Source organism: Brachybacterium sp. AOP29-B2-41, from assembly GCF_052378395.1.
In the GTDB taxonomy this organism is placed as follows: domain Bacteria; phylum Actinomycetota; class Actinomycetes; order Actinomycetales; family Dermabacteraceae; genus Brachybacterium.
Map to the genome: position 1 here is coordinate 57,672 of NZ_JBQSXR010000012.1, position 56,410 is coordinate 114,081.

Sequence of the window (56,410 nt, forward strand, 5' to 3'; positions counted from 1 at the left end):
CCAGCCCAGGATCGACTCCTCGAGCAGCACCTCGGAGGTCGGCGAGTAGTGCAGGCCGTCCCCGCCGATGCGGCGGAGGTCCTTCTCGTCATAGGCCATGCCGGAGCCGAGCCCGCCCATGGTGAAGCTGGGGCGCACCACCATCGGGTAGCCGAGCTCCTCGGCGCCGGCCAGCAGATCCTCCACGGAGTGGCAGATCTTCGAGCGGGCGGATTCGCCACCGACTCGCTCGACGACCTCCTTGAACAGCTGGCGGTCCTCCGCCTTGTTGATCGCGTCGAGGCTCGCGCCGATCATCTCGACCCCGAACTCCTCCAGGGTCCCGTTCTCCGCGAGTGCGATGGCGGCGTTGAGCGCGGTCTGGCCACCGAGGGTGGGCAGCAGCGCGTCGGGCCGCTCCTTCTCGATGATCGTCCGGATGATCTCCGGGTCGATCGGCTCGATGTAGGTGGCGTCGGCGATCTCCGGGTCGGTCATGATCGTGGCCGGGTTGGAGTTGACGAGGATGACCCGCAGGCCCTCCTCGCGCAGCACCCGGCAGGCCTGGGTGCCGGAGTAGTCGAACTCCGCGGCCTGGCCGATCACGATCGGGCCGGAGCCGATGACCAGGACGGACGAGATATCGGTGCGACGGGGCATCAGGACTCCTTGGATGCAGAGCCGGCGCGGTGCGCGACGGCGAGCTCTGCCAGACGATCGAAGAGGGGCGAGGCGTCGTGCGGGCCGCCGGCCGCCTCGGGGTGGTACTGGACCGAGAACGCGGGCCGGTCGAGGCAGCGAAGGCCCTCGACCACCTGGTCGTTGAGGCCGACATGGGAGACCACCACGCGTCCGTAGCGGCCGCCGTCGTGGGGGGCGATGTGCTCACCCTCGATCGGGAGGTCGACGGCGAAGCCGTGGTTGTGGGCGGTGATCGCCACCTCGCCGGTCTCGCGGTCCTGCACGGGCTGGTTGATGCCGCGGTGGCCGAACTTCAGCTTGTAGGTGTCGAAGCCGAGGGCCCTGCCGAGCAGCTGGTTGCCGAAGCAGATGCCGAAGAAGGGCAGGCCGGCGTCGAGGACGCCGCGCAGCAGCTCGATCGGTGCGGTCGCCGCCGCGGGGTCCCCCGGGCCGTTGGAGAAGAACACGGCATCCGGGGCCAGCGCCACCAGGTCCTCAAGCGAGGTCGAGGCGGGCAGGAGGTGCACCCGCAGCCCGCGCAGGAGCATGCTGCGCGGGGCGGCGCTCTTGATGCCGAGGTCGAGGGCGGCGACGGTCGCGACCACCTCGCCCTCGGGCTCGAGGGTCACGGGCTGGGCGATGGTCACCTCCTCGATGAAGCTCGCGCCGGTCATCGCGGGCTGGTCACGGACCTGGGAGAGCAGCTCCTGCTCGGAGCTCGCCAGGGCGTCCCCGGAGAAGATCCCGCCGCGCAGGGAGCCATGCTCGCGCAGCCGGCGGGTGAGCATACGGGTGTCGATGTCGCTGATGCCCACGATGTCGCTGCTGATCAGCAGCTCATCCAGGGTCTGCTCGGCGCGATAGGAGGAGGCGATGCGGCTGGCGTCGCGCACGGCGTAGCCGCGCACCCACACCTTCCGTGACTCCATGTCCTGGGCGTTGGCCCCGGTGTTCCCGATATGAGGGGCGGTCTGCACGACGATCTGTCCGGCGTAGGAGGGGTCCGAGAGGGTCTCCTGGTAGCCGGTCATACCGGTGGTGAAGACGACCTCGCCGAGGCGGGAGCCTCGCGCTCCGTAGGGGGAGCCTCGCAGGATGGTGCCGTCCTCGAGGATCAGCAGCGCCTTCTCCGTGCGCAGGCGGTGGCTGGGGGCCCTGGTGGGGGCGAGGGATTCTGGGGACGCGGGGGAGGTCATGCGTTCTCCTTCCGGGAGAGCAGGAGGTCGTGGTCGGAACGTCGCGCGAGGCGGAGTCCGGTGTCGAGGAGCTGGTCGCCGAGGCGCCAGCGGATGATCAGGAGGCCGTCGCCACCGATGAACTTCCCGGCCATGCCGGGGCCCGAGGTGAGCTCGGTGACGACCGTGCCGGGGATGGTGAAGCTGCTGGTGCCCTCACGCTCCAGTCGCCAGGAGCCCTGGTCGCCGAGGGTGACCATGGCGTTGGCCCGCTGCCCGAGACCATGGGCGACGATCCGCTCGAGCGGCTGCTCGGCGAGCACGGTGTCGACGTAGACGGCAGCGACCGGACCGTGGGCCACGGCCTCCCCGAGCTGTTCGAGGGTGGCGTCCTCCGGGACGGGAAGATGCTGCTGGGACCGTCCGCGTCGGTGCCAGCCCCAGGCCATCGCGGCCAGGATCAGCACGAACAGCGCCGCGAGCAGCAGGACGGGGATGAGCTGGTCGCTCATCGTTCGACCACCTCGCCGTCGCGCACGGTCGGGCGGCCGGCGAGCACGGTGAGCCGGTTCAGGCCGGGCAGCTCGAGGCCGGCGAAGGGCGAGTTGCGGCTCAGCGAGGCGTGCTGGGCCGGGTCCGCGACGCGCACCGGCCGCGGATCCCAGACCAGGACGTGGGCCGGGGCGCCGGGCTTAAGGGCCTGTCCCTGTTCCTCGTCGCGTCCGATCTGCGCCGGCTTCTCGGACATCACCCGGGCCACATCCCGCCAGCTGAGGCGACCTTCGTCGACCATCGTCAGCTGGACCAGCGCGAGTGCCGTCTCCAGGCCGGTCATCCCCATCGCCGCCTGATCCCACTCGCGGTCCTTGGCGTCGCGCGGGTGCGGGGCGTGATCGGTGGCGACGATGTCGATCGTGCCGTCGGCCAGGCCCTCGCGCACTGCCTCTACGTCCTCGGCGGTGCGCAGCGGCGGGTTGACCTTGAACACCGCGTCGAACTGCCGCACGTTCTCGTCGGTCAGCAGCAGGTGGTGCGGGGTGACCTCGGCGGTCACCTCGATGCCGCGCTGCTTGGCCCAGCGGATGATGTCGACGCTGCCGGCGGTGGACAGGTGGCAGACATGCAGCCGAGAGCCGACGTGCTGCGCCAGCAGCACGTCGCGCGCGATGATCGATTCCTCGGCGACAGCGGGCCAACCGGCCAGCCCCAGCTCGGCGGAGACGGCGCCCTCGTGCATCTGGGCGCCCTCGGTGAGGCGGGGGTCCTGGGCGTGCTGGGCGATGACGCCGTCGAACGACTTCACGTACTCCAGGGCGCGGCGCATCAGCACGGGATCGTGCACGCATTTGCCGTCGTCGCTGAACACCCGGACCTTCGCGCGGGAGTTCGCCATCGCGTCGAGCTCTGCGAGCCGCTCGCCCGCCAGACCCACGGTCACCGCTCCGACCGGGCGCACGGAGCACCAGCCGGCGCTGTCGCCGCGCCGGGCGACCTGCTCCACGACGCCGGCGGTGTCGGCGACCGGGGTGGTGTTGGCCATGGCGTGCACGGCGGTGAAGCCGCCGCGGGCTGCGGCGCGGGTGCCGGATTCGACGGTCTCGGCCTCCTCACCGCCGGGCTCGCGCAGGTGCGTGTGGAGGTCGACCAGCCCGGGCAGCACGATGCAGCCGTCGGCGTCGATGACCTCGGTGCCCTCGGGTGCCTCGAGGTCGGCGCCGATCGCCTCGATGCTTCCGGCGACCAGGAGCACGTCCTGGACGTCCTCGCCGTACGGGCGGCCGCCCCGGATCAGGAGCGGGGCGGGCAGGCCCTTGCCTCCGGCGTCGATGGTGCTGGGGTTCTCAGTGGTCACGGGGAGCCTCCCGGGCGTCGGTGGCGAGCAGGTGGAAGAGGACGGCCATCCGGACGAAGACGCCGGAGGCGACCTGTTCGACGATGACGCTGCGCGGGGAATCCGCCACCGCCCCGGCGATCTCGAGCCCCCGGTTCATCGGTCCGGGGTGCAGCACGATGGTGTGGTCGGGCAGGGCCGCTGCCCGGGCGGTGGACAGTCCGTAGCGGCGGGAGTACTCCCCCACCGTCGGGAAGAAGCCGCCGCCGACCATGCGCTCGCTCTGCACCCGCAGCATCATCACGGCATCCGGCCCGGTCGCGAGCGCCTGGTCGAGGTCGTAGCTGATCTCGCAGGGCCAGGCGGAGGCGCCGACCGGCACCAGGGCGGGCGGGGCGACCAGCGTCACCCGCGCGCCGAGCAGGGTCAGCAGCAGCACGTTGGACCGCGCCACGCGCGAGTGGATGATGTCGCCGACGATGACCACGTGCGTCCCGGCGAGGTCCGCGGTGGGATCCCCCGGCCGCAGGTGCCTGCGCATCGTGAAGGCATCGAGCATCGCCTGGGTGGGATGCTCGTGCGCGCCGTCTCCGGCGTTGATGATCGGCTGCTCGATCCAGCCGGCGTGGGCGAGCAGGTGCGCGGCGCCGGAGGAACCGGAGCGCACCACCACCGCATCGGCGCCCATGGCCTGCAGGGTCAGCGCGGTGTCCTTCAGCGACTCGCCCTTGGAGATGCTGGATCCCTTGGCCGAGAAGTTGATGACATCCGCCGAGAGCCGCTTGGCGGCGGCCTCGAAGCTGATCCGGGTGCGGGTCGAGTCCTCGAAGAAGAGGTTCACCACGGTCGTGCCCACCAGGGTGGGCAGCTTGCGGATCGAACGGGACTGGGTCTGTGCCATGTGCTCTGCGGTGGCGAGCACTGCGAGCGCCTCATCCCGGGAGAGATCGGCGATGGAGATGAAGTGCTTCATGCCTGCACCTCCTCGGACCGGGCGCCGACCGGGCGCACGATGTCGACGGCATCGACCCCGTCGGTCTCGGCGAGCTGGACGTGCACCCGTTCGTTGCGCGCGGTGGGGAGGTTCTTGCCGACGTGATCCGCACGGATCGGCAGCTCCCGATGACCGCGGTCGACCAGCACCGCGAGTCGTACCGCGGCGGGCCGCCCGATCGCCCCGAGGGCGTCGAGGGCCGCGCGGATCGTGCGCCCGGAGTACAGGACGTCATCGACCAGGACCACGATGCGCCCGTCGATGCCGGAGCGCGGGATCCGGGTCGGGCTCGGAGCACGCGTGGGATTGTTCCGCAGGTCGTCGCGGTACATGGTGATGTCCATCGCGCCGTACAGCTCGGTGAGGTCCTCGCCGTCGGGGCGGCCCTCTGCGCGCGCTATCTGCTCCGCGAGGCGCCGGGCCAGCGGCACTCCCCGATGGGGAATGCCGAGCAGGACCAGGTCATCGGCGCCGTGACCGCTCTCGAGGATCTCGTGGGCGATGCGCGTGAGCGCCCGCCGGATCTCTTCGGGGCCGAGCACGCGCGAGCTGTCCACGGCGGGCACCGGATCGTTCGTCGCAGGCCGGCGGCCCGCGTGGGGATCGTCATTCATCGTTCGTCTCCCTTCGACGCCTCTCAGGACGTGTCGTTAAAGGGTCTGTCGCTCATGCGAGCGGTGCCGAGTCTAGAGGGCGGGCAGCGGGCGAAGCCCGGGTGACCGCCCCTCGGACTGACGGCGGGGATGGCGGCGGCGACCCGGGCGGGTCGCGCCGCCGTCAGCTCAGGAGAGCAGGCCGCGCACTTCGACCAGCCGCTGGAGGAGCCCGTTGACGAATCGCGGTGAGTCGTCGGTGGAGAGCACCTCGGCGATCTTCGTGTACTCGCCGATGATCGCTCCCCGGCCGGACTCGTCCTCGCCGTAGAGCAGCTCCGCACTGCCCAGGCGCAGGATCGCGCGGTCCACCGCGGGCATCCGGTGCAGGGGCCAGTCCCGGGAGTGGGTGGCGAGGTCCTCGTCGATGTCCACCGCATTCGGGGCATAGAGCTCGACGAGCTCACGGGAGCGCTGCGGCAGCGGGGTCTGCGCCGCCGTACGGCGCAGCCGCTCCTCCAGCACACCGAGCACCTCGCGCTGCTTGGCATCGGCCTCGAAGAGCACGTCGATCGCCCGGATCCGGTCACGCGAACGGCTGTGGAGCCGGTCGGACGGAGCGGGGATCGTGCGCTCGAAGGTGACCTCCGCGCCTTCCCGGGTGGGGTGGGGCAGCCCGGGGACCCGGCGCATCGCCGGGACCCCGGAGTCCTCCTGTGGGGAGTCTGAGGTCACTTGACGCGCTCGAGGTAGTCGCCGCTGCGGGTGTCGACCTTGACCTTGTCGCCCTCGTTGAGGAACAGCGGGACCTGGATCTCGCGTCCGGTCACGAGCGTGGCGGGCTTGGTGCCACCGCTGGAGCGGTCGCCCTGCAGGCCGGGCTCGGTGAACTTGATCTCGAGGACCACGGAGGCCGGCAGCTCGACGAACAGCGCCGCACCCTCGTGGAAGGCGATCACCACGTCCTGCTCCTCGATCAGGAAGTCCTTGGCCTCGCCGACGGTCTCCGCGGTGAGGCTGGTCTGCTCCCAGCTGCTGGTGTCCATGAACACGAACATGTCGCCGTCGAGGTAGGAGAACTGCATGTCGCGGCGATCGACCGTGGCGGTCTCGACCTTGAGGCCTGCGTTGAAGGTCTTGTCCACGCCCTTGCCGGACATGACGTTCTTCAGCTTGGTGCGCACGAAGGCCGGGCCCTTGCCGGGCTTGACGTGCTGGAACTCGACCACGCTCCACAGCTGCTGGTCCAGCACCAGGACCATCCCGTTCTTCAGATCGTTCGTCGTCGCCATGAGTCTCCTCGGTAGTCGTCTGGGCGTGCCCAGGATAGCGCGCAGGCACGGCTGCGCCGGGGTCGGAAGGGCACTCAGCGAGCCGACGTGAGGTCGATCATGCTCAGCAGCCTCACGGCCAGCGGATGCGCGGCGCTCTCCTCGCGCCAACCGCTGGTCTTCACGGCCCGCGAGACCGTCTGCTGGGTGACCCCGAGGCGCTGGGCCAGCTGCGCCTGGGTGGCGCCGGGATCCTCGCGCAGCTCGCCGACGGTCTCCCGCTGGCGGCGATTGCGGGTGCGGATCATCCAGACCACCAGGCGCAGCACGGCCTCGGCGTCCGCGGCGGTGTCGCGGTGACGGTCATCAGCCGCGCGCACAGCCACGGGGACCTGCGAGGTCGTGACTGCCGCCTGCAGCGCCGCAGTCGCGGCCACGACTGCGGGTCCGGAGATCTCGCGCACGGAGCCGGGCAGCGGGCGGGTCACGGCGCCGATGCCCAGGCCTGCCGCGAGCGGGCCGATCTCCGCCGCGCGCAGGAGCACCTCGAGCGCGACCTCGGCCCGCCCGGCGAGGACCAGGGCGTCGGGGCCCATGGTGCGCTCGGGCGGCAGCGACACGTCGAGCCCGTCCAGGGCGGCGAGCAGGGCGGGGATCGGATCACCCTCGTCGCGGCCGTGGCCGCGACGGCCGGAGAGGGACAGGACGAACACGGCAACTCCTCGAGGACTGACGTCAGGAACGATGGATATCAGGTGTTCGTGACGATACAGCGATTTATCGCTGACTCACGGCATGCGGGTGCCGTCCCTCGTGTCGCTTTCCGTGCCGTGCCCTGCTCAGGCCAGCTCGATGAGCTCCTGGTACTCCGCGTTCCACAGGTCCTCGACCGCGTCGGGCATCATCAGCACCCGCTCGGGGTTCAGTGCCGCTACGGCGCCGGGATCGTGCGAGACCAGCACCACGGCGCCCTCGAAGGCCGCGAGCGCTCCGAGGATCTCCTCACGGCTGGCGGGGTCGAGGTTGTTCGTCGGCTCGTCCAGCAGCAGCACGTTCGCGCTGGAGACCACGAGGGTCGCGAGCGCGAGACGGGTCTTCTCGCCGCCGGAGAGCACCCGGGTCGGCTTGTGGACATCCTCCCCGGTGAAGAGGAAGGAGCCGAGGATCTTGCGGGCCTCGACCTCGGGCAGCTCATAGGCGGCAGTCATCATGTTCTGGAGCACCGTGCGGTCCAGATCGAGGGTCTCGTGCTCCTGTGCGTAGTAGCCGATCCGCAGGCCATGGCCGGGGAGCAGCCCGCCGGTGTCCGGCTCATCGACTCCGGCGAGGATCCGCAGCAGAGTGGTCTTGCCGGCGCCGTTGAGCCCGATGATGACGACCTTCGAGCCGCGATCGATCGCGAGATCCACGCTGGTGAAGATCTCGAGGCTGCCGTAGGACTTCGAGAGGTCCTCCGCCATCAGCGGTGTCTTGCCGCAGGGGGCGGGCTTGGGGAAGCGCAGCGAGGCGACGCGGTCCTGCTGGCGCTCCCCCTCGAGCCCGTCGAGCATCCGCTCGGCGCGCTTGAGCATGTTCTGCGCGGCGACCGCCTTGGTGGCCTTCGCACGCATCTTCTCGGCCTGGGCGGTGAGCTGGGTGGCCTTCTTCTCGGCGTTCGTCCACTCGCGCTTGCGACGCTTCTCGTCATCCTCGCGCTGGCGCTGGTACAGCTTCCAGCCCATGTTGTACATGTCGATCGAGGCGCGATTGGCATCGAGGTAGAAGACCTTGTTCACGACGTGCTCGACCAGCTCCACGTCGTGGCTGATGATGATCAGCCCGCCGCGGTAGCCCATCAGGTACTCCCGCAGCCAGACGATCGAGTCGTGATCGAGGTGGTTGGTCGGCTCGTCCAGGATCATGGTGGTGGCCTGGGAGAACAGGATCCGGGCGAGCTCTACGCGGCGCCGCTGGCCACCCGAGAGGGTGCCCAGCTCCTGCTCGAGCAGCCGGTTGGGCAGCCCCAGGTTCGCGGACATCCGCTTGGCCTCGGCCTCGGCCGCGTAGCCGCCCGCCGCATCGAGCTCGGCCTCGATCCGCGGGTAGCGGTTCATGGCCTTCTCGCGGCGAGCCTCGGTGAGGCTCATGTCCCCCATCTCCTCCTCGGCGCGGCGGAGCTTCTTGAAGATCCCGTCGAGCCCGCGGGCGGAGAGGATGCGGGACAGCACCGGTTCGGTGTCCTCCCCGCTGTGGGTGTCCTGAGGCAGGTAGCCGAGCTCGCCGGTGACCTCGACACTGCCCTCGGACGGGTCCAGCGTTCCCGAGAGCACCTTGGTCAGAGTCGTCTTGCCGGCGCCGTTGCGGCCCACCAGCCCCACCCTGTCGCCAGCGGTGATCTGGAAGGAGACGTCGCTCATGAGCAGCCGGGCGCCGACGCGGATGGCGAGGTCGTGCACGGTGATCACTGGATGATGCTCCTGTTCGAGGGTGCGGCGGCTCGGTGCGCAGCGGACGGACGCTCCTGCGCGGAGCGACGGACGGGCCCGCGCGGAGCCTGGACCACTCTAGGGCCGCCGCCTCTCCCAGAGCACGAGAATTGCGCCGACGGTGCCGCGTTCCACAGCTCAGCTCCCCCAGGTGCCGAGTTGGTGAGATGCTGGCCCGAGCGGTCACGATCGAGACCGAAGAACGCAGCAGAGAGGCGCGCCATGCGGATCGGGGTACCCCGGGAGATCAAGAACAATGAGAATCGTGTGGGTCTGGGCGCTGCCGGCGTCCATGAGCTCGTGGCCCGTGGCCACGAAGTCGTGGTCGAGACGGGCGCCGGCATCGGTTCGCGAGTGACCGACGAGGATTATCGTGCCGCCGGAGCCACGATCCTCGACTCGGCCGCGGAGGTCTGGGCGCAGGCCGAGATGATCATCAAGGTGAAGGAGCCGCTCCCCGAGGAGCACGACTACCTGAGGAAGGGGCAGATCCTCTTCACCTACCTCCACCTCGCCGCGGATCAGAAGCTCACCGAGGCGCTCCTGTCCTCGGGGGCCACGGCGATCGCGTACGAGACGGTGCAGCTCCCCGACCGCTCACTGCCGCTGCTCGCGCCGATGAGCGCGATCGCGGGTCGTCTCGCCACGCAGGTCGGCGCCTACCACCTGATGGCGCCGCTCGGCGGCGCCGGGGTGCTGATGGGCGGAGTCCCCGGGACGAGCGAGGCGAACGTGCTGGTCATCGGCGGCGGTGTGGTCGGTGAGCAGGCCGCGATGATGGCCAACGGCCTGCATGCGAATGTCACCGTGATGGATCTGAACGTCTCCCGCCTCGGGCAGATCGCGACCATGCACCATGGCGACATCCGCACCCGCTATTCGACGGCCCTGGACCTGACCGAGGAGATCAGGCGGGCGGACGTCGTGGTCGGCTCGGTGCTGATCCCGGGCAAGCGTGCGCCCAAGCTGGTGACCGATGAGATGGTCTCCACGATGAAGCCGGGCTCGGTGCTCGTGGATGTCGCGATCGACCAGGGCGGGTGCTTCGAGCACTCCCGTCCCACCACGCACGACGATCCCACCTTCCGCGTCCACGACACCGTCTACTACTGCGTGGCGAACATGCCGGGCTCGGTGCCGGTGACCGCCACCGCGGCGCTGAACAATGCCACGCTGCCGTACATCCTGAAGATCGCCGGGGCCGGCTGGCGCGACGCGATGCGCTCCGACGATGCGCTCGCCAAGGGCCTGCACACCCACGAGGGCATGCTCGCCCATGCGGGCACCGGCGAGGCCCACGGTCTCGAGGTCACCTCAGCGGAGCAGATCATCGCCTGAGACTGGCCGGGGTTCAACGAGAAATGTCCCCGGACGACGGATGCGAATCATCGCATCGGTCCTCCGGGGACATTTCTGCTGCCGGCCGAGCGCACAGCCGAGTACACGGCGGCGCGGGACGGCGCTGGCGTGCTGAGCCTCAGCTCAGAGGTTGAAGCCGATCGCGCGCAGCTGCTCGCGGCCGTCCTCGGTGATCTTCTCCATGCCCCACGGCGGCATCCACACCCAGTTGATGCGGTGCGTCTCGGTGATGGGGTCCAGCGCCGCGAAGGTCTGCTCCTCGAGCACGTCCGTCAGCGGGCAGGCGGCGGAGGTCAGTGTCATGTCCACGACGGCATTGCCGTCCTCGACGGTGACGCCGTAGACGAGGCCGAGATCGACGACGTTGATCCCGAGCTCGGGATCGATCACGTCCTTCATCGCCTCGATGACGTCGGCGGAGCTCACCGTCGCGTCAGGGGTCTTCTGTTCGGTCATCGCATCCTCCCGAGGGGATAGGGAGCGCAGGTGCTGCTCCCGAAAGGGGTGGGGCCGGTCCGGCCCGGGACTTCCTCCCGAGCCGGACCGACGAATGGCGTCAGGCGCCGACGAGGAAGCGGTCGTAGCCCTCGGCCTCGAGGCGCTCGGCCAGCTCCGGGCCGCCCTGCTCGGCGATCCGGCCGTTCACGAAGACGTGGACGAAGTCCGGCTTCACGTACTGCAGGATGCGGGTGTAGTGGGTGATCAGCATGATGCCCACCTCGGAGTTCTCCTTGACGCGGTTGACGCCCTCGGAGACCACACGCAGCGCGTCGACGTCGAGACCGGAGTCGGTCTCGTCGAGGATCGCGATGCTGGGCTTGAGCAGCTGCATCTGGAGGATCTCGTGGCGCTTCTTCTCGCCGCCGGAGAACCCTTCGTTGACGTTGCGCTCGGCGAAGACGGGATCCATCTTCAGATCCGCCATCGCGCCCTTCATGTCCTTGACCCAGGTGCGCAGCGCGGGGGCCTCGCCATCAATCGCGGTCTTGGCCGTGCGCAGGAAGTTCGAGACGGTGACGCCGGGGACCTCGACCGGGTACTGCATCGCGAGGAAGAGACCCGCACGGGCGCGCTCGTCGACGCTCATCTCGAGCACGTTCTCACCGTCGAGGAGGACCTCGCCCTCGGTGATCTGGTACTTGGGGTGACCGGCGACGGCATACGCGAGGGTCGACTTGCCGGAGCCGTTGGGGCCCATGATGGCGTGGGTCTCGCCGGCCTTGATGGTGAGGTCGACGCCCTTGAGGATCTCCTTGGTGCCCTCAGGAGTATCGACGGTGGCGTGGAGGTTCTTGATCTCGAGGATCGACATAGGTGGTTCTCCTTGACCAGGGATGCTGGTGGGTTCGTGAAGTCGGAAGGGCGCCGTGGAGAGGCGCCCGGAGTGATCAGGTGCCGGGGGCGACGGTCGGATCCACCAGGATCTCGCCGCTGCTCTCGTCGATCCGCACGGGGAAGACCCGCACGGGAAGGACCGCAGGAAGCTGCAGGGGACGACCTGTGACCAGGTCGAACTGGCTGCCGTGCTTCCAGCATTCGATGGTGCAGCCCTCGACGTCGCCATCGCTCAGCGCGATCTCGTCGTGCGAGCAGATGTCCTCGAGGGCGTGGACGCCCCCGTCCTCGGCGCGCACCAGGGCGATCTCGATGCCGTCGACGACGACATCGATCGCCTCGCCGGGGGCGAGGTCTGCCAGGGCGGCGACGGGGACGAAGGCGTCCGACATCAGTTCATGCTCCGTGCGAGTTCGCCCTCGATCGAGGCCGAGAGCCGCTCACGGATCTCGGGGACGTCGATCTGCTGGATGATCTCGGCGAAGAAGCCGCGCACCACGAGACGACGCGCCTCGATCTCGTCGATTCCGCGAGAACGCAGGTAGAACAGCTGCTCGTCGTCGAAACGACCCGTCGCAGCGGCGTGGCCCGCGCCTTCGATCTCACCGGTCTCGATCTCGAGGTTCGGCACCGAGTCGGCGCGTGCCCCCTCGGTGAGCAGCAGATTGCGGTTGAGCTCGTAGGTGTTGGTGCCCTCGGCCTCCTTGCGGATCAGCACATCGCCGACCCACACCGAGCGGGCGTTCTTGCCCTGCAGCGCGCCCTTGTAGGCCACGTTGGAGGTGCAGCGCGGGGCGCTGTGGTCGATGAACAGGCGGTTCTCGAAGAACTGCCCCTCATCGGAGAAGTACAGGCCGAGCTTCTCGATCTCGCCACCGGTTGCCGCATACTCGCCGATCGCGTTGAAGCGCACCGCGCTGCCACCCAGGGTGACGGCGACATGCTTGAGCTTCGCGTCACGACCCACGCGGGCGTGATGGGTCGCGATGTGCACCGCGTCGTCATCCCAGTCGTGCAGGGTGATGACGGTCATCTGCGCGTTGTCGCCGACGATCATCTCGACGTTCTGCGCATACTGCGCGGAACCGGCGTGGTTGAGCACGAAGGTCGCCGAGCTCGACTCCTTCGCCTCGAGCACGATGTGCGCGTTGGCGCGACGCTCGGCGCCCCGGCCGGTCATGTCCACGCGGAACGGCGTGTCATAGGTGGCGTTCTTCGCGGCGACCAGGTGCAGTGCCTGCTCGGTGCGTGCCGACGCGACCGCGGAGGCCAGGTCCTCGGGCACCAGGACGGTGCCGCGGGGAGCCTCGCCGGGCGCCAGAGTGGAGATCTCGGGAGCCCCTTCGGGCACCGTGACCTGGTAATCGACCGCAGGATCGCCCTCGCGGTCGTCGGTCGCGACGTCCTGGAACAGGGGCGCGAAACGGCGCAGCGGGGTGAAGCGCCACTCCTCGATGTCGCTCTTGGGGACCTCGTGGTCGGAGACCTCGAAGGAACGCTTTCGCGCGCCTCGGTTCGACGCGGCATGGGCGGCGGAGACGTCCTGTCCCGGCAGGGTCAGATTCTCCTCCTCCAGCTCCGGCGCCGCGGTGGTCTCGACATCGTCGAGGGCGGACTGGGCGACGACGGGGGCGGCTCCTGCGGCGTGGCCCACGGCCTCGTTCGCGGCCGGATCCCCAGCGTTCTCGGCACCCTTCACATCAGTGGTCGTCATCAACCGACTGCTCCTTCCATCTGCAGCTCGATCAGGCGGTTCAGCTCCAGTGCGTACTCCATCGGGAGCTCGCGGGCGATGGGCTCGATGAACCCACGCACGATCATGGCCATCGCCTCGGTCTCGTCCATGCCGCGGCTCATCAGGTAGAAGAGCTGCTCCTCGGAGACCTTGGAGACGGTGGCCTCGTGGCCCATCTGGACATCGTCGACACGGACGTCGACGTAGGGGTAGGTGTCGGTGCGTGAGATGGTGTCCACCAGCAGCGCATCGCACAGCACGGTCGAGGCGGAGTGCTCCGCGCCCGGCATGACCTGCACGAGACCTCGGTAAGAACTGCGTCCACCACCGCGGGAGACCGACTTCGAGACGATCGAGCTCGAGGTGTGAGGCGCCATGTGCACCATCTTCGAACCGGTGTCCTGGTTCTGGCCCTCGCCCGCGAAGGCGACCGAGAGGGTCTCGCCGCGGGCGTGCTCGCCCATCAGCCAGACGGCCGGGTACTTCATGGTGACCTTGGAGCCGATGTTGCCGTCGACCCACTCCATCACGCCGCCCTGTTCGACGATCGTGCGCTTGGTGACCAGGTTGTACACGTTGTTCGACCAGTTCTGGATCGTCGTGTAGCGGACGCGTGCGTCCTTCTTCACGATGATCTCCACGACGGCGCTGTGCAGCGAGTCCGACTTGTAGATCGGCGCGGTGCAACCCTCGACGTAGTGCACGTAAGAGCCCTCGTCGGCGATGATCAGCGTGCGCTCGAACTGGCCCATGTTCTCGGTGTTGATCCGGAAGTAGGCCTGCAGCGGGATCTCCACATGGACGCCCTTGGGGACGTACACGAAGGAGCCGCCGGACCACACCGCGGTGTTCAGTGCGGAGAACTTGTTGTCACCCGAGGGGATGACGGTGCCGAAGTACTCCTTGAAGAGCTCCGGGTGCTCCTTGAGCGCGGTGTCGGTGTCCAGGAAGATGACGCCCTGCTCCTCCAGATCCTCGCGGATCTGGTGGTAGACGACCTCGGACTCGTACTGCGCGGCGACGCCGGAGACCAGACGCTGCTTCTCGGCCTCGGGGATGCCGAGGCGGTCGTAGGTCTCCTTGATGTCCGCAGGCAGATCCTCCCAGGAGGTGACCTGCTTCTCGGTGGAGCGGACGAAGTACTTGATGTGGTCGAAGGCGATGCCCGAGAGGTCGGGACCCCAGGTGGGCAGCGGCTTCTTGTAGAACAGCTCGAGTGCCTTCAGACGGCGCTCGAGCATCCACTCCGGTTCGTCCTTGCGGGCCGAGATGTCGCGAACGACGTCCTCGGACAGACCGCGGCGCGCGCTGGCACCGGCGGAGTCCTCGTCATGCCATCCATAGGCGTACTGGCCCATGGAGTCGATGATCTCGTCCTGTGTGAGCTTTTCTGGTGCGCTCGTCATGGTGTCCTTCCCTCGGTGAGCGGAATATGAGTCGTGCAGACGTGAGCCCCCTGCGCCAGCGTGGCAAGACGCTGGACAGGCGCTCCGATGATTCGGGAGATGACGCGGGATTCAGCTTCGCACAGCTCGGGGTGATCTGCGGCGACGTCGAGGACCGGGCAGTGCCCGTGGCACAGCTGGGCCGTGACGAGGGTACGCGGAGCGGCTCCCGCCTGGGGGCCCCTGCCGGGCAGCGGCACATGGAGTGGGCGCACCGAAGTGGCGTACCCTCGCTCCGTGAGCAGTTCGGAGAGCAGCTCGAGCTTGCGGGTGACGGTGATGTCCTCCCCCGCCTCCTCACGCTGTGCGACGCGCTCGGCCAGCACGCTCTCCCAGTCGGCGATGCGGCGTTCCGCCAGGGCGGTCACCGCCTCGCTTCCGCCCAGTCGGGCGAGCTCGTCCATCGCCATCACGGCGAGTTCGTCATACCCACCGGGCAGATCCTCGTGGGCCGAGGGCGAGAGCACGAACGACTTGCTGGGCCGCCCGCGGCCGCGCGGGGCGATGGGGAGGTCGTGCTCGGCGATGACCCCCTCCGCCTCGAGCGCCGCCAGATGGCGGCGCACCGCAGCACTGGTGAGGCCGAACTGCTCGGCCAGCCGACGTGCGGTGATCGGGCCGTGGGTCGAGATCGCATCCACGAGGCGGTCGCGCGTGGTCTGCGTGACGGCCGTCTCGATGCCTGGTGCTGTGCCTGATGCGGTCATTGCTGCCTCCTCCCGTCCATCGCCTTTCGATTTTACAACATAAGTGTTGCCAAATACGTACGGACCCCTGTGCGCCACAGCACGAAGGATCCCCTTACCTGGGCAGACACGCCTTCCGCAGCCGCCCGCAACTGCCACGAAAGGCGTCGCCGACAGGCCGCGCTTCCAATTGGTGCCGTTTTCAACTACCCTTCGAGGGACGCCTCCCCGATCTGAAGGGACCATCCCATGCCTGCTGAGAGCACGCACCCCGCCGGCCCAGCCACCGCCTCATCCGCTGCTTCGTCCACTGCCGCGCCCGCTGCTTCGTCCACTCCCCCGCCCACTGCCGCACCGACTGCCTCCGAGGAGCATTCGACGCGGGGCGCCTATGTCACAGTCGGCGGATCCTTCGACCGCGACATGAACTACATCGATGACCGGATCACGCGTGATGGCCGCGACGGCTGGCCCGTGGAGAAGGACCGGTACCGCCTGGTCGCGGCGCGCGCCTGCCCCTGGGCGAACCGCACCCTGATCTCCCGTCGCCTGCTCGGCCTGGAGGACGTGCTCTCCGTGGGCATGCCCGGCCCGACCCACGACAAGCGCTCCTGGACCTTCGATCTCGACGAGGGCGGAGTCGACCCGGTGCTCGGCTACGAGCGACTCCAGCAGGCGTATTTCGCGCGATTCCCGGACTACCCCCGCGGTATCACCGTCCCCGCCGTGGTGGACGTCCCCACCAAGGCGGTCGTCACCAATGACTTCCAGCAGATCACCCTCGACTTCGCCACGGAGTGGAGCGATCACCACCGCGCGGGTGCGCCGGACCTCTACCCCGAGGCGCAGCGCGAGGAGATCGACGCGCTGAACAAGTGGATGCTCCACCACGTCAACAACGGCGTGTACAAAGTCGGCTTCGCGGGCTCCCAGGAGGCGTACGAGAAGGAGTACCGCGCACTGTGGGAGGCGTTCGACGAGCTCGAGGAGCGCCTGGGCCGCAGCCGCTACCTGTTGGGTCCCTCGATCACGGAAGCGGATGTGCGCCTGTTCCCGACCCTGATCCGCTTCGATCCCGTGTACCACGGCCACTTCAAGGCGAACCGGCAGACGCTCTCGAGCATGCCGAACCTGTGGAACTACACCAAGGACCTGTTCACGACCCCCGGCTTCGGGGACACCGTCGACTTCGAGCAGATCAAGCGCCACTACTACTTCGTGCACGAGGACCTGAACCCCACCCAGGTGGTGCCGCTGGGCCCGGCCCTCGAACCGCTGCTGGACCCCCACGATCGCGACCGCTTCGAGACCGACACCTGGGGCCCCGGAGGCACTGCCCCGGCGGCACCGCTGGCCGCCGAGGTGGTCGATCCCGCGCACACCCCTCTGCAGGTGACCGGCCGCTGAGAACCTCTCTGCCCGGCGCGCATGACCGGTCGCTCACGTCGGGTGCTGGTTCTGCGGGCCGCGGCCTACGATGGTGAGCGCCATGGACGACCACTCCCCTGCCCTTGTCGCCACCGACCTCTCCCTCAGCTACGGCTCCGTCCGCGCGCTGGACGGGCTCACCCTGACCGCAGAGCGCGGTGCCGTGACCGCGCTGCTGGGAAGCAACGGTGCCGGTAAGACCACCGCCATCTCCTGCACCACGGGCCTGCTGCGCCCTGACAGCGGCAGCGTGCGGGTGCTGGGTGTCGACCCCTGGCGCTCCAGCCCGGAGCATCGCGCCCGGGTGGGGGTGATGATCCAGGACGGCGGGCTCGCCTCGGGTGCCGGGGCGATGCAGCTGCTGCGCTACGGCGCGGCCCTCCACGCCGCACCGTTGGACGTCGAGGAGGTGGCCGAGCATCTGGGCATCGACACCTTCGCGCGCACCCTGGTGCGGCGTCTCTCCGGCGGCCAGCGTCAGCGCCTGGCCCTCGCGCTCGCCATCATCGGCCGCCCGGACCTGGTCTTCCTGGACGAACCCACCGCAGGGATGGACCCGTCGATCCGCCGCCGGGTGCGCGAGCTGATCCGTGGGCTCGCCCGCACCGGCACCGCCGTCGTGCTCACCACCCACCTGATGGATGACGTGGTGGGCCTCGCCGACGCGGTCCGGGTGATCTCCCGCGGCCAGGTCCTCGCCTCCGGCTCCGTCCAGGACGTGATCAACGACCACCGCTCGGCCGACGGTGCCATGGTCGTGCAGGCCACCGCCTCGGGCGTCGACCCTCAGGTGGCACCCGCGCTCGAAGCCGATCTGCGCACAGCCGCCGCACGCCATGGCGTGCGGCTGGAAGTGACCTCGGGCGGCGCGGCTGATCTGGAATCCGTGCTGCTGGATCTGATGGATGAAGAGCACGCGGCCGAGGAGAACGCGGCTCAGCAGCACGACGCCGAGGACCACAGCGTCGAGAGCCACCGGGTCGAGGACCTCAGCGCCGGACAGCCCGATCCCGAGATGCCTGAACCCGCGGCACGCCTCTCCACCTCCCGAGAGGAACACCGATGACCAACCCCACCTCTCCTGCGCCCGCCTCCCCTGCACCAGTGCGGCCGGAGCGGAGCCCCCGTCCTGCGCCCGCGCTGCGTCGGATCCTCTCCCACGCCGGGCTCGAGGCCAGGGTTCTGCTCTCCAACGGGGAGCAGCTCACCGTTGCCGTCGCGCTGCCGGCGATGGTGCTGATCGGGCTATGGCTGCTGCCGCTGGGCAGGCTCGAGGGCGTCGCCGCGGTCGACACCGCCGTCGCCGCGACCTTCGCCACGGCGCTGATCTCCACCTCCTTCACCTCGCAGGCCATCCTCACCGGCTTCGACCGCCGCAACGGCGTGCTGCGCTGGGTGGCGACCACACCGCTGGGACGCGGCGGGTACCTGGCCGGCAAGATCCTCGCGACACTGACCACCCATGTCCTCCAGGTGATCGTCCTCGGGCTGATCGCGCTGATCATCGGTTGGCGGCCCGAGCTGTCGGGGCTGCTCGGGCTGATCCCGGTGTGGCTCGTGGGCACCGTCGCCTTCGGTTCGCTGGGCATGCTGATCGCTGGCACGCTGCGCACCGAGGCGGTGCTGGCCGTCTCGAACCTGGTGTTCGTGCTGATGATCGCGGCCGGCGGCGTCGCCTTCCCCACCGCCGCCTATCCGCGGATCCTGGGAGGCCTGGTCGATCTGCTGCCCTCCGGTGCACTCGGTGAGCTGATGCGCGCATGTCTGGCCTCCGGACCGTTCTCCGTCGGCTCCGTCGTGGTGCTGCTGGTCTGGGCCGTCGGCGGGGTGCTCGCCGTCATGCGCTGGTTCCGCTGGACGGACAGCTGAGCGGCTGCAGAGCAACAACAGAGCGGCTGCGGGACGCCCAGGATGCGTCGTCGGTCGCATCCGTCCGCTGCGCCCAGCGTTCTCACCGCGGCAGAATCTAGACTCGGAGCATGTCCAGTCCCGTCGCAGCCGCGCCGCGCGCCCCTGAGCGCTACCGGCGCCTGACCACCCTGCCCGATCCCCGCCTGCCCTCCTGGGGCCCGCAGCGCCGTGCCCGGGTGGCCGCGGTGGTGTTCTGGGGGAACCTGCTCTCGCAGATCGGGATCATCCTCTCGGGCGCCGCCGTACGGCTGACCGGCAGCGGGCTGGGATGCTCCACCTGGCCGAACTGCGAGCCAGGGCAGTTCACACCGGTGCTCACCATGGAGGCGGGCATCCACCCCTTCGTGGAATTCGGCAACCGTTCGCTGACCGGGGTGCTGACCGTGTTCGCGGTCGCACTGCTGCTGGTGAGCTGGCGCTGGCTCGGGCACAAGGGCACCGGCTTCCGCCGCCTGGCCTGCGTCCCCCTGATCGGCACCGCTGTGCAGGCGATCGTCGGCATGGTCGTGGTGTTCGCGGATCTACACCCGGGCATCGTCAGCCCCCACTTCCTGCTCTCCCCAGTGCTGGCCGCGGTCTCGATGGTGCTGCTGGTGCGCCTCTATGACGGCGACGGTGCGATCCGGCGGGCAGTCCCGGTGCGTGCTCTCCAAGTCTTCGTACCCCTCGCGGTGGTGGGCTTCGTAGTGCTGGTCCTGGGCACGATCGTCACCGGCACCGGACCTCATTCCGGGGACGCCGGAGACGTCACCCGGATTGCGCTGAACCCCATGATCGCCTCCCGGATCCACGCCCTGTCGGTCTATGCGTTCTGCGCCCTGCTCGCAGTCCTGCTGGTCGTGCTCCACCGATCCGCGGCGCGGCGTGAGGCGATCGTCGCGGCCTGGTGGCTGGTGGTCCTGACCGTGGTCCAGGGCATCATCGGCTATGTCCAGTACTTCCTCGGCCTTCCGGAGCTGATCGTGTTCCTCCACCTGATCGGTGCGGCGCTGTTCGGCGCCGGGATCGCATGGGTGGGAGCCCGCCTGGTCACCTGGCAGGAACCGCACCCGGCTGCAGCTGCAGCCGGCGACTCACCCCTCAGCACGGAGGCATGATGATCCTCGGCAAGCGCCGCCGCAGCTCCACGCAGGAGCTGCCGACCCTGGCCCAGGCCCGGCCGGCCGGAGAGTTCGTCGCCTCGGTGCTCTCGCACCTGCGCGACGTCGTGGACGTCGGCTGGAACCTCCTGGAAGTGGATGCCGAAGCCCATCGCATGATCCGCGAGGCCGGCGCGACCAGCTGCTACATCGAGTACCACCCGGTCTTCGGGGCCTCCCCGTTCGGGCACGCGATCTGCACCTCCGTCAACGACGGGGTGCTGCACGGCCGTCCCTACGACCGGCTCCTGGAAGATGGTGATCTGCTCTCCCTGGACTTCGCCGTCGAGGTCGAGGGCTGGGTCGCGGACTCCTGCCTCTCGATCATCGTGGGCACACCGCGCGAAGAGGACCTCCAGCTGATCCGCGACACCGAGCGGGTGATGTGGGCCGGCATCGACCAGGTCACCGCCGGGAACAGCGTGGGCGACATCGGCCATGCGGTGATGAACGAGGCCCACGCGCTCGGATACACCATCAATGAGCGCTTCGGCGGTCATGGGGTGGGGCGCACCATGCATGAGGCACCCTTCGTGCCCAATCACGGCACCCCCGGCGGTGGCCCCACGCTGGTGGCAGGACAGCTGATCACGGTCGAGCCGTTCCTGGTGCCCACCACCTCGGAGCTCAAGGTCGACGAGCGAGATGGCTGGACGCAGCTCTCGGCCGACGGCTCCCGCGGGGCCCATGCCGAGCACACCCTGCAGGTCACCACCGGCGCACCGATCATCCTCACCGCCCGGCCCGACGACCCCTCCCCGCGCAGCTCACTGGGCTGAGACGGAGCGCCGGCCCACGCGTGGGTGAAGGTGCAGCCCCGCGGCTCAGCTCCCCTGCAGGAGAGAGCGGATGCTCGCTGCGATGCCCGCGGCATCCAGGCCCTGAGCCGCGAGGATCGCATCGCGTTTCCCATGCGGGATGAACTCCAGGTCGACGCCAAGGCTGCGCAGGACCGGTCCGGGCGCGGAGAGCGTGGCACGCCGGGCGAGCCGCGTACCGAGGGCCGCACCGATCCCGTGCTCGGCCAGGCCGTCCTCGAGCGTGACGACCGCGCGCGCGGTCGCGGCGAGGTCCAGCAGCTCCTCCCCCAGCGGCAGTGACTGCACCGGGTCGAGGACCACGAGGTTCAGCTCTGGATGCGCCGCAGCGAGCTCTGCGGCGGCCTCGACGGCGCGGCCAGCCAGAGCACCGATGGAGACCAGCAGGATGTCGACGGGTGCGTGCGCGTCACCGGCGAGCACCTCCCCGGCAGGCAGCTGCGCGAGAGCCGGCAGCTCCGGCGGGCAGGCTCCCTTGGGGAAGCGCACCAGGGACGGGCCGAGGGTCCCGAGAGCGGCGGGGACCGCGGCATCGAGACGAACTCCGTCCCGGGGCGCCCACAGCGAGAGACCGGGCACCTTCGTCGCCAGGGCGAGGTCCCAGATCCCGTGATGGCTGGGCCCGTCATCGCCGGTGACACCGGCCCGGTCCAGGGTGATCGTGACGTCTTCGCCGTGCAGGGCGACATCGAGCAGCAGCTGGTCGATCGCCCGGTTCAGGAAGGTCGCGTAGAGGGAGACCACGGGTTTGCGGCCGCCGGCGGAGAGTCCGGCGGCCGTGTCGAGCGCGAGCTGCTCGGCGATCCCGACATCGAGCACGCGCCCCGGCAGCTCCTGCTGCATCGGGGTGAGGCCCACGGGGTCGATCATCGCGGCGCTGATCGCGACCACGCGCTCATCGGCGCGGGCGGCATCGAGCATCGCGGCGCCGAACCGGGAGGTCCAGGTCTCCGTCGGCGCTCCCGGTGAGGCCTGCTCCTGGATGGTGAAGGGACTGGTGGCATGCCAATGGTCCACGGTGTCCGATTCCGCGCGAGCGAAGCCGGCACCCTTCCGGGTCAGGACGTGGACGAGCACCCCGGAGCTCGTGGGATCCTCCGCGGCACGTCGAGCTGCGGCCAGGGCGTCGGCGAGGGCAGTGAGGTCATGGCCGTCGACCGGTCCGAGATAGGTCAGCCCGAGCGAGGTGAAGAGATCCTCTCCGGCACCGATCCGGCCGGCGCGGAGCTCGGCGAGATGCTCGGCGATCCCGCCCACGGTGGGGGCATAGGAGCGGGTGTTGTCGTTGAGCACCACGACAGTGCGCGAGCCCTGATCGGAGGCGAGCAGGTTGAGGGCCTCCAGGCCCACCCCTCCGGTGAGAGCGCCGTCCCCGATGACTGCGACCGCGGCCCCGTCGGCCCCGGCGAGCCGGTGGGCGCGATCCAGTCCGTGGGCCCAGGCGATGGATCCCGAGGCGTGGGAGTTCTCCACCAGATCGTGGACCGACTCCCCGCGGTCCGGGTAGCCCGCGATGCCGCCCGCGGTGCGCAGCCCCGGCAGATCGGCGCGCCCGGTGAGCATCTTGTGCACATAGGCCTGATGACCGGTGTCGAAGACGATCGGCTCGTCCGGGGAACGGAACTCGCGGTGCAGGGCGATCGTCAGCTCGACCACGCCGAGGTTCGGTCCCAGGTGGCCTCCGCTGCGCGAGCAGATCTCCAGCAGACGCCGACGCAGAGTGCGTGCCAGCCCCGGCAGCTGTGCGGCGTCGAGCGCCCGCAGCGCCTCGGGGCCGCCCGGAATTGGAACCTCTGACGGTGGGGTCGAAGCATCCGCAGCCGGTGCCGACGGGGTCACTGCAGCTCGCCCGCGGTGCGGGGTGGCGGAACGATGCTCAATGGTGGACACGCGTGGTCCTCCCTCAGGGACGGGGCCGGAACTCGGCCAGCCTATGTCCTCGTGACCTGTGGTGACGCTCGAGGTGATCACATCTGTGCACATCTTCACCGGTGATTCACGGGTCCCGCCCTCGGTGTGCATCGCGGTGCAGAGGGGCCGAGCAATGGTGCACTCGGGCACTCGCCCGCGCCGCATATCGGCGCTCAGGACTCAGGACCCAGGACCCAGGACCCAGGACCCAGGCTTCAGGCTTCAGGGGTCCGGACTCCCGACTCAGGACTCGCCATGACGCGACGACGCCCCGACCCTTCAGGGCCGGGGCGTCGTATGGCGCCGATCAGGCGGCGGCTGCGCGCAACACGTCAGTCAGGCTCTACTGCCTGCCTGGCTTCCTGCCGCTCGTTCCTCGCAGCACGTCAGTCAGGCTCTACCGTCTGCCTGGCTTCCTGCCGCTCGTTCCTCGCAGCACGTCAGTCAGGCTCTACCGTCTGCCTGGCTTCCTGCCGCTCGTTCCTCGCAGCACGTCAGTCAGGCTGCGACCAGCGAGCGGAGCACGTACTGCAGGATGCCGCCGTTGCGGAAGTACTCCGCCTCACCGGGGGTGTCGATGCGCACGGGCGCGTCGAACTCCACCGAGGAGCCGTCTTCCTTCACAGCGACGACCTTGACCGTCTTCGGGATGGAGCCGTCGTTCAGAGCGGTCACGCCGGTGAACGAGAACGTCTCCGTGCCGTCGATCCCGAGGGACTCGGCGTTCTCCCCCACGGGGTACTGCAGGGGAAGCACGCCCATGCCGATGAGGTTCGAGCGGTGGATCCGCTCGAAGCTCTCCGCGATGACGACCTCGACGCCGAGGAGCTTGGTGCCCTTGGCCGCCCAGTCACGGGAGGAACCGGTGCCGTACTCCTTGCCGGCGAGGACCACCAGCGGGATGTCCTGCTCGGCGTAGGCCTGGGCCGCGTCGTAGATGAACTCCTGCTCACCGGTCAGCAGGTTCTTGGTGTACCCGCCCTCGACGCCGTCGAGCAGCTGGTTCTTGATGCGGATGTTCGCGAAGGTGCCGCGGATCATCACCTCGTGGTTTCCTCGGCGCGAGCCGTAGGAGTTGAAGTCCTTGCGGGCAACTCCGTGCTCCTGGAGGTAGTGACCAGCCGGGGAGTCCAGCTTGATCGCACCGGCGGGCGAGATGTGGTCAGTGGTGGTCGAGTCGCCGACCTTGACCAGCACCCGCGCACCGGAGACGTCGGAGACGGGCTCCGGCGTCGCCGACATTCCCTCGAAGTACGGGGGCTTGCGCACGTAGGTCGACTCGTCATCCCACTCGAAGGTCGCACCCTCGGGAGTGTCGAGGTTGCGCCAGCGCTCGTCGCCGGTGAAGACGTCCTTGTAGTCCTCGGTGAACATCTCCTGGGAGATGGACTCCGCGATGACCTTCTCGACCTCGGTGGGGTTCGGCCAGATGTCGCGCAGGAAGACGTCCGCGCCGTCCTTGTCCTGCCCCAGTGGGTCGTTCTCGAAGTCGAAGTCCATCGTGCCCGCGAGCGCGTAGGCGATGACCAGCGGCGGGGAGGCCAGGTAGTTCATCTTGACGTCGGGGTTGATGCGGCCCTCGAAGTTGCGGTTGCCCGAGAGCACCGCGGTGACCGCGAGATCCTTCTCCGCGATCGCGTCGGAGATCTCCGAGTCCAGCGGGCCGGAGTTGCCGATGCAGGTGGTGCAGCCGTAGCCGACCAGGTGGAAGCCGAGCGACTCCAGGGCGGGCCAGAGCCCAGCCTTGGTGTAGTAGTTCGTGACGACCTGGGACCCGGGGGCCATGGAGGTCTTCACCCAGGGCTTCGCGACCAGTCCGCGATCCACCGCGTTCTGCGCGAGCAGGCCCGCCGCCATCATCACCGAGGGGTTCGAGGTGTTGGTGCAGGACGTGATCGAGGCGATCGAGACGATGCCGTGATCGATCGAGAAGTCCCGACCGCTGACCTGCACCGGATTCGATGCCCGGCCGGTGACGTGCTGGTGCTCGGGAGCCGAGCCGCCGGAGTCGTTGTCCGAACCCTGGCTGGCGGGATCCGAGGCGGGGAAGGTGCCAGCGGTGTCCGCGCCGTTCTCGGAGGCCTCGTGGTCACGCGCGTAGGACGGGAGCACCTCGCGGAAGGACTCCTTGGCCTCGGTCAGCACGATGCGGTCCTGCGGACGCTTCGGGCCGGCGATCGAGGGCACCACGGTGGACAGGTCCAGCTCGAGGTACTCGGAGTACACGACCTCCTTGGAGGCGTCGTGCCACAGGCCCTGGCGCTTGGCGTAGGCCTCGACCAGCGCGAGCTGCTCCTCGGTGCGGCCGGTGAGACGCATGTAGTCGACGGTCACCTCGTCGATCGGGAAGATCGCACAGGTGGAGCCGAACTCGGGGCTCATGTTGCCGATAGTCGCGCGGTTGGCGAGCGGCACCTGGGTGACGCCCTCGCCGTAGAACTCGACGAACTTGCCCACCACGCCGTGCTCGCGGAGCATCTCGGTAATCGTGAGCACCACGTCGGTGGCGGTCGCGGCCGGCGGGATCTCGCCGGTGAGCTTGAAGCCCACCACGCGCGGGATCAGCATGGAGACCGGCTGGCCGAGCATCGCGGCCTCGGCCTCGATGCCGCCGACGCCCCAGCCGAGCACGCCCAGGCCGTTGACCATGGTGGTGTGGGAGTCGGTGCCGACGCAGGAGTCCGGGTAGGCGCGCAGGGCGCCGCCCACCTCACGGGTCATGACCGTGCGGGCCAGGTACTCGATATTGACCTGGTGGACGATGCCGGTGCCCGGGGGGACGACCTTGAAGTCGTCGAAGGCCGTCTGGCCCCAGCGCAGGAACTGATAGCGCTCACGGTTGCGCTCGTACTCGAGCTCCATGTTCTTCTCGAGCGCGTCCAGGCGACCGGCCACGTCGATCATCACCGAGTGGTCGATGACCATCTCGGCCGGGGCGAGCGGGTTGATCTTCTCGGGATCGCCGCCGAGATCCTGCATGGCCTCGCGCATGGTGGCGAGATCGACGACGCAGGGCACGCCGGTGAAGTCCTGCATGATCACGCGGGCCGGGGTGAACTGGATCTCGACCGACGGATCGGCAGAGGGCTCCCAGCCCGCCAGGGCGCGCACGTGGTCGGCGGTGATGTTCGCCCCGTCCTCGGTGCGCAACAGGTTCTCGAGCAGGATCTTGAGGCTGTAGGGAAGCTTGTCGGCGCCCTCCACGGCGTCGAGCGCGAAGATCTCGTAGTCGGTGCCGCCGACGCTGAGATCCTGTTTCGCGGCGAATGAGTCGACAGTGCTCATCAGGCGAACTCCTTTGGTGTGGGGTTGACCCCTCCATCGTAGGCGCGCAATCCGCGACAGGCGGACGAACGCTCACCTCGCGATGAACCGCTGCTCATGCAGGTCGACCGAGGGGACGCCGGCTCGATCCGGCATATATCTTGAAGTCAAGATAAATAGTACCATGTCAGGCACCCTCGACCTGACACCTCGTCAGCTGATCTGCAGGTGTGTCGAAGCTCGCCGTCTCGGCGGGCGCCCTGGTGCGACGGCCCTGGTGCGACGGCCCTGGCGCGGCCGAGCGACGCCGCCCCGTCCCTTCAGGCCGAGACTCGCTCCAGCACCGCGACCGACTCGATGTGGTGGGTATGCGGGAACAGGTCGAAGGCACGCAGGTCCGCGATATGCCACCCCTTCTTCTCGATCGCTGCGAGGTCCCGGGCGAGCGTGGAGGGCTCGCAGGAGACGTAGACGATCCGCTGGCGGACGGCGGCTGCCAGGAGGTCCATCAGCTCGGTGCCTGCACCGCTGCGCGGCGGGTCCAGCACCACCGTGTCGACGCCGCCACGGCGGGCACGGACCCAGTCCGTCACGTCCGCGGTCGCGGTCGAGACCTGGGGAAGATCCTCGAGGTTCTCGGCGGCGATCTGCGAGGCGCGCCGGTTCCCCTCGACGGAGACGACCGAACCGTCGTCCCCGACCTGCCGCGCTGCGACTGCGGAGAAGACCCCCACTCCGCCGTACAGATCCCAGGCGCTGCCGCCGTGCGGTGCGCGCAGCGTCGATTCGACGACCTCGCTCAGGAGCTCCGCGGCGCGTCGGTGCGACTGCCAGAAGCCCGTCGCGCTGACGGCGAACATGCGCTCCCCGAGGCGTTCATGGACCAGTCCGTCCCCGCGCAGCGGGACCAGGCCGCGCCCGGTGCGGACAGAGACGTCAGCATCCCCCCAGGTCTCCGGGATGACCACTGCGCTCGGGTCGAGCTCCCGCCCGATCAGCACCACGGAGGCAGGACCGGCCGACGGAGCGACCGCATCGATCGCCTCGGTCCCCTCGGGGGCGGTCCACTCCCCCAGCTGCAGGTCACGAATGGCCTGGGCCGAGAGGGGATCCGCGCCCACCGGACGAACCTCATGAGAACGCCAGCCGCGCATGCCCACCCGGCCATCGGCATCGACCGCATAGCGCACGCGTGTGCGCCAGGCCAGCCCTTCGGCGTCGTGCGGCGCCGGCTCGACCTGCACCTGCTCGATCGGGAAGCTCGTCACCCCGGCGCGGCGGAGCAGCTCCTGCATTACCTCGGTGGCGATCCGGCGCTGGGCGGGCAGTGCGATGTGCGCCCACTCGGCACCTCCCACGCCGTCGATGCCGGCCTCCTCCCAGACCGACGGTGCACGGTCCGGGCCTGCCTCGAGCACGTCGAGCGCCTCGGCGCGCCAGAAACGTGCGTTCGCGCGCTCCTCGGGGTCTTCGAGCAGTCGGGCGGTCACGGTCTCGCCCGGGGTCGTGCCGCGGACGAACACGACCCGTCCCTCATGGCGTGCCACGAAGGTGCCGCCGGCTGCGGGCGGGCCGACAGTGAGGGTCAGGAGGCGCCCGCCGAGGGCGGAGCTGCTCGGCGCGGTTTCGGCATCGGAGGTCATCGGACCACTCTCTTCCCGTCCGCGCGGGGAACGACGCGGACCGTGGCTGCTCGATCTATGGGAGGTCCCGCGCAGACCTGCGGTCGGGTGCGGGGAACCGTCCGCCCATTGTCTCATCCAGTGGACGGTCCTGGCGCCCGGCCCGATGGCGTTCCTGCGTGCCCGACCCGATGACGCTCCTGCGCACACGGCCCGAGCAGGTGCTCAACGTCGCTCGCGACGCGCCAGCAGTCCGCGATGCATGAGCCACACCAGATACGCGATCACGGCGAAGGCGGGCAGGCCCATGGCGATCTTGGCGGCGCCGAGGGCGGCGACCTGATCCGTCAGCAGCAGCGGGAGCTGCACGGCCAGCTTCGCGGCGTAGAGCCCGACGAAGAGCAACGTGGCCCTGGTGTAGACACGGCGTGCGTCAGGGTCCTCGGTCCAGTCCTTCACCCGAGGATCGAGCAGGCCGACGAAGATTCCCACCAGCGGTCGCCGCAGCGCCAGAGTGGTCAGCAGCACCACCAGGGCGACGGCGTTGGTGACGATACCGGGCCAGTAGAAGTCAGAGCCTTCGCCGGAGCGGATCGCGAGCACGGCGCCGAGTGCCACCCCGAGCAGGCCGCCGAGCACCGTGGACGGGCTCTGTCGCTGCACGATCCGGGCGATCAGCAGTCCCAGCACCACGATGACCGCAGCCACGGCCGCGACCATGACCGAGCGCGTGACCACGAACAGCACCACGAAGAGCAGCGTGGGCAGCACCGACTCGACGATGCCGCGGGGGCCGCCGATGGCGTCGGAGACGGAGAACTCCTCATCCCGCAGCACGGCACCCAGCCCGCTGCGGGACGTCGGCTCGTGCTCCTCGGCGGCTGGGCCCGTGCCCGCCTCTGGACCGATGCCGGGGCCTCCGGCTGCGGGACCCTGGCGCTCAGGGCCTCGGGTCGCCGGAGCCGGGCGCTCGGCGCCTCGCGGCTCCGGCCCCTGGGTCTCGGGTGCTTCGTGCTCGGGGCCGTGGGTCTCGGGGCCAGAGCCGGAGCCGGGCACCGCGGGACTCACCCGACCTCCGTGATCTCTGGGCCCCGTGCCAGCGGGTCCAGCGGTGCGGCACCGACCTGGCTCAGGCCCGGCCGCTCCCCGGGCAGATGCAGCGGGATCAGCTCCTGCGGAGCCATCGCCTCGGACCCGCGCACCACCACCAGGCGGGAGATGAGGGTCTCGAAACGGCGTGACTGCTCCTTGTCGCCCAGCGCCTTGCCTGTGAGGATCGCCCGGACGAACCAGCGCGGTCCGTCGATGCCGATGAATCGCGCCGGCCGGTATCCCGTGCGCCCATCGGTCCGCTTCACGGGCAGCCGGGTGATCAGCTCGGTGCCGAAGGCTCCGGGCCGGGTCTCCGCGGTCCCTCCCTGCTTGACCACGGAGTCGCGCAGCGAGGAGCGCACGTCCTCCCACAGACCGCGGGTCTTGGGCGCAGCGAAGGCCTGGACCTGCAGGGACGAGCCGGCGATCACCAGATTCGCCCCGGTGACCGAGCCGCTGCGCTGATCGACCTCCATCCTCAGCTCCATGCCGTCGATGGCCGGGACGCGTAGTGCTCCGAGGTCGATCCGCTCTTCCGCGGGTGCCTCGGACTCGTCATAGGGGCCGTCTTCGAGGTGCTCTCCGCGAGGGGCGGCGGAGTCGCTGTCGCCGTCGCGGCCCTCTGCCCGCTCGGTGCCCTCATCGTTCTCGGCGTCCTCGGCATCGGGCCGGTCGGTCGCCTTCTGCGAGATCCCCGAATCCTGGGAGTCGTGCGCATCCAGGCCGTCGATCTCCTCGACCTTCTGCTGCTTCTTGCGAGAGAACAGTCCCATGATCATCCCTCCGTGGTCTCGTCGGCGGTCACGGCCGCCGTGGCGGTCGCAGCCGCCGTCATCGGCTCAGCTGTCGCGGCGGCTCCGAAACCGCCGCTGGAGCCGAAGCCGCCCTGCGCCCGGTCGGTCTCCTCGAGGTCCGCGACCTCCTGCAGCACCGGGGCGATGAAGGGCACCACCACCAGCTGGGCGATGCGGTCTCCGACATGGAGGGCGAACGGCTCCGTCGGATCGGTGTTGTGCAGCGAGACCTTGACGGGACCTCGGTAGCCGGCATCCACGATACCGGGGCCGTTCAGGACGGTGATCCCGTGGCGCGCCGCGAGGCCGGAGCGGGGGCAGACCATGCCCACGGTGCCGGGCGGCAGCGCGAGCGCGAGGCCCGTGTCCACCAGGGCCCGGCCACCGGCGGGGATCACGAGGTCCTCCGCACTGGCGAGGTCCAGCCCAGCGTCGTCGGCATGGGCGCGATGCGGCAGCGCCGTCGCGCCGCTGCGGCGGATGCGCAGGACGGGGTCTCCGGCCGCAGGTGCGGCCGTCGCATCGTGTGACGAGGAATCAGCGTGATCGACAGACATGGGCACAGGGTATGCCGTGGCGGCATCCTGCTCCCAGCGAGCTCGGAGCCTCGCAGGGCGGGCCGTGGACGTCCAGGTGCTGCGTGAGACCATGGCGGCATGTCCGCAGCAGCTGATCGCCCCGCTGATCACACCTCCCCCGTCCCGGCGGCCACCACCCCCGCCGCCTCCGACGAGAGCACCGTCCTCTTCCGTGAGCACCTCTTCCCCGGCCCCACGGTCTGGGTGGTCGCGGTCGCCATCGGAGCCGCGCTCGGCCTGATCCTGGTCCCGCTGAACCTCACGGTCGCGATCGTGTTCTCCTCCGTGTGCATCCTCGCCCTGCTGGTGCTGGTCCACCAGTACTCCCCCGTGCTCGAGGTGGCGAACGGCCGCTTCCGCCTGGGCCGCGCGCAGATCGGGGTCGAGCTGCTCGGCGATCCCACGCCGCTCCAGGGAGAGGACTGGGCTCGCACGATCGGACAGGGCTTCGAGCCGCTGGCTCATCACTGCATCCGTGGGTGGACCCGCTCCGGGCTCCGGGTCGAGGTGCTCGACCCTGAGGATCCGATCACCGCCTGGGTCGCCTCGACCCGCCGTCCCGAGGACCTGGCCCTCGCGCTGAGGACCGCGAAGCAGCTGAAGGCGCGCGAGGGCCGCTGAGCGCTCCGCGATGTGCCATCCACGGTGCACCACCGCGTAGAACGACGACGGCGCCGCCTCCCGGTCGGGAGGTGGCGCCGTCGTCGTCATGGGACGAGCAGGATCACGCCGCGGCGCACTCCTTGCAGATGATGAGAGTGCCCTCGACGTGGTCGATCTGGCTGCGGTGCTTCACCAGGAAGCAGCTCGCACAGGTGAACTCGTCCGCCTGGCGGGGCAGCACCCGCACGGAGAGCTCCTCGCCCGAGAGATCGGCACCGGGGAGCTCATAGGAGTCGGCGGCATCCGCCTCGTCCTCATCGACGGTGGGGGTCGCCGCTTCGTTCCGGCGACCCTTCAGCTCCTCGATGGAGTCGTCATTCGATTCGTCGTCGTTCTTGCGCGGGGCGTCGTAATCAGTGGCCATCTACGGTCCGTTCCTGGTTGTCATCGGGGTTCATCCGACCTGGGTGGCTGGGGCAGTTCCGCGCCGGTGAGTCCTCGCGGGCCACTTCTGGTCGGCCCGGGTCTCAACGCTGAATGCGGCGGCATTATTGCAGAGCGGCCTGCGACTCACAACACGGCGTCCACCGCAGACCGCAACACGCCGACGTCCGCACCCCCGGGAACCGGCACCGCAGGGCCGTGCACGATATGGTCACGGCCTAGACTTCTGCATGCAAGCGACCAGGCTCCGACGGAGAGGACGACGATGCGCGAGCTCGAACTCGACGGGATCCATGACGACGGGGAACATCTGCTCCTGGTCGACTCCGACGGCGAGCGATACACGCTGCGCATCGATCGGGCGCTCAGGGCGGCGGTCCGTTCGGACCGCCCGGCCCTGAACATGATCCAGGCCGCGGACTCCGCCCCCGTCCGACCGCGCGAGATCCAGGCGATGCTCCGTTCCGGCCGCAGCGCCGAGGACATCGCCGACGCCTCCGAGATCCCGCTCGAGCGGGTGCGCCGCTACGAAGGCCCGGTGCTCGCCGAGCGCGAGTGGACCGCCTCCCGCGCACGCACCTTCCCCGTCGGCCGCGGAGGTCCTGCACTGCAGGACGTCGTCGCCGAGCGGCTCGCCGCCCGGGAGGCGACCGGGGAGACCGCCTGGGACGCCTGGCGGCGCCAGGACGGCACCTGGACGCTCGAGCTGACCTTCTCCGCCGGTGGACGCACCCGGCAGGCGCACTGGGTCGCCGACATCGACAACCGCACCGTCTCGCCGGTGGACGATGAGGCGCGCTGGATCAGCGACGAGGACGCACCCTCCGAGCCGTCGCGCGGCCGGGGACGGCTCCAGGCCGTCAAGAGCGCGGTCTACGACCTCGAGGCGGACGGATCCCTCGAGGGCAGCCCGGCGGCGCCCTCGCGCGCCCGCAGCTGGAATGCACGCCGCCCCGTCGCCGAGGACCATCCCTCGCTCGTCGATCACGCCTCCGTGATCGACGACCAGGAGCTCGACGCCCTCAACGCACGTCGCGGCCTGCGCTCCGTGCCGCGACCTGACGATTCCGCGACCGTCTGGTCCGGGCTCGACGAGGACTCCCAGCCCGAGCCGTCCGAGACGGAGACGTCCGTGCCCCAGGCGCCCGAGACGGACCTCACAGCCCAGTCCGTCGAGTCGGGACACGCCGACGACGACGCCGACCTCGAGGCGCTGGAGGAGCACTCCACCCAGAGCGATCACGAGGACGACCTCACCGCGACCCCGGAGTCCGACGGCACCGACGAGGACCAGGGCGACCTGGATCCTGAGGCAGGGCACACTGCCGACACGGCCGAAGACGAAATCCAGTACCAGGACACGATCGATCTCACCCCGCTGCCCGGATTCGACGCCGTCGGTACGGTGATCCCCGGCGCCGCGGGCGCGGAACCGGCGGAGAGTTCAGAGGGCTCAGGTAGCTCAGCGAGCTCAGCGAGCTCAGCGAGCTCAGAGAAGCCTGCGGGAGACGCCGCGGGCACGCCATCGAAGAGCACGAAGAAGCCGCGACCGAAGAGCAAGCGCGCCTCGATGCCGAGCTGGGACGAGATCGTCTTCGGGTCGAACGGCTCGAAGCAGGACTGAGCCCGAACAGGGCTGGGCCTGAGCTGGAGGGGTTGCTCAGACCTCGGTGTGCAGCAGCGGCACCCAGGACTCGGCCGCGGTGAGCGATCCGTGCACGCCGACCATCTGCCGTGCGGAGTCCGGTCGCCGGGAGAAGTCGTCGACGCTCCAGCGTCCCCGGGACAGCACCAGCACATCCGGGACGCGGCCCGCGACCCGCTCGGTCACCTCAGCTCCGGCCGGTCCCAGCAGGGCGCTGGCGAGGATGTCCTCGCGCGGCAGCACCAGGGCCCGCTCCCCCAGCAGCGTTGCGAGCTGAGCCGCGAGCTCCTCAGCCGCACCGTCGCCGCGGACCGCATGCAGCGCCAGCGCGCGGGCCTCGCCTGAGACCTCATGGATGAGGCGCAGGATCTGCGGGTGGTCCGCGAGGTCCGTGGTGAGCTCAGGTGACGTGTCGACCATGCCGTGGTCTGCGGTGAGGTGGATCCGGGTGCCGCGAGGCAGTCGCCGCAGCAGCGTCCCGATCAGGGAGTCCACCTCGGCCAGCGCGTCACGCCACTGCATGGAGTCGACCCCGTGGCGATGTCCGGCGTGGTCGACGTCATCGACATGGAGATGCACCAGCCCGTCGGCGCCAGCGCGACGCAGGGCGGCACGGACGACGTCGACACGGTCGGTGCGCCCGTGGCCGAGGAACTCCCAGCCCCGGTAGGCCACGCCGCTCAGATGGGAGCCGGCGTGCTTGCTCGGCCCCACCTGCACCGCCCGGCGAGAGCCGGAGCCGACCAGGGTCGGCAGCGGCATCCAGGCACGCGGGTCGATCCAATTCGCTCCGCTGATCTGATTGAGGCTGCGGCCTGTCTGCGGGTCGTAGGTGAGATAGCCGAGGACCCCGTGCTCGAGCGGTGCAGCGCCGGTCTGCAGCGAGACCATGGCGCTGGAGGTGGTCGAGGGGGCCACGGTGCGGATCCGCTGGGTCTGCGCCTCCAGGCGACGCAAAGTCGGCGTGAGCGACCGGTGCTCACGCAGCAGATCTGCGCCGAGCCCGTCGAGCAGCACCACGAGGTCCCGGCCGGGCTTCGGCTTCTCGACCAGCGGGCGCAGGACATCCAGGAGGCCGGGCCGTGCGCCGCCGGTGAAGGGCGGCGGCAGCAGGTCGGCGGGCCAGTCCTCCATCGCTCCGGGTGCGTCGCGGTGGCGGGGTCCGGGACCTGTGGCACGCACGCCGGCTCAGGCCCCGACCGCGTCGATCGCGTCGATCAGCTGGTCGTGGAAGGCCAGGGCCTCCTCGACCGCGCCGGCGCCATCGGCCAGGGCGCTGACCCGCAGGGCGAGATCCGAGGGGGCGATGGTGCCGGTGTACCCATGATCCAGCTGGCAGCCGGGGTCCTCGCACACTGCCCGCTCGAGGTCCAGGCGGCGGCTGCCGTCCCAGGTGATGCCCAGGGTGATCTCGGACTCCCGGCCGGGGTTGAGCTGCCCATCGGTGTCGAAGACCTGCGAGAGGCCGGTCGCGGTGATCCGCTGCAGCCGGATCCGCTCGGTGGTGGAGACCACCTGGCTGGGGTTGAGCGCATCGGCCGGATCGTCATCGAGGTGTGTGATCAGGAGGTGCGTGGGGGTCAGCACCACGACGGTGAGGTGGCGGCGCACCTCCGGCCCGTCGAAGGTGGTCTCGGGCCGCACCAGATGGGCGACCGGAGCGCGGCCTCGCAGCGAACGCTCCAGGCTCTGGGCTGCCGCCTGTGGGAAGTACCCGGCGGTCTCGAGAGCCTTGAGCAGATCGGTGGGAAGTGCGGTGGTCATCCCGTCATTGTTCCACGCTCCGACTCGATGGGCGGCGCGGCTCAGGACCCCGGTGGGCCGGACAGCGTGCGTCGGGCCCCATCGGTGCGGTTGGGCGGGGGTGCCAGCCGTACCCGGGCACCGATCACGGTGAGGCCGTCCTGCGCCACCAGCACCGGGTACAGCTCGAGGGAGGCCACCTCGGGAAGGTCCTCCGCGAGCAGGCCGATGCGGACCACCAGATCGGCGAGCGCCTCCCGATCCGCCGGGGGCAGGCCGCGCATTCCCCGGAGCTTCACGGCCGTGGCGGGAGCGTCCACCAGCCGTGCCGCGGCGCTCTCGCTGAAGGGCGGGATCGCATAGGCGATGTCATCGAGCAGATCGGTGGCATCCCCCGCCACCGACAGCGAGACCACCGGGCCGAGAGAGGGATCCTCGACGCTGCGCACCACCATCGGCACCCCGGCGGGGGCCATCGCCTGGACCTCGAGCGGTGCGCTCGAATAGGACAGGTCACGGCGCATCGAGTCGACGGCGTGACGCAGCTGGACCGCGTCGGGGATGTCGAGCCGCACCCCGCCGAGATCAGCGCGATGGCGCAGCACGGGGTCCGTGGACTTCAGCGCGACCGGATAGCCGATCTCCGCCGCCTGGGCGAGGGCGTCCTCGGCATCGGTGATCCGGCGGCTGCTCAGCTGGTCGATGCCGTAGGCGGCAAGCAGCGCGGTGATCTCCGCGGTGGAGAGATCCACGGCGGACGCGGCGGGCGAGGGAGTCAGCGCTTCCACCAGCTCCCGGGCCGCCGCGCGATCGATGCCCTCCCGCTGGGCCGGCTCCGCGTCATCCACCTCGGGACGCAGGGCGGCCGCGAGCATTCCTGCACCGGCGCGCACCACCGCGTAGGGGGTGGCGTGCACCGGCGGCAGCGAGAGGTCGGCGCGCACCGCCCGCTGCACCTCGGCGAAGCGGTCCTCGGTGGTGACCAGGCAGACCAGGAGCACCACCTCGGAATGACGGGCCACGATCGACATCTGCCGCAGCACCTCGGTGATGTCGGCCGTCTGCGGGTCGATCATGCCGGCGATCACCAGGTCGACCTGGCCCAGCGCCGCCATCGTGGTGAAGGCGCGCTGGATGAGGCGCGGATCCGGGGAGAGCGGAACGCTGTGGTTCTCCGCGACCACGTCGAAGCCGGCTTGACCGGCGGCCCCGCTCAGGGAGGCGCCGAGCGCGGCCGTGTTGGAGAGCAGCCCTACTCGTCGGCCGAGCGGGAGGCCCTGCCGTCCGATCGCGTCGACCACGTCGAGCAGGTGGTCCACTCCCGTTGCCTGGACCACCCCGGCCGAGTCGAGCACCTGGTCCATGGCGCGACGGGGCAGGGTCGAGGAGCGCACGTCGTGACCGGGCGGCAGGTGTGACTCGCTGCCGGGGGGACGCAGCACGATCAGCGGGGTGCTGCGCGTCAGCCGGCGCGCGATCCGGGTGAACTTGCGAGGATTTCCCATCGATTCCAGGGCCAGCCCGATGACGCCGACCTGATCGTCGTCCTCCCAGTGCTGGAGGGTGTCGTTCAAGGAGACGTCCGCACGGTTCCCCACGCCCACGAACTCGTGCAGGCCGATGCCTCGGGCGTCGGTGCCTGCCAGCAGCATCGCTGAGAGCGCGCTGGACTGCCCGGCGAGCGCGACCGTTCCGGGCTGCGGCATCCGAGGGGCCAGCGAGAGGCTGATGGCATCCTCCCCGGTGCGCAGGAAGCCGAGGGAGCCGGGTCCCAGCAGGCGCATGCCATGGCGGCGGGCGCGGGCCACCAGCTCGCGCTGCAGCAGGCGCCCTTCGTCGCTGTCGGAGAATCCTTCGGTGGGGATCAGGACGCTGCGCACCCCGATCGCGGCGCATTCGTCGATCGCGTCCAGGCAGGCTTCGGGACGCAGCGCGATCACGGCGAGGTCCACGGTGCCCGGCACGTCACCCACTCTGGCCCAGGTGCGGCGCCCCCTCAGCTCGAGGACATCACGGGCGATGAGGTGCACGGTGCCGCCGTAGCCCGAGTCCTCCAGCGCGGTGAGGAAGCGGCCGCCGGCGGAGTCCGCGCGGGAGGAGACGCCGATCAGCAGCACCGACTGCGGGTGCAGGAGCCGTTCCATGGCCCTCGCCTCGGCGCGGTGCTCGCGTTCCGACATCACGGCGAGAGAGCGGACGGTGGGGTCGATCCGGAAGGAGACCATCACCACGCCGTCGTCGAGCACCCGGGTGACGTCGAAGCCGGTCTCGGTGAAGACCTTGATCATCTTGGTGTTCTCCGGGAGCACCTCGGCGGTGAACTCGTTGATGCCGCGCTCGCGGGCAGCGGCCGCGAGGTGCTCCAGCAGCACCGAGGCCAGGCCCGTTCCCTGGCGGGAATCGGAGACGTTGAACGCCACCTCGGCGGAGTGCGGCTCGGTGCGGTCGTAACGCCCGACGGCGACGATCTCCGCACCGACCAGCGCCACCAGGGCCACCCTGTCGGCATGGTCGACGTTCGTGAACCGTTCGAGGTCGCGGCGGGACAGCTTCGGCATCGCGGCGAAGAAGCGGAGGTATCGGGAGTGCTCCGATTGCCGTTGATGGAAGTCCTGGAGGGCGTCGGCGTCGGTCGGCAGGATCGGGCGCAGGTGTGCGGCGGAACCGTCGCGCAGGGCGATGTCCGCCTCCCAGTGAGAGGGATAGCTGGGCTCGTGCTCATCCTCGGGCCGGGCACGGCGGCGCAGTGACCGCAGGCCGTCGCGTCTTTCCGCCATGGCTGGATCCTATCGTCGAGTTGCGGGGAGTTGACGGGATTCACGTCCCTTCAGGTGACCGGCTCCCGGGATCATGGCCGGTCATGCGCCATGATGTTCTCCATGGCCCGATCACGCAGCACCAATACGCCCGCCGGTGAGGACGCGGTCGACGAGAACATCGTCGACATCGATGTCACCAGCGAGATGGAGTCGTCGTTCCTCGAGTACGCGTACTCGGTGATCTACTCCCGGGCGCTGCCCGATGCGCGCGATGGGCTCAAGCCGGTCCAGCGCCGCATCCTCTACATGATGGCCGACATGGGCCTGCGGCCCGAGAAGGGCCATGTGAAGAGCCAGCGCGTGGTGGGCGAGGTGATGGGCAAGCTCCATCCCCATGGCGACACCGCGATCTACGACGCCCTGGTGCGGATGGCGCAGAGCTTCAACATGCGCCTGCCGCTGGTGGATGGACACGGCAACTTCGGCTCCCTGGACAACGGACCTGCCGCCCCGCGATACACGGAGGCACGGCTCGCCAAGGCGGCGCTGCTGATGACGGACTCGCTCGGCGAGGACGTCGTGGACATGATCCCGAACTATGACAACCAGCTCCTCCAGCCCGAGGTGCTGCCCGCCCAGTACCCGAACCTGCTGGTGAACGGGGCCTCGGGGATCGCCGTGGGGATGGCCACGAACATGGCGCCCCACAACCTGGTGGAGACGATCGCCGCCGCCCGGCATCTGATCGATCATCCGGAGGCGGAGCTGGACGAGCTGATGCGCTTCGTGCCGGGTCCGGATCTGCCCACCGGCGGCCGGATCGTGGGGCTCGAGGGCATCCGGGATGCCTATCGCACAGGACGCGGGTCCTTCAAGATGAGGGCGACGACCCGGATCGAGAACGTCACCTCCCGCCGCAAGGGCATCGTCGTCACCGAGCTGCCCTACCAGGTGGGTCCGGAGCGGCTGGCCGAGAAGCTGCGCGATGCAGTGCAGGCCAAGCGGGTCCAGGGCATCACCGACTACCAGGACCTCACCGACCGCCACCATGGCCTGCGACTGGTGCTCACGGTGAAGTCGGGCTTCGACCCCGAGGCCGTGCTGCAGCAGCTGTACCGGTACACGCCGCTGGAGGAGTCCTTCGGCATCAACAATGTGACCCTCGTCGAGGGGCAGCCCCGCACGCTCGGCCTCAAGCAGCTGCTCGAGGTGTTCGTCGATCATCGGCTGCGGGTGGTGCGCCGCCGCACCGAGCACCGCCTGAGCAGGCACCAGGCCCGCCTGCATCTGGTCGAGGGTCTGCTGCTGGCGATCCTCGACATCGACGAAGTGATCCAGATCGTCCGGCAGAGCGATGATGCCGAGACCGCACGGACCCGCCTGATGACGGTGTTCGACCTCTCCGAGGTTCAGGCGGAGTACATCCTCGAGCTGCGACTGCGACGGCTGACGAAGTTCTCCCAGATCGATCTCGAGGCCGAGCGCGATGACCTGCGCCGGGAGATCGAGAAGCTTGAGGAGATTCTGGGCTCGGATGCGGTGCTGCGTGCGCTGGTGTCCGACGAGCTCGCCGCGGTGGCCGCCGAGCACGGGGATTCCCGCCGCACGGTCCTGCTCGAATCGGCGGAGAAGCCGGTGATCTCGGCCGCCGGCTCCCTCGAGGTGGCGGATGAGCCGTGCCACGTGCTGCTCACCGGGACCGGACTGGTCGCGCGGGTCACCGGTGAGGGCCCGGTGCTGCGCGAGGGCGCCCGCAGCTCCCATGATGTGGTCGTCTCCCAGGTACGCACCACCACCCGCTCGAGCGTCGGCGTGGTCACCGACAGCGGCCGCGTGCTGCGGCTGTCGGTCGTGGATCTGCCCTCGCTCGCACCGACTGCCGGGGCGCCCTCGCTCGCCGGCGGGACGCGGCTTGCGGACCTCATCGACCTCGAGCGCGAGGAACGCGCGCTGGGGCTGATCCGGCTCGGCGAGGACGATCTCGCGCGGGGCGGGGCGATCGCGCTCGGGACCCGGCAGGGCGTGGTCAAGCGGGTGCAGCTCGAGTTCCCGAAGGCCGACGGCTTCGAGATCATCTCGCTGAAGGACGGTGACACCGTGGTCGGGGTCGTGGACCTCGAGGAGGACGAGGACCTGGACCTGGTCTTCATCACCGCCGAGGCGCAGCTGCTCCACTTCCCCTCCTCCGGGGTCCGGCCGCAGGGCCGCAGCGCCGGAGGTGTGGCCGGGATCAAGCTCGGCGCCGGCGACCGGGTGGTGTCCTTCGGGGTGATCGATGTGACCGCCCCGGCCGACGTGGTGACCGTCGCCGGCAGCTCCGGCACCCTCCCGCTGCTCCAGAACGGCTCGCTGAAGGTCTCCGCCCTCACCGAGTACCCGCCGAAGGGTCGGGCGACGGCTGGGATGCGCTGCCATCGCTTCCTGCGCGGCGAGGACACGCTGATCGGCGCCTGGGTGGTCCCTCACCCCGCTCGCGCCTCGTCCGAGGCGGGGCAGCCGATCGATCTGCCCGAGCCCACCGGGCGCCGGGATGGCTCCGGGACCCCGGTGGCCGTCCCGATCGCCGCGATCGGCTGAGCGGTGCAGGGCGACCGAAACCGGGACGGGGTGGCGCCCATACCTCGCGGCGACCCCCATCCCTCCCCTGCCGCGGACGGCGAGTCTCGGTCTCCTTGGGGCTCGCGTCTGGAGTCACAGGAGTCTCGTGCCTTGCGCGGGAAATTCCGCTCCTCCCGGGCCTCGCGTGTGGAGTCCCGGCATATCGCCGTCGGCGTGGCCGGCGCCCTGGTGGGTCTGGTCGTCGGACTGCTCGCCCTGCGCGGGACCGTTCCGTTGGCAGGATCGGGATCGATCGGCCAGGTCGCCGCGCTGACGGTGTTGGGCTGCGGCGCAGCGACGGCCGCCCTCACCCTCTCGACCCTCACCCGGCGCTCCCTGCCCTGGTTCGGGGGCCGGCACTGGTGGCGCCGCGGGATCGATGTCCTCGGGCTCTCCCTCGTCTTCGGGATCCTCGGCCTGTTCCTCACCGGCGCCCTGTTCGGTGTGTTCCAACAAGCCTTCCAGGGCGTCGCGCTCGATCGCCTCGCCGGCACCTTCTGGGTCGCCCTTGCGGCCGGCGCCGCCGCCTACATCACCTCCGCGGCGGCGGCCTCGCTCACCGGCCGGTCCCTGGCCACCCTGCTGGCGGCATTCCTCGTGGTCGGTGTGCTCGCCAGTGCCATGAACGCCTCGGATCCCTACTGGTGGGAGCGGTACTTCTCCGAGCTCGGCGAAGGTGACGGCCTCTCGAGCTTCACCTTCAACCTCACCCTGCTGCTGACCGGGGTGGCGCTGGTGACCGTGGCCGAGTTCCTCGCCCATGATCTGGACCGCTGGGCCCGCAGCGCCGGCGAGCCGGCCTGGCTGATCACCGCCGTGCGCTCGCTGCTGAGCGCAGTCGGAGTGCTGGTCGCCCTGGTCGCGGTGATCTCCCGGACCGTGAGCGTCTTCTGGCACGACGTGGTCGCCCAGTCGCTCGTGGTCGTCTTCGCGCTCACCCTGCTCGTGGTGCCGGTGCTGCTGCGCCGGCTGCCGGGCGCCCTGATCGCCGTCACCGCCGGGGCCTTCGCCCTGCTGGTGACCGTCACAGTGCTCTACCTGGGCGTGGACTACCTGAACATGACTGCCTTCGAGATGGGGGCGGCGGCGATCGTGTACGGCTGGCTGCTGCTGTTCATCCGCACAGTCTCGGCGGCTGCGGAGGGCACGGAGGAACGGAACTCGACCCAGGCCAGAGAGTCCAGCCGCGCGGCCGCTGCGCCGGGACGGCAACCGGCTGAGTCCTCGGATCCGCGGCCCGGTGACGTGCGACCATGACGTCATGAACTCTTCAGGCACCGATGCCCCCACCACCTCCGTCCCGCTTCCCGAAGGTGTGCGCCTCGGGCAGACCCACGGGGTCGACGTCCTGCTGATCGACACCCCTGCTGCGACGGCCGAGCTCCTCTTCGACGGCGCGCACCTGACCAGCTACGTCCCCGCCGGTGAGGCGGATCTGCTCTGGATGAGCCCGGACTCCGCCTTCGGCGAGCGGGAGGCCGTGCGCGGAGGCATCCCCCTGATCGGCCCCTGGTTCGGACCGGGCCGGGACCTGGCGATGGAGGTCAAGCACGGCTGGCTGCGCAACCTCCGCTGGGATCTCGCCTCGGCCGAGCGAGAGGGCGACGAGGTGGTGCTCACCCTCCGCACCCCCGAGGACGTCAAGGCGCTGACCGCGTCCGTCCAGTTCCGCATCGGCGCCGAGGTGTCGGTGGACCTCACCCTCACCGCCGGACCCCGGCCGCTCGATCTCGAGGCAGCGCTGCACACCTACCTCGCCGTCGGCGATGTGCGGGAGATCGAGATCCTCGGGCTCGAAGGCGCTGACTTCCTCGACAACACCCGCGGGCTGGCCCCCGACGTGCTCCCGGCCGGGCCGCTGCGGCTGACCGCCGCCACCGACCGGGTCGTCGACTCCACCGCCGTGGTGACTGTCCACGATGAGAAGTCCGGCCGCCGCATCGTCTCCGCACCGCGCGGCACCGCCAAGACTGTGGTCTGGAATCCCTGGGACACGCTGGTGACCGGCATGGCCGATATCCCCGATACGGCCTGGCCCGAGTTCGTCTGCATCGAGCCTGCCATCGCCAAGGACGGCTACGTGGCCCTCGAGCCCGGCCAGTCGCACTCCATCGGCGTCACCTACCGCATCGAGCGCTGAGCACAGCTCCGCACCGCGGAGCATCTGACCAGGACCCGGTCGCCCCTCAGAGGGCGGCCGGGTCTTCGTCGTCGTGCGAACTTCTAATCAGTTGTGCTCCACCGGAGAAGGGTGGTCAACTCTCCGTATGGAGATGCACCAGCCCCCGTTCACGACCCCGGCCAGCCCGGCCGCGTCGTCGCTCGGCCTCGCCGCATCCCTCACCCGGCCCCACGGACTCACCGTGGCTCAGCGAGCGGCCGGTGGGGGCCGCAGCACCGCCGGGCACGCCGCGCCTGTGGCCGGCTGACGGAGCGCACCGCTCCGCGCCATGCCGTGCGGCCCTGCCGCCGGCACTACTGAGAATCCCCGCTGCCCGACGCACTCGAGCAGCGGGCACTCTCCTGCGCGCTTCGAGGACAGCAGCTGTCCGCAGCGCGCAGGAGACTCGATCACACGCCACTCCGTCAGGAGCCCCCATGTCCCTTCACACCACCCTCGACACCCGCAGCCCGACCACCATCCACACGACCGACACATCGGAGAACACCACCAGCCCCATCGACACCCTCACCCGCCGCGAATCGTCCCGCGCCGACACCAGCCTGCGTCGGCTCGAGCAGGTCGCCGACGAGGACGCCGTCGACACCCTGCTGAAGGGTTTCCTCGCCCGCCGACGAGCGGTGCGCGAGGCCCGTCGGCAGCAGGCCGCCCAGCAGGCGCGTCATGAGCACGAGCTGCTCGTGCAGCGCGCACTGCTCGGCACCGGCCTCTCGCACCTGCGGTGAGCACGGCGGCGTCTCTGATGCGAGCGCTCGCCCCCACCCTCGGCCCGTCCGAATCCGTTCGGACGGGCCGTGTCGCGTCCGGAGTACAGCAGACGCGCGGCGGTGCGCACGTCAGGCCCGGCGGATGTGGTCCGGTCGCAGGGGAGCACCGATGCCGATCGAGGTCAGCAGCGCGATCACCACCGCGCCGCCCGCCACGGCGAGAACCGGTCCGGTGAGGCTCTCCGCGCCGAGGTGCGTCACCATGCCCGGTTCCATACCGCGGTTACCGGTATCGACGAAGGCGACGGCGACCAGATGCCCGATCCCGAGCGCCGCTCCCCCACCGACCACCAGCGGCAGCGCCACCTCGAGCCAGTGCGCACGGCGCAGCACCCCCACAGGGGTGCCGAGCAGGCGCAGCCGGGCATGCTCCTGCCTGCGCCCCATCGCCAGATCAGCCATGCCGAGCAGGAAGGCGCCCAGCCCGACGGCCAGCACCACGAGGTTCAGCAGGCGGATGGTGTCGATGGTCGCCTGATAGGGCGCGAAGTCCTCCGCCGTCCAGCCGATATGGGCGTCGATTCCCGCCGCCTGCAGCTCCGCCGGAAAGTCAGGGCGCGGGCCAGCATTCACCCTCGCGCTCACGTCGCCGAACTGCCAGAACTGCTCTTCGGTGACCAGTGCCCGCGGAATGAACAGGGTGGGTGCCGGATCCGTGTCCTGCCAGGCAGGGACTGGCACTCGAGAGAGATCATCCTCGGAGACCTCGAGCTGCAGCACGGGATCTCCGAACCCGCCGCTGCTCTCGTCGAAGTCGGTGCTGAACAGATCCACGATTCCCTGGAGCGGTACCCTCTCCTCGAACCCAGCCGCAGCTGGGATCCAGGCCGCACGATCATTCCGGCAGCCCTCCACCTCCGGTCGGAGGACGCGGAGCTCCTCGCAGGTGGTCACCATCGCACCCAGGGCGTGCTCCTGCGGGGTGCTCCCCGGGGCGACGACGTACCCGCGCGTGGAGAATGCCACCTCGCGAGCTCCACCGACCTGCTCGAGGGCACGCTCCAGATCTGCGACGGCCGCCCGATCCGGGAGCCATGCCTCGGCGACAGCTTCGACGTCTCGGTAGTGGCGCCCGGCCTGATACACCGGGGTAGCGGCCAAGACGCTGATCAGTCCCTGCCCTGCCGTCGTCACCACCACGCCGATCACCAGGGCGCCGAGCACCCTGCCGAGCACTGCGGGCTGAGACTGCAGGCGCCGTCCCGCCACGACGGTCACCGGGGATCCGACCCGGACGAGCAGGTCGGCGCTGCGCCGCACCAGCAGGGCCGGCAGCAGGATGCTGCCCAGTGCGGCCAGGCCGGCACCGCCGAGGAACAGAACGACCAGCACGGGGTTCGAGAGCCCTTGCACACTCCAGCTGAGCACCAGCATCACCAGACCCAGCACCAGGATCGCTGCCCGCCAGAGACCGGGACGTCGGTCCACCTCTCCGCGAGCCTGCTCCAGAGTCTCGCTCTGGGAGCGACGTGAGGGCATCGCGGCCCCGGCGGCCAGACCCAGCGGCACGGCGAGGGCCACCACGAGAGATCCCGGCACAACGCTCGGCGCCGGGGTCATGCCCAGCAGTGCCCCTCCGGCCCACGGAACCAGCAGAGAACCCACCGTGAGACCGACAGCTGCACCGACGAGAGCGGGAGGGAGGCTTTCGCCGATGCCCACCAGTACCCGATCGCGGCCGCGCATCCCGAGCAGGTGCAATCGGGCCGTGCGCCGGGAGCGGTCCTGCTCGGACATGCGGCCGGTCGCGGCGGCGGCGGCCAGCACGGGCAGACCGATCGCGAGGGCCACGATCCCGGGCAGGATCATCCCGACCACCTCCGACATCGCGATCCCGGGTGCGAGGCTGCGGGGCCTGGCAGCATCCAGCAGGGACAGCACCACGACCAGGAGCGCGCAGCCGAACAGGGACACGAGCAGTGCGCTGAGTGTGCGGAAGCGGCCTTGGTCGGTGGCGCGCAGGGCGAGGGTGAGCCCGAGGCGGAGGGAGGAGCGCATCTCAGCCCACGAGCTCCCCGTCGCGCATGCTCACCAGGCGGTTCAGGTGTGCGGCGACGCGGTTGTCGTGGGTGACGACCACGAGGGTCGTGCCCTGCTCCGTCACGGTGTCCATCAGGGCGTCCATCACGGTGTCGGCGGCGACTGTGTCCAGCGCGCCGGTGGGTTCGTCGGCCAGCAGCAGGGCGGGCTGGTGGATCAGTGCGCGGCCGACGGCGGCGCGCTGCGCCTGTCCACCGGAGACCTGGGCGGCGCGACGGCCTGCGACCTCGCCGAGCCCGAGACGGTCGAGCATCGCGTCGACTTCTGCCCGGATCCGTGCCGGCCTGCCGCCGAGGAGCTGGAGCGGGAGGGCGAGATTCTCGCGCAGAGTGAGTTCGCCGATCAGGTCACCGAACTGGAACACCATGCCCATCCGGGCCAGCCGGAGCTGGGCTCGATCTTTCTCCCGCATCGCTCCGAGGTCCTCGCCGAGCACCCGGAGGGTGCCCTCCCGGGCATCCAGCACGCCGGCGAGCACATGCAGAAGAGTGGACTTCCCGCATCCGGACGGCCCCATCACGGCGACCTGCTCCCCTGCGGCGATCTGCAGGTCGATGCCACGCAGCGCGGGATCCTGACCGTAGGAGACCCGTACCCCGCTCAGCTCGACGACCGTCGCAGCTCCGGCAGCGGTCGCAGCGCGTTCACGACTCTCGGAATGGGCGGTCATCGCTGCGCCCCGGTCTCGTCGGGCCGCGTTCCGGTCGTCTCCTGCCATTGCACGCGCAGCGCATCGAGCCGCTGACCGGCTTCCTGGATCCAGCGCAGATCGGCGTCGAGGTGGGTGAGCTCGTAGTCCAGCTGGAGCAGCAGCGAGGGCTCGGCACCGCGACGGCGTGCGGTCAGCTCGCGCATGCGCACCATGTGGCTCGCTCGCTGGACGGTGAGGACCTCCTGGGCGTCCCGCCCGGAAAGCAGGGCGATCGAGATCCGCACGAACAGGGTGGAGGCTGAGAAGGAGCCGGTGACCTGCGGCGTGGAGACCCAGGCATCCAGCTCGGCGACCCCGTCGGCCGTGATGCCGTAGAGCTTGCGCTCGGGCCCGGAGCCGGTCTCGACGGTGAGGATCTCTGCCCATCCCTGGCGCTCGAAGCGGGCGAGCGAGGAATAGACCTGCCCGAAGGCCAGCGGCCGCTCCGGTGCGAGGAGCTGGTCGTAGTCATGCTTGAGGGAGTACCCATAGGCTGGCGACCGATCAAGCAGTCCCAGCAGGGCGTGTGCGGTGCTCATGCGAGGACTATACACACTGCGTATACACACTGCGAATAGCTAGTAGAAGGCGGCTCACATCCCGCTGCGCATCTCCACGATCACGAGCTCACGCGGGTTGTTGACCCGCACCCCGGCGATGCTGTTCCCGAGCCCCCGGCTGATCACCATGGTGGTGCCCTGCCGCTCATGCACGCCCTCGGTGAGCGCGGGGAACAGGCCCTGATGCGGGGCGTAGAGCCCACCCACTCCGGGAATGCGCACCTGCCCGCCGTGGGCGTGCCCGGAGAGCACCAGGTCAGCCCCGGTACCGGTATAGCTGTCCAGCTGCTCCGGACGATGCGCGAGCAGCACAGTGGTGCCATCCTCCGGCAGGCCGAGTCCGGCGAGCACCGCCGTCGCCTCCTGCGGGCTCTCCCCTGCCGCGGCCCGCACCCGCGGGTCATCAAGACCGACCACGCTCAGCTCGACCCCGGCGATCTGCGCCTCGACAGCCTCACTCCGCAGCACCGTGATGCCGCGAGCCTCGAGTCCCCTGATCAGCTCGTCCATGAGGGGTGAGTCCGCCTCATGATTGCCGAGCACGAAGTACGTGGGTGCGATCGCCTGCAGTCGCTCGGTCATCGCGAGCACGCCGTCCAGCTGCGTGGTGCGGTAGTCGATGAGGTCGCCGGTGAGCGCGATCAGATCCGGCTCTGCGGCCGTGGTCGCGGTGACCACCCGATCCTGGAAGGTGCCGAACTGTGCGGCATGCAGATCGGAGATCTGAGCGATGCGAAGCCCGTCCGCCGCTGCTGGCAGTTCGTCGAGGACCACGTCATAGGTGGTGACATCGAGCCGGCGGTTGTCCCACAGCAGCCAGCCGCCGGTGGCGAGAAGCAGCAGGAGAAGCACCAGAGCGATGACGGCAAGGCGCTGCCGTGGAGGGTGGGTGGTGCTGGCTGCTCGGTCCGCGACCGAGAGCGGTGCGCTCACCGCACGGTGATCCCGTCGGCCGCCATCGCGGCCTTCGCCTCCGAGATTGTCATCTGCTGGAAATGGAAGACGCTCGCGGCCAGCACCGCGTCGGCGCCCGCGTGAACGGCCGGCGCGAAGTCCTCGGGCGTTCCGGCACCGCCGGAGGCGATCAGCGGCAGCGTGGTCGCCTCCCGGGCGAGCGTGATCAGCTCGAGGTCGAAGCCCTGCTCGGTGCCATCGGCATCCATCGAGTTCAGCAGGATCTCCCCGGCTCCACGCTCGGTCACCTCGCGGATCCAGGCGATCGCATCGATGCCGGTGCCGCGCCGACCACCGTGGGTGGTCACCTCGAAGCCAGAACCGGAGCGTGCCGTGCCCTCGGGGGTCTCGTCGGTGACGCGGCGGGCGTCGATCGAGAGCACCAGCACCTGGTTGCCGAAACGACGCGAGATCTCGCTGATCACCTCGGGGCGAGCGATCGCGGCGGTGTTCACCCCGCACTTGTCCGCGCCCGCCCGCAGCAGCTGGTCCACGTCGCCGGCGGAGCGCACCCCGCCGCCGACGGTCAGCGGGATGAAGATCTGCTCTGCGGTGCGGCGGACCACGTCGATCATGGTGTCGCGGCCGCCGGAGGAGGCGGTGACGTCGAGGAAGGTGAGCTCATCAGCTCCCTCGGCGCCGTACCGGGCGGCCAGCTCGACCGGGTCCCCAGCATCGCGGAGATCCTTGAAGTTGACGCCCTTGACGACGCGACCCGCGTCGACGTCCAGGCAGGGGATGACTCGGACGGCGACACTCATGCGTCGATCCTCTCCATATCGAGCTCTTCGGCTCCTTCGATGATGAACTGCTTGCGCGGGGCGACGTCGGAGCCCATCAGCAGCTCGAAGACGGCACTGGCGGCCTCGGCGTCCTCGATCCGCACCCGGCGCAGGGTGCGGTGACCGGGATCCATGGTGGTGTCCGCCAGCTGGTCGGCGTCCATCTCCCCCAGGCCCTTGTAGCGCTGGATCGGCTCCTTGAACTTCTTCCCCCGGCGTTCGAGGTTCTTGAGCAGCTTGTGCAGCTCCGCCTCGGAGTAGGTGTAGACCAGCTCGTTCTTCTTCTTGCCCCCGTGGATGATCTCCACCCGGTGCAGCGGCGGGACCGCGGCATAGACCCGGCCGGCCTCGACCAGGGGGCGCATGTAGCGATGGAAGAGTGTCAGCAGCAGAGTGCGGATGTGCGCGCCGTCGACGTCGGCGTCCGTCATCATGATGATCTTGCCGTAGCGGGCGGCCTCCAGGTCGAAGGTGCGACCCGAACCGGCCCCGATCACCTGGATGATCGCAGCGCACTCGGTGTTCTTCAGCATGTCGGTGATGGACGCCTTCTGGACGTTCAGGATCTTGCCGCGGATCGGCAGCAGAGCCTGGAACTCCGAGGAGCGGGCGTTCTTCGCGGTGCCGAGCGCGCTGTCGCCCTCGACGATGAACAGCTCGGAGCGGTCCACGTCATGGGTGCGGCAGTCGGCGAGCTTGGTGGGCATGGTGGAGGACTCCAGCGCATTCTTGCGCCGCGAGACCTCCTTGTGCATGCGCGCAGCGATGCGGGCGCGCATCTCCGAGACGACCTTGTCGACGACCAGGGCCGCCTGCTCCTTCTCCCCCTTCTTGGCGGAGCTGAGGAACTCGGTCAGCCGGTCCTCGACGACCTTCGCGACGATCGCACGGATCGCCGGAGTGCCGAGCACCTCCTTGGTCTGGCCCTCGAACTGCGGCTCGTCGATCCGCACGCTGACCACCGCGGTGAGCCCGGCGAGGGTGTCGTCCTTCTCGATCTTCTCATTCTTCGCATTGAACTTGACCCGCCGGGCCTGGTTCTCGACCTGCTTGCGCACGGTCTTGACCATCGCCTGCTCGAAACCGGTGACATGGGTGCCGCCCTTGGGGGTGGCGACGATGTTCACGAACGAGCGCAGCGTGGAGTCGAAGTCCGAACCCCACCGCAGCGCGATGTCCACCTCGCAGCTGCGCTCGACCTCGGTGGAGACCATGTGGCCGTTCGCATCGAGCACCGGGACCGTCTCGGTGTACTCCCCTGTGCCCTGCAGTCGGATCACATCGGTGATCCGCTGATCCTGGGCGAGGTACTCGACGAACTCGCTGATCCCGCCGTCGTACTTGTACACGCGGGTGGTCGGCTGATCGGGCGAGGCCTCGGGCCGGAGGTCGCTGACCGAGATCTTCAGGCCCGGGACCAGGAAGGCGGTCTGCCGGGAGCGGCGCGTGAGGTCGTCCAGCGAGAAGTGCGATCCCTTGACGAAGATCTGAGGGTCGGCCCAGTAACGCACACGGGTGCCGGTCACGCCGCGCTTGGCCTTGCCCACCACCCGCAGCTCCCCGGGTCCTTCCGCGGGGGTGAACGGGGAATCCAGGTCCGGTTCACCGGAATCGGCGAACTCGCCCGGCTGCCCGCGCTGGAAGCTCATCGCGTAGGTCTTCCCGCCCCGATCGACCTCGACATCAAGGCGCCCGGACAGAGCGTTGACGACGCTCGCGCCGACGCCATGCAGGCCGCCCGAGGCGGCATATGAGCCGCCGCCGAACTTCCCACCGGCGTGGAGCTTGGTGTAGACCACCTCGACGCCGGTCAGTCCGGTGCGGGGCTCGACATCCACCGGGACTCCGCGACCGGTGTCCCTGACCTCGACCGAGTGATCGGGGTGGAGGATCACCTCGATCGCGTCGCCGTGCCCGCCGAGCGCCTCGTCGACCGAGTTGTCGAGGATCTCCCAGAGGCAGTGCATGAGGCCCCGGGAGTCGGTGGAGCCGATATACATGCCGGGACGCTTGCGCACAGCCTCGAGGCCCTCGAGGACCTGGAGATTGCGGGCATCGTAGGCGGACTTCTTCGCAGTGCTGGTGGTGGACACCCCCCAGATCCTACGGGTCGGGGCAACAGGATCCGGGTATTGCCGCCTGCCGCGCGGCTCACAGCACGGGCCCCGACCGGGCGTGGGGAGCGGCTGGGCTCACAGGGTGTTGCGCCGCCAGCGAACCAGGGCTGTGGATACTCCCCCCGCCCCCGGTCTCGATGCTAGAAATGACCTCATGAACCTCACTCTCGAAGCTCCCCGGCTCACGGCACACGACCGCTGCGACCGCTGCGGTGCTCAGGCGTACGTCAAGGTGCTCCTCGAGGCCGGCGGCGAACTGATGTTCTGCGCGCACCACGCTCGCGCCCATCAGGACGCCTTCACCAGCGTCGCCTCCGAGATCATCGACGAGACCGAGCGTCTCCATCTCAAGCCCGAGCCGATCGAGGACTGACCGCAGCAGCCGGTCGCAGAGTCTGATCGCTCCCGTTCCTCGAGAAGGGCGCCCACCTCCTTGGTGGGCGCCCTTCTCGTCTGCCTGTCCGCCCCACTGCGGGGACGCCCTGCAGGCGCGCACTGCGGGTAGGCGCGCTCAGGTGGGTCGTGCAGCAGCCCAATCGCTCAGCAGGTCAAACGCGCAGCAGCTGTTCGGCGTGGATCGCGTACTCGACCCAGTAGGTGCTGCGGCCCTCTCGGGCCTCCCGGGCGCCGGTGGCGGCGAAGCCGAGACGCTCGTAGAGACCCTGAGCTGGAGTGTTGGTGTCGTCGACATCCAGCCGCAGGTCCGGTCGCCCGAGCTCGAGGGAGAGACGGGCGGCATTCGCGAGGAGGGCACGGGAGAGTCCAGTGCCGCGAGCAGCAGGACGGACCCAGAGCGAGACGAGGTAGGCGCGGTCCGCGGGGATCACATGCTCGGGGGTGTAGCCGGCAGGGAGCAGGGCGATCCCGCCGAGCACCGATCCCCCGCGTCTGGCCTGGAGATGGAGTCGTGGTCCGGCGATCTCCCGGCGCCATTGCCGCTCGTCTCGGCGGCGGGCCTCTGCCGGGTCCGCCCAGAACGCCTCGGGGTCGGCGGCGAGCATGTCCAGCCGCAGATCCCGATGGCTGGTCCAGTCCTCGCCGGTGACGCGATGGATCCGCAGTGTGGTGGCGGTGTCCGTGCCCGTGGTCGTCCTCATTGCCGGTGCTCCATCTCCCGGGTTCGTCCTGATCGCTGCTTCGTCCTGATCACTGCTGTGTGCGAGCGTCCGCCGAGCGGCGGACAGAGGACGGGCCCGGTTCTAGTGGAACCGGGCCCGTCCTCACTGCTGAACGTCAGTCGAGGTAGTCGCGCAGCACCTGCGAGCGCGAGGGGTGACGCAGCTTCGACATGGTCTTGGACTCGATCTGACGGATCCGCTCACGGGTCACGCCATAGACCTTGCCGATCTCATCGAGCGTCTTGGGCTGACCGTCCTCGAGCCCGAAGCGCATCGAGACCACTCCGGCCTCACGCTCGGAGAGGGTGTCCAGCACCGAGTGGAGCTGCTCCTGCAGCAGGGTGAAGCTCACTGCATCGGCCGGGACCACGGCCTCGGAGTCCTCGATCAGGTCGCCGAACTCGCTGTCGCCGTCCTCACCGAGCGGGGTGTGCAGGGAGATCGGCTCGCGACCGTACTTCTGGACCTCCACGACCTTCTCGGGCGTCATGTCCAGTTCCTTGGCGAGCTCCTCCGGGGTGGGCTCCCGGCCGAGGTCCTGCAGCATCTGCCGCTGGACGCGGGCGAGCTTGTTGATGACCTCGACCATGTGCACCGGGATGCGGATGGTGCGGGCCTGGTCCGCCATGGCGCGAGTGATGGCCTGGCGGATCCACCAGGTGGCATAGGTGGAGAACTTGTAGCCCTTGGCATAGTCGAACTTCTCGACCGCGCGGATCAGGCCGAGGTTGCCCTCCTGGATGAGGTCCAGGAACAGCATCCCGCGACCGGTGTAGCGCTTGGCCAGGGAGACCACGAGGCGCAGGTTGGCCTCGAGCAGGTGATCCTTGGCGGCGCGGCCGTCCTGGGAGATGATCGCCAGCTCGCGACCGGCCTTGGTCTTGGTGATCGACTCGTCGCCCTTGAGCTTCTGCTCGGCGTAGAGACCGGCCTCGATGCGCTCGGCCAGCTCGACCTCCTGCGCAGCGTTCAGGAGTGCGACTTTGCCGATCTGCTTGAGGTAGTCCTTGACCGGGTCGGCGGTGGCGCCGGCGGTGACGACCTGCTGGGCGGGGGCGTCATCCTCAGCGGCGTTGAAGACGAAGCCGCCGGACTCCTCGACCTTCGTGTCGGTCGCGGACCTGGCCTTCTTCGCCTCGGTCTCCTCCGACTCCTCCTCGGTGTCGGAGTCGGCCTCGGCGGCCTTGGGTGCGGCGGCCTTCTTGGCGGCCGGCTTCCGGGCGGCGGTCTTGCGTGCAGGGGCCTTCTTGGCGGGGGTCTTCGGTGCGGCGGTGTCAGCGGTCTCGACAGCGTCGGTCTCGACGGCCTCGGAGCTCTCCGCTGCCTTCGTGGCCGCGGCGCTTGTCGAGCGCTTCGCCTTGGAGGCGGTCTCAGCAGTACTGGAGGAGGTCACAGAGTTCCTTCTTCCGGCGGCGGCCCGGCATGGGCGGTCCGCCACACTCGGGCGATCGGTCTTCTCGGCGCGGCTCGCGGTCTCCGCTCCGTGTCACGTCACCGGTATCTACCGGTTTCACGGCGCACGAACGCACGGTGCCGTCAAGCCTGTTGAGTATAACGCCGCTCGCAGTGGTTTATTCCCACCCGCTCAGGCGCCTGTGACGCCACCGACCCCACTCGCGTGGTGGTCGTCCTTGACGGCGAGCACCGGACAGGCCGCGCCGAGCACGACCCGACGCGCCGAGGCGCCCAGGTTCAGCTTCCCGATCGGCGGCTTCCGGCGGAGCCCGATCACGACCAAGCTCGCCGCGACCTCGTCCACGACCGAGAGGATGAACTCCCCGATATCGCTCTCGAGGCTGCTCCGCACGGCGACGTCGGCCTGCTCGGTGCCGAGCGCGCGCAGTTCGTCACGCACCTCGTCCTCGGTGGCGGCAGTCATCCCACGCTCAGCGTCGTGATAGAGATGTGAGGCGATGACCAGCCCCTCCCCCGTGCGCGCTCCATAGCGGAGGGCGGCCTTCAGCGCGGCCCGTCCCTGACCCGACGGGGAGTACCCCACGACGATGCTCATGCGACGTCTCCTCCCTGCGACCGTGCAACGGTGCAGTCACACCGGCTGACCCAGCTTAGTCGCCGATGAGGGTGCCGATCCACTCCTCGAGTCCCGGATGGGCGAGCAGGAATGCATCATGCCCGACAGGCGAGGTGGCCACCTGCCACTGCGCCTGGGGGACGTGCTGGGCGATCTCCTCCACCAGAGCCGGCGGGAAGAGCCGATCAGAATCGATCGCGACCACCAGTGTGCGGGCACGGACACGGCCCAGGGCCTGTGCCACGCCTCCGCGACCTCGGCCGACGTCATGGGTGCTCATCGTCTGCGCGAGCGTGATGTAGGAGTTCGCGTCGAACCTGCGGGCGAGCTTGACCGCATGGTGATCGAGATAGCTGGTCACCTGGTGCCTGCCCCGGCCGTCATAGGGGTCCTCTCGCCCCTGGGCCTGATTGCCGAAGCGGCTCTCGAGCTCTTCCGCCGTGCGATAGGTGGTGTGCGCGATCCGCCGGGCGATGCCCAATCCGGACTTCGGCCCCTGCCCGCTGCCGCCGTCGTAGTAGTCCCCTCCCTGGTACTCCGGGTCCAGCTGGATCGAGGCGATCTGAGCGTTGTTCCAGGCGATCTGGTCCGCGGTCGCCCGAGCGGAGGAGGCGATGACGCAGAGCCGCTGCACCTCGTCGGGGTGGGAGACGCCCCATTCGATGGCGCGCATCCCTCCCATCGAGCCGCCGATCACGAGCGCCCAGTGCTCGATGCCGAGCTGGTCCCGCAATCGTCGCTCGGCATCAACCTGATCGCGGGTGGTGATGATGGGGAATCGCGAGCCGTAGGGGAGGCCGTCCGCACCTGGCGAGCTGGGCCCGGTGGTGCCCTGGCATCCACCGAGCACGTTCGGTGCGATCACATGGAAGCGGTCGGTGTCGATCGGCCGGCCGGGGCCGACCATCTCCTCCCACCAGCCAGGGCTGGGGTGGCTACCTCCGGCCGGGCCTCGTACGTGGGAATCACCCGTCAGTGCATGGAGCACCAGCACGGCGTTGCCACGGTCCTGGTCCAGCTCCCCCCAGGTCTCGTAGGCGATGGTGACATCGTCGAGGATCTCCCCGTTCTCGAGCAGGAGCGGGCCGATCTCGGCGAACTGACGGTCACCAGCTCCCCTCTCCGGGCGCCAGGCGCCCGACGCCGAGGCTGGATCCGCGGGAGCCGAGTCCGTCGGAACGGAATCCGTGGAAGCCGAGTCCGTCGGAGCGGAGTCCGTGGGAGCGGACGGCGCGTGCAGGGCCCCGTCGCGGGCGGGGATTCTCGCATCGACAAATCGGTGCTCTCCGAGGACGGTCATCGGTGCTGCTCCTTCGGTGGCCTCCCCCGCGCAAGGCATCGTGGCGGCCCGGGTCAGGCGCTGGGCCACCAGGCAGGGAAGATCGGCGTATCGGTCATCCGTGAGAGCAAGGGTGCCAGAGTCGACTCCGGTTCCTGTTCCCGGAGCTCATCGACGAGACTGCCCGCAGTGGCGAAGCGGTGGTTCCACCATGCCAGCAGCACCAGCAGCGCGGTCAGGGCTCGCCATGCTGACCGGGCGATGCGGCGCTCTGCCGGCAGTGCCGCCACCATGGCCGCCGCGGCGATGCGCCGGAGCTTCTCGAGCCCCATGTACCACCTTCCACCTGCGCAGACGTCGTCGTGCGGCCGCCACTCCCGATCACTGACCAAGGTCTGCAGGAGGGTCTCGCGGTCGATGACGCGAGTGTCGCCATGCTCGACGAACTGGGCCAGCAGCTCCCAGTGGAGCCGCTCGACGGCGATGGCGGACAGCAGCGACGAGATCTGTTCACACTTCGTCATCCGTTCCGCCGGAGTGAGGCTGAGGGCACCGCCGCCGAGCCTGTCCAGTGCGGAGAGCGCCGCTGTGAAGAGCTTGCCGGGGTCCGCTTCCGAGGAGAGGTCGAGTGCAGGGAGCCGAAGGCCGCGACCGATCTCCTCCAGCATCGGGTTCGGAGCGTCGTGGTGCGGGATGGCGCGCCCGGTGAGGACGGCCGACGCCGCCGCGCGGGTGTCGGAGAACGCGCGCAGCGGTCCGGTCGCCGTCACGCCGACGTCCCCTGCTCCTCCCTCGTGCAGATCCCTCTCCAGCTCCCAGGAGGTCGACCCCGCCGCGCCGTGGAGGGACAGGAGCTGGAACATGGGCGCGGGCGAGGACTCGGACTCCAGCGTCCGGGCAGCGGCGTGAAGGAGCTGCCCTGCACGACGCATGACCTCGTGGATCACGGGCTCCAGCAGATCCTGGTATCCGTCACCGAGCACGATCAGTGCATGCACGACGGGGCCGCCGCGATCGCGCATCAGCGCCAGGTGGCGCTCGAGGTTCTCACCGCCCCCGGGTCCCAGCAGGTCGGCCAGTGCCGAGCGGGTGATCATCAGTGGGGAGCTGGCGCCACCGGAACTGGCGAGGATCAGCGAATCCACGGGAGGCTCACGCAGGCACAGCCTGGCTTCTGCGAGCAGCTCGGCGGGGTCATGGACGTCGAGGACGTGGCGGCCGTGATCGGCAGGGGTGATGTGAGTGGTCATGTCTCAGACCTTCACCGATCTGTCGCCGCCACAGGTGCGAACCTGGCTCCTTGGGGATGGACAGCCGCTGTGGAGGAACCGTCCGACGGGAGGGCCGCACAGCTGCGCGTGGGAAGATCGTGATGCCCGCCAGAAAGGAAGTTCCCGATGCCCCCTTCCCACACGCCGCCCCTCGGCGACCGCCTGCACGCGCTCGACGAGCTGCTGGTGGAGCGGGTCGCCGAGGTCACCCGCGCCGAGCTGGCCGCGCATCGGCGGCACCTCGAGGAGATCTCGCCGGAGGCCGCCGGACTGATCGACGCCCTCACCGGCTACCTCGAGGGAGGGAAACTGCTGCGCCCCCGCTTCTGCTTCTGGGGCGGCGTGGCGACGCTGGGCCGGGAGCCGACGCCCACGGAGGTGGACGCATTGGCCCGACTCGGCGCTGCGATCGAGCTGATCCAGGCAGCAGCGCTGATGCATGACGACGTCATCGATCACTCCCCGATGCGGCGCGGACGACCGGCTCTGCATATGCAGGCCGAGCAGGAACATCGCAGTGCAGGCCTGGCCGGTGCCCCAGAGGAGTACGGGATCGCGACCGCGATCGTGCTGGGCGATCTCGCGTTGAGCTGGTCCGAGCAGATGGCCGCCGGGGTTCAAGGAGCTCCCGTCCCGGTGACCCGCGCCCGCCGTGAGTTCGATGCGCTGCGCACGGAAGTGATGTCCGGGCAGTACCTCGACATCCTCCACCAGGCCGG

At 69.7% G+C, this 56,410-nt stretch carries 50 protein-coding genes and 1 pseudogene (2 of these 51 only partly in view); 14 read left to right on the plus strand and 37 right to left on the minus strand.

The window, feature by feature from the left end; all coding sequences use genetic code 11:
* From carB to ACT3T9_RS12505, 10 genes are all read right to left on the minus strand, one after another.
* Nucleotides 1-639, minus strand: partial view of a carbamoyl-phosphate synthase large subunit gene (carB, locus tag ACT3T9_RS12460; protein ID WP_444606707.1) — the 5' end (the start) only. Its footprint begins 2,715 nt before the window's first position; only the first 639 of its 3,354 coding nucleotides appear in the window; the start codon lies at nt 637-639; its stop codon lies beyond the left edge, outside the window.
* On the minus strand, nt 639-1,856 hold the full coding sequence (gene carA, locus ACT3T9_RS12465; RefSeq protein WP_444606708.1) for a glutamine-hydrolyzing carbamoyl-phosphate synthase small subunit: 1,218 nt from the start codon (nt 1,854-1,856) through the stop codon (nt 639-641). The genes carB and carA overlap by 1 nt, the downstream gene beginning before the upstream one ends.
* Nucleotides 1,853-2,347 carry a PH-like domain-containing protein gene (locus ACT3T9_RS12470; protein WP_441444087.1) on the minus strand — a complete coding sequence of 165 codons (495 nt, stop codon included), beginning with the start codon at nt 2,345-2,347 and terminating at the stop codon, nt 1,853-1,855. The genes carA and ACT3T9_RS12470 overlap by 4 nt, the downstream gene beginning before the upstream one ends.
* Nucleotides 2,344-3,687 carry a dihydroorotase gene (locus ACT3T9_RS12475; RefSeq protein WP_441444088.1) on the minus strand — a complete coding sequence of 448 codons (1,344 nt, stop codon included), beginning with the start codon at nt 3,685-3,687 and terminating at the stop codon, nt 2,344-2,346. Before ACT3T9_RS12475 ends, ACT3T9_RS12470 begins: the two co-directional genes overlap by 4 nt.
* Nucleotides 3,677-4,639, minus strand: a complete 963-nt coding sequence (locus ACT3T9_RS12480; RefSeq protein WP_441444089.1) for an aspartate carbamoyltransferase catalytic subunit — start codon at nt 4,637-4,639, stop codon at nt 3,677-3,679. The genes ACT3T9_RS12475 and ACT3T9_RS12480 overlap by 11 nt, the downstream gene beginning before the upstream one ends.
* Nucleotides 4,636-5,274: a bifunctional pyr operon transcriptional regulator/uracil phosphoribosyltransferase PyrR gene (gene pyrR, locus ACT3T9_RS12485; RefSeq protein WP_444606709.1), complete on the minus strand. Its 639-nt coding sequence runs from the start codon at nt 5,272-5,274 to the stop codon at nt 4,636-4,638. Before pyrR ends, ACT3T9_RS12480 begins: the two co-directional genes overlap by 4 nt.
* A 168-nt stretch (nt 5,275-5,442) precedes the next feature.
* Nucleotides 5,443-5,988, minus strand: coding sequence for a transcription antitermination factor NusB (gene nusB, locus ACT3T9_RS12490; protein WP_441444091.1), 546 nt, complete (start codon nt 5,986-5,988; stop codon nt 5,443-5,445).
* Nucleotides 5,985-6,545 carry an elongation factor P gene (gene efp, locus ACT3T9_RS12495; protein ID WP_441444092.1) on the minus strand — a complete coding sequence of 187 codons (561 nt, stop codon included), beginning with the start codon at nt 6,543-6,545 and terminating at the stop codon, nt 5,985-5,987. The genes nusB and efp overlap by 4 nt, the downstream gene beginning before the upstream one ends.
* A 74-nt stretch (nt 6,546-6,619) precedes the next feature.
* Nucleotides 6,620-7,237: a winged helix-turn-helix domain-containing protein gene (locus ACT3T9_RS12500; RefSeq protein WP_441444093.1), complete on the minus strand. Its 618-nt coding sequence runs from the start codon at nt 7,235-7,237 to the stop codon at nt 6,620-6,622.
* A gap of 126 nt (nt 7,238-7,363) precedes the next feature.
* Complete coding sequence (locus ACT3T9_RS12505) at nt 7,364-8,968, minus strand: ABC-F family ATP-binding cassette domain-containing protein (RefSeq protein ID WP_441444094.1); 1,605 nt, start codon at nt 8,966-8,968, stop codon at nt 7,364-7,366.
* A 243-nt stretch (nt 8,969-9,211) separates the two neighbouring features.
* Between ACT3T9_RS12505 and ald the strand changes: the two genes are divergently transcribed.
* Entirely contained in the window at nt 9,212-10,327 is a 1,116-nt protein-coding gene (gene ald, locus ACT3T9_RS12510; RefSeq protein ID WP_442331791.1) for an alanine dehydrogenase, read from the plus strand.
* 144 nt (nt 10,328-10,471) lie between these two features.
* On the opposite strand, the gene ACT3T9_RS12515 is transcribed toward ald, so the two are convergent.
* From ACT3T9_RS12515 to ACT3T9_RS12540, 6 genes are all read right to left on the minus strand, one after another.
* Nucleotides 10,472-10,804, minus strand: a complete 333-nt coding sequence (locus ACT3T9_RS12515; RefSeq protein WP_441444096.1) for a metal-sulfur cluster assembly factor — start codon at nt 10,802-10,804, stop codon at nt 10,472-10,474.
* Between the two features lie 100 nt (nt 10,805-10,904).
* Nucleotides 10,905-11,660 (minus strand): Fe-S cluster assembly ATPase SufC, encoded by a 756-nt coding sequence (gene sufC / locus ACT3T9_RS12520; protein WP_441444097.1) that lies wholly within the window; start codon nt 11,658-11,660, stop codon nt 10,905-10,907.
* A gap of 76 nt (nt 11,661-11,736) precedes the next feature.
* Nucleotides 11,737-12,075: a non-heme iron oxygenase ferredoxin subunit gene (locus tag ACT3T9_RS12525; protein ID WP_441444098.1), complete on the minus strand. Its 339-nt coding sequence runs from the start codon at nt 12,073-12,075 to the stop codon at nt 11,737-11,739.
* Nucleotides 12,075-13,397: a Fe-S cluster assembly protein SufD gene (gene sufD, locus ACT3T9_RS12530; RefSeq protein WP_442331790.1), complete on the minus strand. Its 1,323-nt coding sequence runs from the start codon at nt 13,395-13,397 to the stop codon at nt 12,075-12,077. The genes ACT3T9_RS12525 and sufD overlap by 1 nt, the downstream gene beginning before the upstream one ends.
* The gene (gene sufB, locus ACT3T9_RS12535; RefSeq protein ID WP_444606710.1) at nt 13,397-14,824 is read right to left on the minus strand and encodes a Fe-S cluster assembly protein SufB; all 1,428 of its coding nucleotides are present in this window, start codon (nt 14,822-14,824) and stop codon (nt 13,397-13,399) included. Before sufB ends, sufD begins: the two co-directional genes overlap by 1 nt.
* The gene (locus ACT3T9_RS12540) at nt 14,821-15,570 is read right to left on the minus strand and encodes a helix-turn-helix transcriptional regulator (RefSeq protein WP_441444101.1); all 750 of its coding nucleotides are present in this window, start codon (nt 15,568-15,570) and stop codon (nt 14,821-14,823) included. Before ACT3T9_RS12540 ends, sufB begins: the two co-directional genes overlap by 4 nt.
* Nucleotides 15,571-15,972: 402 nt before the next feature.
* Here ACT3T9_RS12540 and ACT3T9_RS12545 point away from each other — a divergent pair, with 402 nt between their 5' ends.
* The 5 genes from ACT3T9_RS12545 to map all read left to right on the plus strand — a co-directional run bounded on the left by ACT3T9_RS12545 (nt 15,973) and on the right by map (nt 20,806).
* The gene (locus ACT3T9_RS12545; RefSeq protein WP_444606711.1) at nt 15,973-16,956 is read left to right on the plus strand and encodes a glutathione S-transferase family protein; all 984 of its coding nucleotides are present in this window, start codon (nt 15,973-15,975) and stop codon (nt 16,954-16,956) included.
* Nucleotides 16,957-17,038: 82 nt separating this feature from the next.
* On the plus strand, nt 17,039-18,043 hold the full coding sequence (locus ACT3T9_RS12550) for an ABC transporter ATP-binding protein (protein WP_444606712.1): 1,005 nt from the start codon (nt 17,039-17,041) through the stop codon (nt 18,041-18,043).
* Nucleotides 18,040-18,846, plus strand: coding sequence for an ABC transporter permease (locus ACT3T9_RS12555; protein WP_441444104.1), 807 nt, complete (start codon nt 18,040-18,042; stop codon nt 18,844-18,846). The genes ACT3T9_RS12550 and ACT3T9_RS12555 overlap by 4 nt, the downstream gene beginning before the upstream one ends.
* 110 nt (nt 18,847-18,956) lie before the next feature.
* A complete protein-coding gene (locus ACT3T9_RS12560; protein WP_441444105.1) occupies nt 18,957-19,985 on the plus strand; it encodes a COX15/CtaA family protein in 1,029 nt (342 codons plus the stop codon).
* On the plus strand, nt 19,985-20,806 hold the full coding sequence (gene map, locus ACT3T9_RS12565) for a type I methionyl aminopeptidase (protein ID WP_441444118.1): 822 nt from the start codon (nt 19,985-19,987) through the stop codon (nt 20,804-20,806). Before ACT3T9_RS12560 ends, map begins: the two co-directional genes overlap by 1 nt.
* A 45-nt stretch (nt 20,807-20,851) precedes the next feature.
* Here the strand turns inward: map and ACT3T9_RS12570 are convergent, their stop codons facing one another.
* The 6 genes from ACT3T9_RS12570 to dut form a co-directional block, all read right to left on the minus strand.
* Nucleotides 20,852-22,735, minus strand: coding sequence for a 1-deoxy-D-xylulose-5-phosphate synthase (locus tag ACT3T9_RS12570; protein ID WP_444606713.1), 1,884 nt, complete (start codon nt 22,733-22,735; stop codon nt 20,852-20,854).
* A gap of 519 nt (nt 22,736-23,254) precedes the next feature.
* The gene (gene acnA, locus ACT3T9_RS12575; RefSeq protein WP_444606714.1) at nt 23,255-26,041 is read right to left on the minus strand and encodes an aconitate hydratase AcnA; all 2,787 of its coding nucleotides are present in this window, start codon (nt 26,039-26,041) and stop codon (nt 23,255-23,257) included.
* Nucleotides 26,042-26,340: 299 nt separating this feature from the next.
* The gene (locus ACT3T9_RS12580) at nt 26,341-27,663 is read right to left on the minus strand and encodes a class I SAM-dependent RNA methyltransferase (RefSeq protein ID WP_444606715.1); all 1,323 of its coding nucleotides are present in this window, start codon (nt 27,661-27,663) and stop codon (nt 26,341-26,343) included.
* A gap of 204 nt (nt 27,664-27,867) precedes the next feature.
* Entirely contained in the window at nt 27,868-28,710 is an 843-nt protein-coding gene (locus ACT3T9_RS12585; RefSeq protein WP_444606716.1) for a DUF3159 domain-containing protein, read from the minus strand.
* Complete coding sequence (locus tag ACT3T9_RS12590; RefSeq protein ID WP_441444111.1) at nt 28,707-29,507, minus strand: DUF3710 domain-containing protein; 801 nt, start codon at nt 29,505-29,507, stop codon at nt 28,707-28,709. Before ACT3T9_RS12590 ends, ACT3T9_RS12585 begins: the two co-directional genes overlap by 4 nt.
* A 2-nt stretch (nt 29,508-29,509) precedes the next feature.
* Nucleotides 29,510-30,085, minus strand: coding sequence for a dUTP diphosphatase (dut, locus tag ACT3T9_RS12595; protein WP_441444112.1), 576 nt, complete (start codon nt 30,083-30,085; stop codon nt 29,510-29,512).
* Between the two features lie 99 nt (nt 30,086-30,184).
* Here dut and ACT3T9_RS12600 point away from each other — a divergent pair, with 99 nt between their 5' ends.
* On the plus strand, nt 30,185-30,727 hold the full coding sequence (locus ACT3T9_RS12600) for a DUF3093 domain-containing protein (protein ID WP_444606717.1): 543 nt from the start codon (nt 30,185-30,187) through the stop codon (nt 30,725-30,727).
* A 103-nt stretch (nt 30,728-30,830) separates the two neighbouring features.
* Here the strand turns inward: ACT3T9_RS12600 and ACT3T9_RS12605 are convergent, their stop codons facing one another.
* Entirely contained in the window at nt 30,831-31,133 is a 303-nt protein-coding gene (locus ACT3T9_RS12605; protein WP_345080488.1) for a DUF4193 domain-containing protein, read from the minus strand.
* A 285-nt stretch (nt 31,134-31,418) separates the two neighbouring features.
* Here ACT3T9_RS12605 and sepH point away from each other — a divergent pair, with 285 nt between their 5' ends.
* Nucleotides 31,419-32,777 (plus strand): septation protein SepH, encoded by a 1,359-nt coding sequence (gene sepH / locus ACT3T9_RS12610; RefSeq protein ID WP_444606718.1) that lies wholly within the window; start codon nt 31,419-31,421, stop codon nt 32,775-32,777.
* Between the two features lie 36 nt (nt 32,778-32,813).
* Here sepH and ACT3T9_RS12615 read toward each other — a convergent pair whose 3' ends face one another.
* Genes ACT3T9_RS12615 through ACT3T9_RS12625 form a run of 3 tightly spaced genes read right to left on the minus strand, consistent with a single transcriptional unit; the run spans nt 32,814 to nt 37,318 of the window.
* A complete protein-coding gene (locus tag ACT3T9_RS12615; protein WP_441445442.1) occupies nt 32,814-33,932 on the minus strand; it encodes an alkaline phosphatase family protein in 1,119 nt (372 codons plus the stop codon).
* Between the two features lie 54 nt (nt 33,933-33,986).
* On the minus strand, nt 33,987-34,562 hold the full coding sequence (locus tag ACT3T9_RS12620) for a DUF5998 family protein (protein WP_441445441.1): 576 nt from the start codon (nt 34,560-34,562) through the stop codon (nt 33,987-33,989).
* Nucleotides 34,563-34,603: 41 nt separating this feature from the next.
* On the minus strand, nt 34,604-37,318 hold the full coding sequence (locus ACT3T9_RS12625) for a bifunctional acetate--CoA ligase family protein/GNAT family N-acetyltransferase (RefSeq protein ID WP_444606719.1): 2,715 nt from the start codon (nt 37,316-37,318) through the stop codon (nt 34,604-34,606).
* 102 nt (nt 37,319-37,420) lie between these two features.
* On the opposite strand from ACT3T9_RS12625, the gene ACT3T9_RS12630 reads away from it, so the two are divergent.
* From ACT3T9_RS12630 to ACT3T9_RS12645, 4 genes are all read left to right on the plus strand, one after another.
* Nucleotides 37,421-39,877, plus strand: coding sequence for a DNA gyrase/topoisomerase IV subunit A (locus tag ACT3T9_RS12630; protein WP_441445439.1), 2,457 nt, complete (start codon nt 37,421-37,423; stop codon nt 39,875-39,877).
* A gap of 132 nt (nt 39,878-40,009) precedes the next feature.
* Complete coding sequence (locus ACT3T9_RS12635; protein WP_444606720.1) at nt 40,010-41,155, plus strand: hypothetical protein; 1,146 nt, start codon at nt 40,010-40,012, stop codon at nt 41,153-41,155.
* Between the two features lie 4 nt (nt 41,156-41,159).
* Entirely contained in the window at nt 41,160-42,038 is an 879-nt protein-coding gene (locus ACT3T9_RS12640) for a D-hexose-6-phosphate mutarotase (RefSeq protein ID WP_444606721.1), read from the plus strand.
* Nucleotides 42,039-42,496: 458 nt separating this feature from the next.
* Nucleotides 42,497-42,805: a hypothetical protein gene (locus ACT3T9_RS12645; protein WP_441445436.1), complete on the plus strand. Its 309-nt coding sequence runs from the start codon at nt 42,497-42,499 to the stop codon at nt 42,803-42,805.
* A 111-nt stretch (nt 42,806-42,916) separates the two neighbouring features.
* Here the strand turns inward: ACT3T9_RS12645 and ACT3T9_RS12650 are convergent, their stop codons facing one another.
* The 6 genes from ACT3T9_RS12650 to ACT3T9_RS12675 are packed head-to-tail and all read right to left on the minus strand — an operon-like array spanning nt 42,917 to nt 49,967.
* A complete protein-coding gene (locus ACT3T9_RS12650) occupies nt 42,917-44,845 on the minus strand; it encodes a hypothetical protein (protein WP_441445435.1) in 1,929 nt (642 codons plus the stop codon).
* Between the two features lies 1 nt (nt 44,846).
* Nucleotides 44,847-45,557, minus strand: a complete 711-nt coding sequence (locus ACT3T9_RS12655) for an ABC transporter ATP-binding protein (RefSeq protein ID WP_345080515.1) — start codon at nt 45,555-45,557, stop codon at nt 44,847-44,849.
* On the minus strand, nt 45,554-46,117 hold the full coding sequence (locus ACT3T9_RS12660) for a PadR family transcriptional regulator (RefSeq protein ID WP_345080518.1): 564 nt from the start codon (nt 46,115-46,117) through the stop codon (nt 45,554-45,556). Before ACT3T9_RS12660 ends, ACT3T9_RS12655 begins: the two co-directional genes overlap by 4 nt.
* 54 nt (nt 46,118-46,171) lie before the next feature.
* Nucleotides 46,172-47,071, minus strand: coding sequence for a metallophosphoesterase (locus tag ACT3T9_RS12665; protein WP_444606722.1), 900 nt, complete (start codon nt 47,069-47,071; stop codon nt 46,172-46,174).
* Nucleotides 47,068-47,853: an imidazole glycerol phosphate synthase subunit HisF gene (gene hisF, locus ACT3T9_RS12670; RefSeq protein ID WP_444606723.1), complete on the minus strand. Its 786-nt coding sequence runs from the start codon at nt 47,851-47,853 to the stop codon at nt 47,068-47,070. Before hisF ends, ACT3T9_RS12665 begins: the two co-directional genes overlap by 4 nt.
* On the minus strand, nt 47,850-49,967 hold the full coding sequence (locus ACT3T9_RS12675) for a DNA gyrase/topoisomerase IV subunit B (RefSeq protein WP_444606724.1): 2,118 nt from the start codon (nt 49,965-49,967) through the stop codon (nt 47,850-47,852). The genes hisF and ACT3T9_RS12675 overlap by 4 nt, the downstream gene beginning before the upstream one ends.
* Nucleotides 49,968-50,145: 178 nt before the next feature.
* Here ACT3T9_RS12675 and ACT3T9_RS12680 point away from each other — a divergent pair, with 178 nt between their 5' ends.
* Nucleotides 50,146-50,364 carry a DUF7455 domain-containing protein gene (locus tag ACT3T9_RS12680; protein WP_441445431.1) on the plus strand — a complete coding sequence of 73 codons (219 nt, stop codon included), beginning with the start codon at nt 50,146-50,148 and terminating at the stop codon, nt 50,362-50,364.
* A gap of 175 nt (nt 50,365-50,539) precedes the next feature.
* Here the strand turns inward: ACT3T9_RS12680 and ACT3T9_RS12685 are convergent, their stop codons facing one another.
* From ACT3T9_RS12685 to ACT3T9_RS12705, 5 genes and pseudogenes are all read right to left on the minus strand, one after another.
* Nucleotides 50,540-51,088, minus strand: coding sequence for a GNAT family N-acetyltransferase (locus ACT3T9_RS12685; protein ID WP_444606725.1), 549 nt, complete (start codon nt 51,086-51,088; stop codon nt 50,540-50,542).
* 136 nt (nt 51,089-51,224) lie between these two features.
* A pseudogene (locus tag ACT3T9_RS12690) lies at nt 51,225-52,580 on the minus strand (RNA polymerase sigma factor); the annotation flags it as partial.
* A gap of 114 nt (nt 52,581-52,694) precedes the next feature.
* A complete protein-coding gene (locus ACT3T9_RS12695) occupies nt 52,695-53,120 on the minus strand; it encodes a universal stress protein (protein ID WP_444502671.1) in 426 nt (141 codons plus the stop codon).
* A 55-nt stretch (nt 53,121-53,175) separates the two neighbouring features.
* On the minus strand, nt 53,176-54,441 hold the full coding sequence (metX, locus tag ACT3T9_RS12700) for a homoserine O-acetyltransferase MetX (protein WP_441445428.1): 1,266 nt from the start codon (nt 54,439-54,441) through the stop codon (nt 53,176-53,178).
* A 53-nt stretch (nt 54,442-54,494) separates the two neighbouring features.
* Entirely contained in the window at nt 54,495-55,670 is a 1,176-nt protein-coding gene (locus tag ACT3T9_RS12705) for a hypothetical protein (RefSeq protein WP_444606726.1), read from the minus strand.
* A 147-nt stretch (nt 55,671-55,817) separates the two neighbouring features.
* Between ACT3T9_RS12705 and ACT3T9_RS12710 the strand changes: the two genes are divergently transcribed.
* Nucleotides 55,818-56,410, plus strand: partial view of a polyprenyl synthetase family protein gene (locus ACT3T9_RS12710; protein ID WP_441445426.1) — the 5' portion only. The gene runs 550 nt beyond the window's last position; 593 of the gene's 1,143 nt are visible here — the first part of the coding sequence; its start codon is at nt 55,818-55,820; its stop codon lies beyond the right edge, outside the window.

Excerpts from the sequence above, each read along its gene's own strand:
- ACT3T9_RS12650 (WP_441445435.1), bottom strand. The coding sequence starts at position 44,845 with ATGCGCTCCTCCCTCCGCCTCGGGCTCACCCTCGCCCTGCGCGCCACC.
- acnA (WP_444606714.1), bottom strand. The coding sequence starts at position 26,041 with ATGAGCACTGTCGACTCATTCGCCGCGAAACAGGATCTCAGCGTCGGC.
- ACT3T9_RS12695 (WP_444502671.1), bottom strand. The coding sequence starts at position 53,120 with ATGAGCATCGTCGTGGGGTACTCCCCGTCGGGTCAGGGACGGGCCGCG.
- metX (WP_441445428.1), bottom strand. The coding sequence starts at position 54,441 with ATGACCGTCCTCGGAGAGCACCGATTTGTCGATGCGAGAATCCCCGCC.
- ACT3T9_RS12685 (WP_444606725.1), bottom strand. The coding sequence starts at position 51,088 with ATGAGGACGACCACGGGCACGGACACCGCCACCACACTGCGGATCCAT.
- ACT3T9_RS12580 (WP_444606715.1), bottom strand. The coding sequence starts at position 27,663 with ATGACCTCCGATGCCGAAACCGCGCCGAGCAGCTCCGCCCTCGGCGGG.
- ACT3T9_RS12480 (WP_441444089.1), bottom strand. The coding sequence starts at position 4,639 with ATGAAGCACTTCATCTCCATCGCCGATCTCTCCCGGGATGAGGCGCTC.
- ACT3T9_RS12515 (WP_441444096.1), bottom strand. The coding sequence starts at position 10,804 with ATGACCGAACAGAAGACCCCTGACGCGACGGTGAGCTCCGCCGACGTC.
- ACT3T9_RS12470 (WP_441444087.1), bottom strand. The coding sequence starts at position 2,347 with ATGAGCGACCAGCTCATCCCCGTCCTGCTGCTCGCGGCGCTGTTCGTG.
- ACT3T9_RS12605 (WP_345080488.1), bottom strand. The coding sequence starts at position 31,133 with ATGGCCACTGATTACGACGCCCCGCGCAAGAACGACGACGAATCGAAT.
- ACT3T9_RS12620 (WP_441445441.1), bottom strand. The coding sequence starts at position 34,562 with ATGACCACCGCACTTCCCACCGATCTGCTCAAGGCTCTCGAGACCGCC.
- ACT3T9_RS12560 (WP_441444105.1), top strand. The coding sequence starts at position 18,957 with ATGTCCAGTCCCGTCGCAGCCGCGCCGCGCGCCCCTGAGCGCTACCGG.
- ACT3T9_RS12540 (WP_441444101.1), bottom strand. The coding sequence starts at position 15,570 with ATGACCGCATCAGGCACAGCACCAGGCATCGAGACGGCCGTCACGCAG.
- sufC (WP_441444097.1), bottom strand. The coding sequence starts at position 11,660 with ATGTCGATCCTCGAGATCAAGAACCTCCACGCCACCGTCGATACTCCT.
- ACT3T9_RS12525 (WP_441444098.1), bottom strand. The coding sequence starts at position 12,075 with ATGTCGGACGCCTTCGTCCCCGTCGCCGCCCTGGCAGACCTCGCCCCC.
- ACT3T9_RS12640 (WP_444606721.1), top strand. The coding sequence starts at position 41,160 with ATGAACTCTTCAGGCACCGATGCCCCCACCACCTCCGTCCCGCTTCCC.
- ACT3T9_RS12590 (WP_441444111.1), bottom strand. The coding sequence starts at position 29,507 with ATGGGACTGTTCTCTCGCAAGAAGCAGCAGAAGGTCGAGGAGATCGAC.
- map (WP_441444118.1), top strand. The coding sequence starts at position 19,985 with ATGATCCTCGGCAAGCGCCGCCGCAGCTCCACGCAGGAGCTGCCGACC.
- ACT3T9_RS12660 (WP_345080518.1), bottom strand. The coding sequence starts at position 46,117 with ATGAGCACCGCACACGCCCTGCTGGGACTGCTTGATCGGTCGCCAGCC.
- sepH (WP_444606718.1), top strand. The coding sequence starts at position 31,419 with ATGCGCGAGCTCGAACTCGACGGGATCCATGACGACGGGGAACATCTG.
- ACT3T9_RS12680 (WP_441445431.1), top strand. The coding sequence starts at position 50,146 with ATGAACCTCACTCTCGAAGCTCCCCGGCTCACGGCACACGACCGCTGC.
- dut (WP_441444112.1), bottom strand. The coding sequence starts at position 30,085 with ATGTCTGTCGATCACGCTGATTCCTCGTCACACGATGCGACGGCCGCA.
- ACT3T9_RS12655 (WP_345080515.1), bottom strand. The coding sequence starts at position 45,557 with ATGACCGCCCATTCCGAGAGTCGTGAACGCGCTGCGACCGCTGCCGGA.
- ACT3T9_RS12625 (WP_444606719.1), bottom strand. The coding sequence starts at position 37,318 with ATGGCGGAAAGACGCGACGGCCTGCGGTCACTGCGCCGCCGTGCCCGG.
- ald (WP_442331791.1), top strand. The coding sequence starts at position 9,212 with ATGCGGATCGGGGTACCCCGGGAGATCAAGAACAATGAGAATCGTGTG.
- ACT3T9_RS12615 (WP_441445442.1), bottom strand. The coding sequence starts at position 33,932 with ATGGAGGACTGGCCCGCCGACCTGCTGCCGCCGCCCTTCACCGGCGGC.
- ACT3T9_RS12555 (WP_441444104.1), top strand. The coding sequence starts at position 18,040 with ATGACCAACCCCACCTCTCCTGCGCCCGCCTCCCCTGCACCAGTGCGG.
- carA (WP_444606708.1), bottom strand. The coding sequence starts at position 1,856 with ATGACCTCCCCCGCGTCCCCAGAATCCCTCGCCCCCACCAGGGCCCCC.
- ACT3T9_RS12630 (WP_441445439.1), top strand. The coding sequence starts at position 37,421 with ATGGCCCGATCACGCAGCACCAATACGCCCGCCGGTGAGGACGCGGTC.
- efp (WP_441444092.1), bottom strand. The coding sequence starts at position 6,545 with ATGGCGACGACGAACGATCTGAAGAACGGGATGGTCCTGGTGCTGGAC.
- ACT3T9_RS12705 (WP_444606726.1), bottom strand. The coding sequence starts at position 55,670 with ATGACCACTCACATCACCCCTGCCGATCACGGCCGCCACGTCCTCGAC.
- sufD (WP_442331790.1), bottom strand. The coding sequence starts at position 13,397 with ATGACGACCACTGATGTGAAGGGTGCCGAGAACGCTGGGGATCCGGCC.
- hisF (WP_444606723.1), bottom strand. The coding sequence starts at position 47,853 with ATGAGTGTCGCCGTCCGAGTCATCCCCTGCCTGGACGTCGACGCGGGT.
- pyrR (WP_444606709.1), bottom strand. The coding sequence starts at position 5,274 with ATGAATGACGATCCCCACGCGGGCCGCCGGCCTGCGACGAACGATCCG.
- ACT3T9_RS12645 (WP_441445436.1), top strand. The coding sequence starts at position 42,497 with ATGTCCCTTCACACCACCCTCGACACCCGCAGCCCGACCACCATCCAC.
- ACT3T9_RS12545 (WP_444606711.1), top strand. The coding sequence starts at position 15,973 with ATGAACTACATCGATGACCGGATCACGCGTGATGGCCGCGACGGCTGG.
- sufB (WP_444606710.1), bottom strand. The coding sequence starts at position 14,824 with ATGACGAGCGCACCAGAAAAGCTCACACAGGACGAGATCATCGACTCC.
- ACT3T9_RS12550 (WP_444606712.1), top strand. The coding sequence starts at position 17,039 with ATGGACGACCACTCCCCTGCCCTTGTCGCCACCGACCTCTCCCTCAGC.
- ACT3T9_RS12600 (WP_444606717.1), top strand. The coding sequence starts at position 30,185 with ATGTCCGCAGCAGCTGATCGCCCCGCTGATCACACCTCCCCCGTCCCG.